The organism is Sphingobium sp. CFD-2 (genome assembly GCF_024611135.1).
Taxonomy (GTDB): Bacteria; Pseudomonadota; Alphaproteobacteria; order Sphingomonadales; family Sphingomonadaceae; genus Sphingobium; species Sphingobium fuliginis.
In genome coordinates this window covers 1589187-1644729 of sequence record NZ_CP084405.1, presented here as the reverse complement: position 1 = coordinate 1644729, position 55543 = coordinate 1589187, and the positions used below count along the sequence as shown (strand labels likewise).

General features: G+C 64.7%; 55 protein-coding genes, 1 tRNA gene and 1 pseudogene (2 of these 57 only partly in view). 16 read left to right on the top strand and 41 right to left on the bottom strand.

The features are described from left to right. The 3 genes from LDB29_RS07880 to LDB29_RS07870 form a co-directional block, all read left to right on the top strand. Positions 1–517 carry the 3' portion of a TetR/AcrR family transcriptional regulator gene (locus tag LDB29_RS07880; RefSeq protein ID WP_257556816.1) on the top strand. 203 nt of this gene lie to the left of the window's left edge, so only the last 517 of its 720 coding nucleotides appear in the window; its start codon lies off the left edge, out of view; its stop codon occupies positions 515–517. 113 nt (positions 518–630) lie between these two features. Next, complete coding sequence (locus LDB29_RS07875; RefSeq protein ID WP_257556814.1) at positions 631–1935, top strand: aromatic ring-hydroxylating dioxygenase subunit alpha; 1305 nt, start codon at positions 631–633, stop codon at positions 1933–1935. After that, positions 1932–2291 carry a hypothetical protein gene (locus LDB29_RS07870; RefSeq protein WP_257556812.1) on the top strand — a complete coding sequence of 120 codons (360 nt, stop codon included), beginning with the start codon at positions 1932–1934 and terminating at the stop codon, positions 2289–2291. The genes LDB29_RS07875 and LDB29_RS07870 overlap by 4 nt, the downstream gene beginning before the upstream one ends. 55 nt (positions 2292–2346) lie before the next feature. Here the strand turns inward: LDB29_RS07870 and LDB29_RS07865 are convergent, their stop codons facing one another. After that, positions 2347–3111, bottom strand: a complete 765-nt coding sequence (locus LDB29_RS07865) for an IS6-like element IS6100 family transposase (protein ID WP_001389365.1) — start codon at positions 3109–3111, stop codon at positions 2347–2349. Positions 3112–3236: 125 nt separating this feature from the next. On the opposite strand from LDB29_RS07865, the gene LDB29_RS07860 reads away from it, so the two are divergent. From LDB29_RS07860 to LDB29_RS07835, 6 genes are all read left to right on the top strand, one after another. Then, positions 3237–3422, top strand: coding sequence for a hypothetical protein (locus tag LDB29_RS07860; protein ID WP_054944719.1), 186 nt, complete (start codon positions 3237–3239; stop codon positions 3420–3422). Beyond that, positions 3419–4123 carry a SprT-like domain-containing protein gene (locus LDB29_RS07855; protein WP_014194364.1) on the top strand — a complete coding sequence of 235 codons (705 nt, stop codon included), beginning with the start codon at positions 3419–3421 and terminating at the stop codon, positions 4121–4123. The genes LDB29_RS07860 and LDB29_RS07855 overlap by 4 nt, the downstream gene beginning before the upstream one ends. An 18-nt stretch (positions 4124–4141) precedes the next feature. Next, positions 4142–4378: a hypothetical protein gene (locus LDB29_RS07850; protein ID WP_041734157.1), complete on the top strand. Its 237-nt coding sequence runs from the start codon at positions 4142–4144 to the stop codon at positions 4376–4378. 507 nt (positions 4379–4885) lie between these two features. Continuing rightward, positions 4886–5962 (top strand): hypothetical protein, encoded by a 1077-nt coding sequence (locus tag LDB29_RS07845; protein ID WP_054944310.1) that lies wholly within the window; start codon positions 4886–4888, stop codon positions 5960–5962. Positions 5963–6110: 148 nt separating this feature from the next. Continuing rightward, on the top strand, positions 6111–6815 hold the full coding sequence (locus LDB29_RS07840; protein WP_006954176.1) for a DNA adenine methylase: 705 nt from the start codon (positions 6111–6113) through the stop codon (positions 6813–6815). A 222-nt stretch (positions 6816–7037) separates the two neighbouring features. After that, positions 7038–8387: an IS1380-like element ISSp1 family transposase gene (locus LDB29_RS07835; RefSeq protein ID WP_013039775.1), complete on the top strand. Its 1350-nt coding sequence runs from the start codon at positions 7038–7040 to the stop codon at positions 8385–8387. 304 nt (positions 8388–8691) lie between these two features. On the opposite strand, the gene LDB29_RS07830 is transcribed toward LDB29_RS07835, so the two are convergent. The 23 genes from LDB29_RS07830 to LDB29_RS07720 all read right to left on the bottom strand — a co-directional run bounded on the left by LDB29_RS07830 (position 8692) and on the right by LDB29_RS07720 (position 31162). Then, complete coding sequence (locus LDB29_RS07830) at positions 8692–12462, bottom strand: conjugal transfer protein TraG N-terminal domain-containing protein (protein ID WP_013846838.1); 3771 nt, start codon at positions 12460–12462, stop codon at positions 8692–8694. A 14-nt stretch (positions 12463–12476) separates the two neighbouring features. After that, positions 12477–13901, bottom strand: coding sequence for a conjugal transfer protein TraH (locus LDB29_RS07825; protein WP_013846837.1), 1425 nt, complete (start codon positions 13899–13901; stop codon positions 12477–12479). A gap of 45 nt (positions 13902–13946) precedes the next feature. Beyond that, positions 13947–14531 (bottom strand): hypothetical protein, encoded by a 585-nt coding sequence (locus LDB29_RS07820; protein ID WP_013846836.1) that lies wholly within the window; start codon positions 14529–14531, stop codon positions 13947–13949. Further along, on the bottom strand, positions 14528–15400 hold the full coding sequence (locus LDB29_RS07815) for a conjugal transfer protein TraF (RefSeq protein ID WP_013846835.1): 873 nt from the start codon (positions 15398–15400) through the stop codon (positions 14528–14530). Before LDB29_RS07815 ends, LDB29_RS07820 begins: the two co-directional genes overlap by 4 nt. Continuing rightward, a complete protein-coding gene (locus LDB29_RS07810; RefSeq protein ID WP_013846834.1) occupies positions 15397–16008 on the bottom strand; it encodes a S26 family signal peptidase in 612 nt (203 codons plus the stop codon). Before LDB29_RS07810 ends, LDB29_RS07815 begins: the two co-directional genes overlap by 4 nt. Beyond that, entirely contained in the window at positions 15980–16861 is an 882-nt protein-coding gene (locus tag LDB29_RS07805; protein WP_013846833.1) for a type-F conjugative transfer system pilin assembly protein TrbC, read from the bottom strand. Before LDB29_RS07805 ends, LDB29_RS07810 begins: the two co-directional genes overlap by 29 nt. Beyond that, positions 16833–17951, bottom strand: coding sequence for a conjugal transfer protein TraN (traN, locus tag LDB29_RS07800; RefSeq protein ID WP_013846832.1), 1119 nt, complete (start codon positions 17949–17951; stop codon positions 16833–16835). The genes LDB29_RS07805 and traN overlap by 29 nt, the downstream gene beginning before the upstream one ends. After that, complete coding sequence (locus tag LDB29_RS07795; protein WP_013846831.1) at positions 17948–19891, bottom strand: hypothetical protein; 1944 nt, start codon at positions 19889–19891, stop codon at positions 17948–17950. Before LDB29_RS07795 ends, traN begins: the two co-directional genes overlap by 4 nt. 319 nt (positions 19892–20210) lie before the next feature. Continuing rightward, entirely contained in the window at positions 20211–21227 is a 1017-nt protein-coding gene (locus tag LDB29_RS07790; RefSeq protein ID WP_013846830.1) for a TraU family protein, read from the bottom strand. Continuing rightward, positions 21224–21889, bottom strand: a complete 666-nt coding sequence (locus tag LDB29_RS07785; protein WP_013846829.1) for a conjugal transfer protein TraW — start codon at positions 21887–21889, stop codon at positions 21224–21226. The genes LDB29_RS07790 and LDB29_RS07785 overlap by 4 nt, the downstream gene beginning before the upstream one ends. Beyond that, positions 21879–22115: a hypothetical protein gene (locus LDB29_RS07780; RefSeq protein WP_013846828.1), complete on the bottom strand. Its 237-nt coding sequence runs from the start codon at positions 22113–22115 to the stop codon at positions 21879–21881. Before LDB29_RS07780 ends, LDB29_RS07785 begins: the two co-directional genes overlap by 11 nt. Then, positions 22112–22621 (bottom strand): hypothetical protein, encoded by a 510-nt coding sequence (locus LDB29_RS07775; RefSeq protein WP_147373619.1) that lies wholly within the window; start codon positions 22619–22621, stop codon positions 22112–22114. The genes LDB29_RS07780 and LDB29_RS07775 overlap by 4 nt, the downstream gene beginning before the upstream one ends. Then, positions 22618–23028: a hypothetical protein gene (locus LDB29_RS07770; RefSeq protein WP_013846826.1), complete on the bottom strand. Its 411-nt coding sequence runs from the start codon at positions 23026–23028 to the stop codon at positions 22618–22620. Before LDB29_RS07770 ends, LDB29_RS07775 begins: the two co-directional genes overlap by 4 nt. Further along, positions 23025–23351, bottom strand: a complete 327-nt coding sequence (locus LDB29_RS07765; protein ID WP_013846825.1) for a hypothetical protein — start codon at positions 23349–23351, stop codon at positions 23025–23027. Before LDB29_RS07765 ends, LDB29_RS07770 begins: the two co-directional genes overlap by 4 nt. Next, complete coding sequence (locus LDB29_RS07760) at positions 23348–25864, bottom strand: TraC family protein (protein ID WP_257556800.1); 2517 nt, start codon at positions 25862–25864, stop codon at positions 23348–23350. The genes LDB29_RS07765 and LDB29_RS07760 overlap by 4 nt, the downstream gene beginning before the upstream one ends. Then, entirely contained in the window at positions 25861–26463 is a 603-nt protein-coding gene (locus tag LDB29_RS07755; protein WP_013846823.1) for a TraV family lipoprotein, read from the bottom strand. The genes LDB29_RS07760 and LDB29_RS07755 overlap by 4 nt, the downstream gene beginning before the upstream one ends. Positions 26464–26498: 35 nt before the next feature. Then, on the bottom strand, positions 26499–27812 hold the full coding sequence (locus LDB29_RS07750) for a TraB/VirB10 family protein (RefSeq protein WP_013846822.1): 1314 nt from the start codon (positions 27810–27812) through the stop codon (positions 26499–26501). Further along, positions 27809–28567: a type-F conjugative transfer system secretin TraK gene (locus tag LDB29_RS07745; RefSeq protein WP_013846821.1), complete on the bottom strand. Its 759-nt coding sequence runs from the start codon at positions 28565–28567 to the stop codon at positions 27809–27811. The genes LDB29_RS07750 and LDB29_RS07745 overlap by 4 nt, the downstream gene beginning before the upstream one ends. Next, positions 28551–29189: a TraE/TraK family type IV conjugative transfer system protein gene (locus LDB29_RS07740; protein WP_013846820.1), complete on the bottom strand. Its 639-nt coding sequence runs from the start codon at positions 29187–29189 to the stop codon at positions 28551–28553. The genes LDB29_RS07745 and LDB29_RS07740 overlap by 17 nt, the downstream gene beginning before the upstream one ends. An 8-nt stretch (positions 29190–29197) precedes the next feature. Beyond that, entirely contained in the window at positions 29198–29464 is a 267-nt protein-coding gene (locus LDB29_RS07735) for a type IV conjugative transfer system protein TraL (protein ID WP_013846819.1), read from the bottom strand. Positions 29465–29600: 136 nt separating this feature from the next. Further along, positions 29601–29918, bottom strand: a complete 318-nt coding sequence (locus LDB29_RS07730; protein ID WP_013846818.1) for a hypothetical protein — start codon at positions 29916–29918, stop codon at positions 29601–29603. Positions 29919–30099: 181 nt separating this feature from the next. Next, positions 30100–30870, bottom strand: a complete 771-nt coding sequence (locus LDB29_RS07725) for a DsbC family protein (protein ID WP_013846817.1) — start codon at positions 30868–30870, stop codon at positions 30100–30102. Beyond that, on the bottom strand, positions 30857–31162 hold the full coding sequence (locus tag LDB29_RS07720; RefSeq protein WP_013846816.1) for a hypothetical protein: 306 nt from the start codon (positions 31160–31162) through the stop codon (positions 30857–30859). The genes LDB29_RS07725 and LDB29_RS07720 overlap by 14 nt, the downstream gene beginning before the upstream one ends. A 308-nt stretch (positions 31163–31470) precedes the next feature. Between LDB29_RS07720 and LDB29_RS07715 the strand changes: the two genes are divergently transcribed. Beyond that, positions 31471–32028 (top strand): helix-turn-helix domain-containing protein, encoded by a 558-nt coding sequence (locus tag LDB29_RS07715; RefSeq protein ID WP_232037390.1) that lies wholly within the window; start codon positions 31471–31473, stop codon positions 32026–32028. Positions 32029–32074: 46 nt separating this feature from the next. Next, positions 32075–32743 carry a MobA/MobL family protein gene (locus tag LDB29_RS07710; protein ID WP_013846814.1) on the top strand — a complete coding sequence of 223 codons (669 nt, stop codon included), beginning with the start codon at positions 32075–32077 and terminating at the stop codon, positions 32741–32743. A gap of 59 nt (positions 32744–32802) precedes the next feature. On the opposite strand, the gene LDB29_RS07705 is transcribed toward LDB29_RS07710, so the two are convergent. From LDB29_RS07705 to LDB29_RS07685, 5 genes are all read right to left on the bottom strand, one after another. Continuing rightward, a complete protein-coding gene (locus tag LDB29_RS07705; RefSeq protein WP_232037391.1) occupies positions 32803–34272 on the bottom strand; it encodes an efflux transporter outer membrane subunit in 1470 nt (489 codons plus the stop codon). A gap of 77 nt (positions 34273–34349) precedes the next feature. Continuing rightward, positions 34350–35486, bottom strand: a complete 1137-nt coding sequence (locus LDB29_RS07700) for an ABC transporter permease (protein WP_013846812.1) — start codon at positions 35484–35486, stop codon at positions 34350–34352. Next, entirely contained in the window at positions 35486–36613 is a 1128-nt protein-coding gene (locus tag LDB29_RS07695; RefSeq protein WP_013846811.1) for an ABC transporter permease, read from the bottom strand. The genes LDB29_RS07700 and LDB29_RS07695 overlap by 1 nt, the downstream gene beginning before the upstream one ends. Beyond that, entirely contained in the window at positions 36610–38409 is a 1800-nt protein-coding gene (locus tag LDB29_RS07690) for an ATP-binding cassette domain-containing protein (protein ID WP_013846810.1), read from the bottom strand. Before LDB29_RS07690 ends, LDB29_RS07695 begins: the two co-directional genes overlap by 4 nt. After that, positions 38406–39404: an HlyD family efflux transporter periplasmic adaptor subunit gene (locus tag LDB29_RS07685; protein ID WP_013846809.1), complete on the bottom strand. Its 999-nt coding sequence runs from the start codon at positions 39402–39404 to the stop codon at positions 38406–38408. Before LDB29_RS07685 ends, LDB29_RS07690 begins: the two co-directional genes overlap by 4 nt. Before the next feature lie 103 nt (positions 39405–39507). On the opposite strand from LDB29_RS07685, the gene LDB29_RS07680 reads away from it, so the two are divergent. The 3 genes and pseudogenes from LDB29_RS07680 (at position 39508) to LDB29_RS07675 (ending at position 40925) form a co-directional block, all read left to right on the top strand. Beyond that, positions 39508–40191, top strand: coding sequence for a TetR/AcrR family transcriptional regulator (locus tag LDB29_RS07680; RefSeq protein WP_013846808.1), 684 nt, complete (start codon positions 39508–39510; stop codon positions 40189–40191). Positions 40192–40268: 77 nt separating this feature from the next. Continuing rightward, positions 40269–40343, top strand: a pseudogene (locus LDB29_RS29375) (phospholipase); the annotation flags it as partial. 366 nt (positions 40344–40709) lie between these two features. Beyond that, positions 40710–40925 (top strand): AlpA family transcriptional regulator, encoded by a 216-nt coding sequence (locus LDB29_RS07675; protein WP_013846807.1) that lies wholly within the window; start codon positions 40710–40712, stop codon positions 40923–40925. 288 nt (positions 40926–41213) lie between these two features. Here the strand turns inward: LDB29_RS07675 and LDB29_RS07670 are convergent. The 6 genes from LDB29_RS07670 to LDB29_RS07645 form a co-directional block, all read right to left on the bottom strand. Further along, positions 41214–41289, bottom strand: a tRNA-Lys gene (locus LDB29_RS07670). Between the two features lie 124 nt (positions 41290–41413). Next, entirely contained in the window at positions 41414–42526 is a 1113-nt protein-coding gene (gene rodA / locus LDB29_RS07665; RefSeq protein ID WP_044662416.1) for a rod shape-determining protein RodA, read from the bottom strand. Next, positions 42523–44592, bottom strand: a complete 2070-nt coding sequence (gene mrdA, locus LDB29_RS07660) for a penicillin-binding protein 2 (protein ID WP_257556785.1) — start codon at positions 44590–44592, stop codon at positions 42523–42525. The genes rodA and mrdA overlap by 4 nt, the downstream gene beginning before the upstream one ends. Continuing rightward, positions 44589–45116: a hypothetical protein gene (locus LDB29_RS07655; RefSeq protein WP_025550149.1), complete on the bottom strand. Its 528-nt coding sequence runs from the start codon at positions 45114–45116 to the stop codon at positions 44589–44591. Before LDB29_RS07655 ends, mrdA begins: the two co-directional genes overlap by 4 nt. Next, positions 45113–46030, bottom strand: coding sequence for a rod shape-determining protein MreC (mreC, locus tag LDB29_RS07650; RefSeq protein WP_025550150.1), 918 nt, complete (start codon positions 46028–46030; stop codon positions 45113–45115). Before mreC ends, LDB29_RS07655 begins: the two co-directional genes overlap by 4 nt. 9 nt (positions 46031–46039) lie before the next feature. Continuing rightward, positions 46040–47086 carry a rod shape-determining protein gene (locus LDB29_RS07645; protein ID WP_007685698.1) on the bottom strand — a complete coding sequence of 349 codons (1047 nt, stop codon included), beginning with the start codon at positions 47084–47086 and terminating at the stop codon, positions 46040–46042. A gap of 146 nt (positions 47087–47232) precedes the next feature. Between LDB29_RS07645 and mutL the strand changes: the two genes are divergently transcribed. Beyond that, positions 47233–49005 carry a DNA mismatch repair endonuclease MutL gene (mutL, locus tag LDB29_RS07640; RefSeq protein WP_061937773.1) on the top strand — a complete coding sequence of 591 codons (1773 nt, stop codon included), beginning with the start codon at positions 47233–47235 and terminating at the stop codon, positions 49003–49005. Positions 49006–49092: 87 nt separating this feature from the next. Next, positions 49093–49599: a hypothetical protein gene (locus LDB29_RS07635; RefSeq protein ID WP_025550152.1), complete on the top strand. Its 507-nt coding sequence runs from the start codon at positions 49093–49095 to the stop codon at positions 49597–49599. 1 nt (position 49600) lies between these two features. Here the strand turns inward: LDB29_RS07635 and LDB29_RS07630 are convergent, their stop codons facing one another. The 6 genes from LDB29_RS07630 to LDB29_RS07605 all read right to left on the bottom strand — a co-directional run. Continuing rightward, positions 49601–50065, bottom strand: coding sequence for a MaoC family dehydratase (locus tag LDB29_RS07630; protein WP_025550153.1), 465 nt, complete (start codon positions 50063–50065; stop codon positions 49601–49603). A gap of 51 nt (positions 50066–50116) precedes the next feature. Continuing rightward, on the bottom strand, positions 50117–51391 hold the full coding sequence (locus tag LDB29_RS07625) for an ectonucleotide pyrophosphatase/phosphodiesterase (protein ID WP_099185761.1): 1275 nt from the start codon (positions 51389–51391) through the stop codon (positions 50117–50119). 46 nt (positions 51392–51437) lie between these two features. Further along, complete coding sequence (locus LDB29_RS07620) at positions 51438–51962, bottom strand: DNA-deoxyinosine glycosylase (RefSeq protein ID WP_025550154.1); 525 nt, start codon at positions 51960–51962, stop codon at positions 51438–51440. A gap of 6 nt (positions 51963–51968) precedes the next feature. Next, positions 51969–53069: a redox-regulated ATPase YchF gene (gene ychF, locus LDB29_RS07615; protein WP_025550155.1), complete on the bottom strand. Its 1101-nt coding sequence runs from the start codon at positions 53067–53069 to the stop codon at positions 51969–51971. Positions 53070–53145: 76 nt separating this feature from the next. Then, positions 53146–53823, bottom strand: a complete 678-nt coding sequence (locus LDB29_RS07610) for a DUF2490 domain-containing protein (protein ID WP_193666793.1) — start codon at positions 53821–53823, stop codon at positions 53146–53148. A 204-nt stretch (positions 53824–54027) separates the two neighbouring features. Continuing rightward, on the bottom strand, positions 54028–55543 hold the 3' portion of the coding sequence (locus LDB29_RS07605; RefSeq protein WP_025550156.1) for an alpha-D-glucose phosphate-specific phosphoglucomutase. 113 nt of this gene lie beyond the right edge of the window; only the last 1516 of its 1629 coding nucleotides appear in the window; its start codon lies beyond the right edge, outside the window; its stop codon occupies positions 54028–54030.

The following is a 55543-nucleotide window of genomic DNA, read 5'->3' as shown; positions in this document are numbered from 1 at the left end:
CGTCTTCTATATCCTTCTCAATAACAGCATCGATCAGATCAACCTCAAGCGCTTAATCTCAGGATCGGATCACGATCCTGTCAGTCAGATTTTCTTTGCAGGTTCCGCTGTCGCGGAAGTGTTCGATGCCGACGCCGAATTTTATCGCCCCTTGATGCGGCACTTACTTGGGGTGCTCGATCCAATCCATCGCCCCGCCTATATGAAGCGGGCATTCGAGTATTGGCTCGCTGCCTTCGCCCCGATTGAGGAGGCGGGTTTGCTTCGCGACGGCGTGACGGCGATGTCCCTTGCCCGCACAGTTCAGGTCTTTTTCACAGGTGCGATCGACTTCTGGGTGCACGCCGAGGTGACGGGTGAGGAACTCAGGCAGCAGATCAAACTCGGACTGGCGATTTGTCTGCAAAGCCAAAATCTTGTCGGTTGGGAAAGTCAGATTTCGAGAATGATAACCGAGGCCGGAGCAGATGTCGCCAATCTTGGATCACGCCTGATGGCATCAGCGGAACTAAGATGATCCATGTCTGCAGTCCCTTCGCTTGACCGGGGGGGGATGGGCAACCAAGCAAAGCACCTCCAGCGTCTTGACAGGTTTAGCATGGATGCTAAACTTAGAATCGGAAGGCGATAATGGGCGTCAAGCGCCTCGGCCTCACACCGCTGGAGAGTGATATGACAGTTGCTGAACATCAGTTTACAGGACGTGGCACTTTGACCGAAACCTTCGGTCTGGGCACCGATCCGGTTCCGCTTGAGCCTTATAAATCCAAGGATTTTTTCGAGCTCGAGAAAGAAACCATTTTTGGCCGCGCCTGGCTGTATGTGTGCCGGGAAGAGGAAATTCCTGCGCCCGGCAGCTTCATTGTCAAAGACATTCTGCCCTTCGGCATTTCGGCTCTGATCACCCACACCAAAGCTGGGCGGATCCAGGCCTTCTACAATAGCTGCCCACATCGCGGCAGCATTGTGGTCAAGGCGCCCGAGGGCAACGCTAGCCGTTTTTCCTGCCCCTATCACCGCTGGACATTCAGCAATGAGGGAGACCTGCTGGGCGTACCGGACAAGGAGAACTTTTTCCCCACCCTTCAGAAAGAGGATTGTGGGCTTGCGAAGATAGCTACCTCGACCTGGGATGGCTTCGTCTTCATCAATTTTTCCAAAGAGCCTGAGGTCTCTCTGGAAGAGTTTCTTGGCCCGGTGAAGGACCATCTGGCAGGCATGTACTATCCGGGAGCGTCAAACCCGGTCGTATATACCGCTGTGCTCGACGCTAACTGGAAAGTTGCGCAGGACGCCTTCATTGAGTCGTATCATATTCCACACATTCACAAGAATACGATCGGCACCACATTCGCATCGAAGCTCAATCCCTACTCACGCCTGATTGGTGCCAAGCCGCTGGGCGCGCACCGGACCATATCGCTTTTCGGCAACGCCGATTATGTCGTAGACCCCAACAACCGCGTCGAAGCTCTCGGCACCGTCGGTGAGAAGGCCGGCAGCACGATGACGGCCTCCACCGGTGAGGACGTTGAGCGCTACCGTAATCATGCGGCTATCAATCCTGATGCGTCCGAACACTGGTCCATGGACATCCACCAGCTGTTCCCGAACTTCCATATCGACACGGGCCCCGGCAGCTTCTGGACCCATCAATTCTGGCCTCTCACCGAGAGTACCTGCTTCTATGAAGTTCGGTTCTACGTGAATGAGGCAACCACGATCCGTGAGCGGTTGATGCAAGAACTCTTCATTGCCCGTGTCGGAGAGGTCGTTCTCGAAGACCTCGAGAATCTTCAGTGGACGCAAAAGGGTGTCGAGACCAGCGGGAAGGCTGTCATGCACCTTCAGGACAGCGAGGTGGCGATCCGGCACTCCATGTCTCAGATCGTAAAATGGACCAAGTCGGCCACCGTGAAGGAGGCTCTGGCATGACCGATACCGGAACGCTGGTGCGCCGCCTTCCCTCTGGCTTCGAGGAGTTGGAGCCATTCGTCGACAAATGGGGTGCGCTGACGACGGCTGAGCGCATGACTGCGCGTTGTGAGTCCTCGATGGAAGATATCCGCGAATTCTATGACGCGATGATCACTCGCGCTGAAGAGGCGATCACCCTGATTGAGCAGCATCCGCTTAATGAGTTGCCAGAAGACATCGGGACGTTGGCTAGGCTGGTGCTCGCCCTCGGTCAGGTGTCTATCGCGGTGGAAGTCTATGGACAGCCGCGTCAGCCCGATGCCCCGTACCCGAACAGCATTCGGCTTGTGCGCGGCGCTGCACCTTACGGCTGACGGCTCTGTTGCAAAGATTGGCGGCAGTCAGAGGTAGGCTGTCGCTCTGCGCCGATCAGGCGGCTGCTGCGAAATGGTGGTTGAGCATGCCCATGGCCTCCGTCAGCGCCGAGGGCCCAATGCCAAAAGCTCTCTCCACAAGGCGCACCTCGCCCCTGATGCCGGGCTGCAGGCACCAGGGGCGAGCCTGTCCTTTGCGCAGGGCTCGCATGACTTCGAATCCCTTGATCGTGGCATAGGCCGTGGGGATCGATTTGAAACCGCGCACCGGCTTGATCAGTATCTTGAGCTTTCCGTGATCGGCCTCGATCACGTTATTGAGATACTTCACCTGCCGGTGGGCCGTCTCCCGGTCCAGCTTTCCTTCGCGCTTCAATTCGGTGATCGCTGCACCATAGCTCGGCGCTTTGTCGGTATTGAGCGTGGCAGGCTTTTCCCAGTGCTTCAGGCCTCGCAGGGCCTTGCCCAGGAACCGCTTCGCTGCCTTGGCGCTGCGGGTCGGCGACAGGTAGAAATCGATCGTGTCGCCCCGCTTGTCGACTGCCCGGTACAGGTAGGTCCACTTGCCCCGCACCTTGACGTAGGTTTCATCCAGGCGCCAGCTCGGATCAAAGCCACGCCGCCAGAACCAGCGCAGCCGCTTCTCCATCTCCGGGGCGTAGCACTGGACCCAGCGATAGATCGTCGTATGGTCGACCGAAATGCCGCGTTCCGCCAGCATTTCCTCAAGGTCGCGATAGCTGATCGGATAGCGACAATACCAGCGCACCGCCCACAGGATCACATCACCCTGGAAATGGCGCCACTTGAAATCCGTCATCGTTCCGTCCGTCCAATCTCCGCCAAGCATGCTCAAGCTTCACGATTTTTGCAACAGAGCCATTACGAGGACGGCAAGGCCGATGGCTATGTTGAACGACGCCGCAATGAAAGAGGGGTCTGATTATGGCGAAGGAAAAGCCCCTCAAGGGGCACAAGCTGGCAAGCTATAGCTTTGGCGTTTCGGTAAGCTGCGAGTGCGGTTGGCGCTCCGGGACATGGTTCGGGAAAGGTGGTCGCGGTAGCGCGCTGGGCGAGTGGTATTCCCATAAGGATCGCTGCGCGGCCGAAGCGAAGGCGCTGGGCGCATGACCAACCCGACCGCGCAAGCCTATGCTGAATTGCAACTGGCGTTCGACCATTACAACCGGGAGCTGTTCGCGGGCGAGCTGCCCCCCTGCCTGATTACGATGCAGAGGGAAAAGCGGAGCTACGGCTATTTCTCATCGGAACGGTTCGTGCATCATCACGACAAGAGCAAGACCGACGAAATCGCCATCAACCCGGCATATTTCGCCGTGGTCCCCCTGCTCGAAGTCCTCCAAACCGTAGCGCATGAAATGGTCCACGCATGGCAGTTCCATTTCGGCAACCCGTCGCGCTCCGGCTATCATAACCGGGAATGGGCCGACAAAATGGAAGCGATCGGCCTCATGCCGTCCAGCACGGGCCAGCCCGGAGGCGCTAGGACAGGGCAGAAAATGGCCGACTATGCCATTCCGGGCGGCCCCTTCATGCTCGCCACGGATGCACTGTTGACGCAGAATTTCCGCATTTCGTGGGTCGATCGGTTCCCGGCCATCATGCCGACGCCGGCGATCGACGCCGGCGCCGGCGCCGGCGCTGCCGGCGGCCATCTGGCGGACGTGCTTCAGCCCGCCACGGGGAACCGATCGAACCGGATCAAATATCGCTGCCCTACATGCGGCGTGCAGGCATGGGGCAAGCCCGCGCTGCGGCTCCTGTGCGGTGGCGACGATTGCGCCAGCGCGCCCCTCGCCCCTGTCGAATAAAGGGGCTAGGATCAGCCCATGACGATGCGCAGCCTATTCGACGGGGCTTTGACGATGATCCTCTATGTCCTCGCCTTCGCAGCGGGGACAGTTTTTGTCCGGGCCAACTATGATCTGGTTGAGGCACACCCGCTTCTGGTGTTCTTTGTCGGCGCGATCTGCGCCTACCAGCTATTCAACCTGATCCCGCTTGCCGTTGTGACCATCAACGATCACATTTTAGGCCAGCCTGAACAGCGTCAAAAGCGAGACTAGAGGCCATCCCTTCGGAATAGCGTTAATATCGAGCGCAAGCGGCTCGGTTTGTCGGGAGCTGCATGGTCCGGGGCCGGGGCCTCCGTCGCTGCGGGGTGGGCCTCATCCCATAGAGCTTTCCAACGCTCCGCCTCAATGCGGCGCGCCATTGCGCGGTTCTCAACCGCGTGCAGCCTTCGCGCTTCTCCGGGATCGCTATCCATGAATCTCGCGCTGCACGATGAATGGTAAGTTTCCGTTGCACACCATGATTAACAGCCTGCCGACGATAAAGGCTGGGCATATCGCGCGGGCGCAGCTCCTTCGCCTTGCCAGCGCCGTGCCTGCCCGATACGGCTCTGCAACAACTCTGCTTTCGGGTCGCGCACAACCCGCCGTTGTGTCCGAAAGTGCGAAAGCCCGGCCCTGTGTCGGGCTTTCTTATATTCGTGCTAGACCACGCTCCAACAAATAGTTCTGGTTCTCATAGACGCCTGCGTCTATGCCGGATCTGACAGAGGAAGCGGGATGGCATTGGAACCTATCAGGGTATTGGAGTTCGCGGACGCCGATCGCGCGGACGTGCAACGGCGCGTGGTCGATGCCGTGCAAGCTGCGCCCGAACGGTTCCTGACAGACTATGCGGCCCGACCCGGCACTTTCGGGGGGCGCTACGTCTGTGCGGACGCCATGAAGGAGCTGCTTCCCGAATATACCGCCTCAAGAGAGGCCCGCGGCCGATACAACGCGCCCGTCCACAATGCCGCGGCCGTTCTGGCGGCCGAACAATACCGGCGCGTAGTAGCCGATAGCTCCGATCCGACCCGCAACCTGGTGCTGTTCGTAACCGGGATGCCGGGGGCCGGGAAAACCTCTGAAATCCAGTATGCGGCGCTGCATGAAGGAAACCGGCTCGGCCGTGACGTGCGCGCGATCTTTGAGGGCCAGCTTGTCGATCCGCAAGCGAGCATCGCCAAGGTCGAACAGGCATTGAGCGCCGGATGCAGAGTCGGGGTAATAGCGGTGCTGCCTCGGCCAGAGGAGGCGCTTGCGCACACGTTCCAACGCTTTGAGGAGCTAGGCAGGGGCGCGAGCGCGGCCGTGATGGTGCGTATTCAGGAGGGCACGCCTGACGGCCTAGAGGCCCTTCTAGGTCGCTTTGGCGATCAGATTTCGGTTGCGGTCCATGACGTGCGCGATCGTGCGAATGTTCATCGCCTAGAAGGCATGGACGGTGTAAATATCTGGCGGAAGGAATTGGAAAATGGACCTGTCCAAGAAAGGCTTGAAAGAGAGTTCGACCGGCTCAACCAGCTCGGCCGCGTCAGCGCCGATTGCGCCCTCCAATTCAAAGGACAATCTCCCCACGGGCAACTTTACGCGATTGGAGGCCCTGATGTTGGTGGGAGCCTCGCACATGGCGACGGACGAAAAGCTACGCCGGAAAGTGGCCGAACGTCTCTCCTGAACGCGGCGCGGGGAAGCTCGCTCGCCGGACTCTCCGACGCCCTCAAGACAGGCCAGAGCGAAGGCGACGGCAAAACCAAATCCAACGAAATCGGCCACGGCCTGCCTAAGCCGCCGTCGCCCCGGCGTTCCAGATGAACGCCCCCAGCCCGAACCTTCCGTTTGGTGTTAGCCGGGGAGCGTTGCGAGGGGCTGGCCCCTTGCTGTGGGGGTCGAGCGGGACGCTGGGCGGCCCGATCGCAGGGGGACGCTTCCCCCGCCTGCTCCTTCTTTTCCAGTAGGTGCCATGACCGGCTATCTCGGCTCGAAACAGGTTTCGGGCGCATATCAGGCTGTGATTGCCAATATGCCGCCGCACGATACCTACATTGAGACGCATCTAGGCTCCGGCATCGTCCTCCGGCGCAAGCCTCCCGCTGCCCGCTCGATCGGCCTCGAAATTGATCCGGCTACCTTTGAGTGCTTCGGCTCGATCGCGGCAGAGGAATCGAGCGCGTTCGATGGCGCGGCCGTCGAAACCTACAACGTCGATTGCCTCGCCTTCCTGCGCGATTTCGACTTTTCGGCCGCTGGGCGCGTGCTGATCTATGCTGATCCGCCCTATGTCCTCGCCACGCGCTCCCATCCGGGCACGCGCTACCGCTATGACTATACGGAAGCGGACCATAGGGAACTGCTGGCCGTCCTCGATGCGCTGCCCGCCTCGGTGATGATTTCAGGCTATCCCTCGTCCCTGTATAGCGAACTGCTGCCCGCGCCGCGCTGGCGCGTCCTGTCCTATCAGGCCATGACGCGAGGCGGGCCGCGCACCGAATGTCTATGGATGAACTATGCGCCCGACGCGGCGCATTGGGCCACCCATGCCGGGGTGGATTTCACCGATCGCCAGAGGATCAAGCGCAAGGCGGCACGTTGGAAACGCATGTTTAGCGAGCTGCCTGCGGGCGAGCGAATTGCGATCCTCGCCGCGCTGCTGGAAGTGGACTCATAGCAGGCCAGCGCCGCACTCGTTGCCGTTGTGAAATGATTAACCAAAGCATCCTAGATCAGCCCTGCGACCCGAAGAACCTTTCTCGATCATTTAGCCCGCCTTATTCACCAAAAGTGTCCTGAAGGGTTGGCGGGAGTGGCGTAAGCCTCTGATCTGAATTAGGAACTGGGTGTCTAAGCCGAACCTGCCGCAGGGCAGAAAATGCCACGGGCCACACCCGCCATGAACGATGATATCGCAAGCTCATTTGGATTCCCAGCAGTCGGCCGCAAGAAAATCACAGCTGCGTTCGACGGTGGCCGGCTTACCTCGGATGGCGGTGTTCTACTGCTTGCACAGGCCGAGCGCGCGATGGGGATTTGCCAGCGCCTGGCGGCTTGTATTGCCGATCCGCGCGATCCAGCGCGGGTGATCCATCGCCTGGATGACATTCTGCGTGCCCGTGTGTTCGCGATTGCGTGCGGCTATGAGGATGCCGATGATCTCGATGCTCTGCGCGACGATCCAGGCTTCCGCCTGGCGCTCGGCAAGCTGCCGGAATCGGGCGCGGGGCTGGCCAGCCAACCGACGATGAGCCGGTGGGAAAATGCACCGACTACGCGCGAACTGGCCAGCATGATGGCCGCGATGATCGACATCTACTGCGCCAGCTATCCCGCCCCTCCGACAGCGGTCACGCTGGATATCGACGACACGTGCGACGTCGTGCATGGCTATCAACAGCTCTCGTTCTGGAACGGGCATCATGGGGAGCGCTGCTTCCTACCGATCCATATCTACGACACCGCGACCGGCAGGCCGGTGGCCATGCTGCTGCGCACAGGCAAGACGCCTTCTGGAAAGGAGGCGGCGGGGCACATCCGACGCCTGGTGCGTCACCTGCGCCGTAATTGGCCCGATACCCACATCACTATCCGCGGCGACGGGCACTATGGTCGACCCGAGGTCATGGCCTACTGCGATGCGGCCCGCGTCGATTACGTGTTCGGCCTGCCCACCAATTCAGCGCTGCGCGCCGATCCCGCCATTGTTGCGGTCGCCGATGCCTGCGCGGTCAAGCGCGCCCAGCGTCAGTGTCCCGTCCTGCGCAACTATGCCGAGACCCGCTATGGGGCAAAGACCTGGAAGTGCCAGCGTCGCGTCGTTGCACGGATCGAGGCCAGCACGCTGGGCATGGACATCCGCTATGTCGTCACCTCGTTGGCAACAGGATCGGCCGAGCACATCTACGACACGCTCTACTGCGCGCGTGGTCAGGCCGAGAACCTGATCAAGCGCCACAAGTCCCAGCTCGCCAGCGACCGAACCTCGTGCCGCTCGGCCAATGCCAATCAGATGCGCCTGATACTGCACACTGCCGCATACTGGCTGCTATGGCGCATCCAGCAGGCGATGCCCAGGACCGCTGCTCTGGCAAGCGCGGAGTTTACCACCTTGCGCCTGCGGCTGCTCAAGGTCGCTGCGCGCGTCGTAGAAAGTGCTAGCCGCATCCGCATTGCCTTCGCTTCCGCCTGTCCGGATGCCGACCTGTTCCGCGCCCTCGTTCTCCGGCTGAAGCCTGCGCCGACGTAGCCCATGCGGCAGCGCCGCAGAACTCCGAGCCCAGCCCTTCAACCCGAAAAGCCCATCAATCCGAATGCGGTGAAACAAACGCCAGCGATGCCGGTCGTCCGCGCAATACAGCCAGCCGCAGCAAATGCCCAGAGCGGGCCCGAAACCGAGCGTCGTGAATAAGAGAGGCTAGAATCGCCGATGTATGGGAGGAGCATGATCGGGCAATGGAGGATCTCCATGCCAGCTCCGATATTCTCGATCCGAGGTCTGGTGCATTGTGGATCGGAAATCCTTTGAGCTCTCACTGGCCTCACAAACGACTTTAACGCTTCTTGAAGCTACTGTCCCCGTCGCCGGGGCTGTTATCGAGATCGGTCGAGAACCGACCACTTTTCAGGACGGAATTCTGTTCGATTGAGGTGAGCGGACCGGTGATATCGAACGTAGCTCGCCCGGAATCCGCATCCTGCAGGTAGCGATTGCGCATCCCGTTCGGGCCAAGAATGCGTTCCGATAGTTCGCGCGAGAAGGCCGCTTCCGGGCTGCCGGAGCGGGCAGCCGCCCGTTCAGCCGCTGCTATTGCATTGCGGACGTCGTAGTTCACGATATCAATCGCTGACTGCGCCGTCTCGCTCGTGGTGCCAACGTCACGGCTCTCAAACCCAAGACTCCCACCGACACGCCCCGATGTGGAGCGTCCCTTTTGGGTGATCGGGCTTTGGTTCGATTGTTGCCCTTTGCCGCTAGGTTGTCCGCGACCGCCCGTCGCTTCCGACTCATTGGCACTGATAGTGCCGCCAACATGAGCGCCGATAGTGGTCCCCATCGTGGTCTGGTCCTGCGCGGATCGTGAGAGCCCGCGCTGCCATCCGGTCTGCGCGATGATCGCCTGGACGTCGCGCGTAAGCGTATCGGCCACCTGCGGGTTAAGCCGCCAGTTGCCATGCCGATCCATCTCGAACCCGCCGCGCAGCCAGTTCTGCATCATCGCCTGGCCCTGTTCGCCGCTGCTGAGGAAGTGTTCAATGGTGTCAGGGCCTGCCTGCTTGCCCGCCTCGAACCGCGTGGAGGTGTCGTTGCGTGCCGATTGCTGGAACCCGACCGAGCTGGAGACGAGAAGATCGTTGTCGGCGAACGAGAACCTTGCCCGCCCGCCATTGGCGACCGCGCCGAGCTGGCTTTCGTTGATGAGCCCGCCACGCCACATCTGCGCCGCCGTCTCCGGGGTAAGATTGAGGCTCAGATCGCCATTCTGCGCCATGGCGATCTCGCGCTTCGACATGTCCACCCCATGATCGGCCAGCAACTTCTGCATGCGGGTCAAGCGCTCATTGTCGATGATCCGCGTCAACCGTTCGTTGCGGGCGCGATCAGCGATGCCTGCCGCGCCGCCTTCGGCCATATCGACCTGATTGCCGGCACCCTGGCTGAGCGTGCGGATGAAGCTGTCGAGATGTGCGGCCTGTCGCACCGACATGCCCGCCGCGGCCGCGCCTTCCGCGAACCCGGCGTTGTCGGCCTGCCGCCGCTGCTCACCGATCCGGGCGGCGGACCGTGTCCCGTCGTGACCGACCTCACGCTGCGCGTCGAGCTTGCCCGACCGTTCGGCAAAATCGAAGCCCGCTGCCTCGCGGGTGCGCCCATAGACGCTGGTGCCCTCGCGCGCGGCCTCGGCGGTCGCACCGTCGGCGGTGCCGACCTGCACGGCGGCATTGTAGGTTTCGAGCGCCCGCATGACCTGCGCTTCATTTCTGCCCGTTGCGCGCGACAGTTGGGAAATGGCGGTGGAGCGAGCCTCTCCGGATAGCGCGTTGATAAAGGCGACGCGTCGGGAGGTTTCCTGAACGGAGAGGCCGAGCATGGAGGAAGCGTTGCGCTGGCCCTCATTGCTGCCGGTCCTATGCGCCTGCTCGGTCGCGACATTGCCGCGCTCGATCCGCCTTACATTGTCGCCAGCAAAATCGCGCCTGCCTTCCATCGCGCCGACCTGGATCTGCGCGCCGGTCAGATCGTTCCTCAGCATCTGCTCCTGGTCGAAGGTATTAGCGATCAGCTTGGCGAAGGTCGGATCGGCCGACGCCTGCGCGATCACCGTCGAGGCTTTGAGCGCGGCATCCTGCTGGTCGTAGCCGCTCCTCTCGAAATGCCGCTGCGCGCCGGACAGCATCATGTCATAGGCGCGCGTATCCCCGAACGCCTTCCACTGGACCATCTTCTGCGTGAAGGCCGCGAACGAACGCTCCCCGGACTGTCCCTCTCCAAAATAGCCGGTGCCAAGGCTGCGGAGCGCATCCTTCTCCGCGAAATTGTGGATCGCGCTGGTCGCGGCATTGTCGCGCACGGCGCGCACGGTCGCGGGATCGGTGAGGCTGCGGCCGGTGAGGGCAGGGGAGAGCCCGCCCAGTTCGCGCGCCGCATCGAGCTTGCCCATGCCGAATGCGGCCGTTCCGCTGGCGCCGCCGCCATGTTCGCCGAGCACGCTGCTCGCCGCACCGAACGCCCGGTTGGCGCCGAAGGTCGAGCGTTCGCCGAAGTCCCCGAAGTTCGAGGCCGCGCCCCGGCGCGCCATCGTGCCCGCGGCCCCCGCCTGCGCCTCGAGCGCGCCGGCATAGCCTTCGCTGGTGGCAAGCGGCGCGGCCGCCGCCGTGCCCTGACCCTGCACACCGAGCGCGCCGGATGTGAACGAGGTGAACACATTGCCGGAGAACCGGAAAACCGTGAACACGAAGGCCCCGGCGAGGCCCGCGGACGCGGTGCGGAAACTCCCGAAGATCGCAAGCGCCTTCATCGCGGACGACGGCGCCAGCATCCAGGCATTCGCCGCGACATGGTTGGCGCGCATCTCGGCCAGCACATCGGTCGCGCGGCCCAGCGTCAGCTGATAGATGCCGGCGTCGATCACGCCCCAGAGCGCCACGAAGACGAACAGGCCGAGGGCGAAGCTGGCGACGCGCAGGTTGATCGGGGTCAGGATGAAAAGCAGCGCGACGGGCATCATGAACAGCATGATCCCGAACACGGTCGCCCGGATCGTCGGCATCCACTCGTTCGCGGTCGACATGGTGGCGAGGCCAGACGAGACGACGGCGCGATTGGCCATGACGCGCGCCGCCGTCGCCGGACTATCCTCGAACAATACGTCGCCCACCGTGCTGCCGAGCATCACATTGGTCAGGAACTGCTGGAGCGAGAGCGGCGTATCCATCATCATCTGGCCGAGTTCGCCGATGTTGGACCGGCAGCGCTGAAGCTGTGTCGCGTTGCCGATGTCGTAGCCGGTGCGGGTGCAGACCTGCGCGACATAATTGTCGAACAGCGCAGGTTCGGAGAGGCGTGTCGAGATATGTTCCCACGCCTCGTTGCAGCTCACCGTCGTGCCGCCCTTGTCGGTGGACGTGAACACCGTGCTGAAGGTCGCCGGCCCCGCCATCGCGGCAAAGGCGGCAGGAAGATCGGTCGCCGTGCGGAACAGCTGATCGTCGTCGACGCCATAGGCGGGCGAGACGCGCGCGACCGGATAGCATTGGCGGACATAGTCCTTGATCGTTGCGTCGAGGAAGGTGTCCGTCATCGGCCCGCGCGGGGATGCGGCATTGAGGAACAGATCGAAGCTGTGCCCGCCCGCGCCGAACTCCAGCTTCGCATGGGGATCGGTGGTGTTGTCGTCGATCACTTCGGCCAGCGCGCGTTCCATCATGTTGGTCATGCCCGCGACCAGCACGATCAGGTTCGGCACATCGCCGACCGGCTGATAGGCGTTGCGGACGCGGTCGTAGACGTGGACCGTGCCCGTCGTCGCGACCAGGCCGACGAACAGCCCGACCCCGATCAGCATCTGGAACCCGAAGGCGACCAGCCCCATGCCTTGCCCGCGGATGCTCGCGAGCAGCACGCCGAGCGCGATGCCCACCACCGCGACGATCAGCACCAATGTCTCGTAACGCGAATCCCCGAAGATCATCGAGACGAGGCGGAAGGCGTCCACCGTCTCCGCAAAGCCGTCATAGGTGTGGAAACTCGCATCGATCGCCAGCGCGGGACTGGCCGAGAAGAGAGCGATCAGGACCGAGATCGCGCGAACTAAGCGGTGCATGACGCGGCCCTCCGTCAGCGGTTGCGGTTGGCGGCGGCGCCGGCGGCGTCGCGCGCATCACGGTCGCGCTGGCGCACGACCCCGGCATAGTTGGCCGAGAGGTTCGCCTGGTTCAGCGCAGCCATGTAGGACTGGCGCATCTGCGCGCGCTGGCGCAGCACCTCGTCGCGCAGCCCGCTCAATTGCTCGATGCCCTTGGCGAGGATGCGGGTCTGGCAGATCCTGGCGCTGCCTGCATCGGCCGCACCGGCGGCGGTCACGCCGCGTTCGGCATTCGACACGGCAAAATCTATGCTGCGCGTGAGGTCGTTGAGCATCTGATAGGCGAGCGTCAGCGCAACCAGCTCGTCGGTATCGCCGATCACGCTCTCGACCAGCCCCTGGCGCACGCCCCATTCGAGCAGGCGATAGACCGGCAGGGTCCGCACATTGGCGACGAACTGGCGTTCCTCCGTCGTCAGAGTGGCGCGCGTGCGGATCTTGACCGCGATCGACTCCATCCGGCCGCGTGCGAGCACCAGCGCGCCCTTACCGCTGCCGTCGGTCGAGCAGTCGGCGGCGGTCGGCGGCACCGCGATCGCGCGGGTCTGAACCTTGCCGGTCAGGAAATCGTCGACACTCTCGGTGTCCTGCCGTGCGCAGGCGGGGATGGCCGTGAACAGCGGAACCTTGTCCGCCGGGTCCCAGCGCATATAGACGTCGCCAACGCGGGCGCGCATGACGCCGGCCCAGTCGGACGCGCCGACACGCGCGGCGGCATGGGCTAGCAGCGAGCCCGTCTTGAAGATTTCCGTGACTTCCGCCGGGCAGTTTTCCAGCGCATCGCGCAAATCCTCGGTCGGATTGCCCTGGTTCGCCTGGATCTTCTCGCGGCTCTGCTGATAGCTCTTGGAGAAGCCCTCGCGGACGCTCTTGTAGCCGGTCATCTCCTCGATGATGCCCGACATATTGTCGTCGCCCCGGGCGATCTGGACCATGCGGTTGGCGAGCCGGCAATCGTTGACCTGGATCGAGTTCAGGAAATTGGTCGCCGCCTCCATCTTCGAGATGATGTTACCCATTTTTTCATCGAGGGTTTCCAACAGATACTGGAAAGCGACAGCCGGGGCAGCCTGAAGGATGCTTTCGAGCTTCTGGACGAGATAGTCGGGATCGAGGAACGACATGCCGCCCAAAAACATGTCGATTCCCCCGCAGCCCGCGCGGACCTTGGGCAGCGTGACCGACATGAGATAGTCGTTATGGACATCGATCCGGCCCGACATGCCGCCCGCGGTGATATAGCCGCGGGTCTGGTCCTCGAAGGAGCCGGGGCTGGTGTAGGTCACATTGTCGAACCAGCTTTCGGCCCAGCTTTGCGCGGACGCGGGCGAGGCGAAGGACAGACAAGCCAGCAGGGGAAGGGCGAGCAGGGTCAGGCGGCGGCGCGGGTTTGCCATGGCGGGCAGCTTTCGTTTACGCGGGCAAGGGGCTGGCTCCCCATGTCAGTTCCTTGCCCTGTTGGAGGAGGGACGCGTGGGTGCGGCCACGATTCCGGTGAACTTGGCCATGCCGCGCACGCCGACAGCGGGCTTCACCCCGGTCAGCATCTTGGCGGCGAGGTAGAGATTGCGCGCGAGGTTGGGCGCATGATCGGTGCCGATCGCGACGGGAATGACGCGATTGGAGTCGGAGACGGGCCGGACCCAGGCGACAGGGTGCCCGACCCAGGGCAGGCCGAGACGCCCGGAGCGCAGCATCGCTTCCTGGCTGCCGATCGTGCGGACCTTCCAGCCATAGCGTTGCCCCAGGGTTCCAAGCCGCGCCCAGAGATCGGCGCAGGGGATGCAACCGGGCGCCGTGCTCATCTCGACGATGAACGCGGGGGCCTGGCCTTTCATGGTTTCGGCGAAGTCGGGCGGCCAGTCGCGCGTCACCGGAACGCGGGCGAGCCACTGGCGCATCTCCGGGTCGGTGGCGACAGGGTGGATCGCCGCGCGCATCGCCTGTTCGTGCGTCGGCGCCTGCGCTTGAACAGGTGCACTCGCCATGACCAGCGCCACAAGCAGGATGGGGGCGAAGCGGATCATGGCCGGGGCTCCATCCGAACGTCCACCAGATCGCCCCCCAGCACGCGCGGATCGGTGGCCGACACCGGGCCGTTGGCGAGCGCGTCGAAGAACCCGTCTTCCTCGCCCGCACCGGTCAGGAACTGTTCGGGCCGGATATCGCCCGCTAGCAACCGGACTGCCTGGTAGGCCATCTGGATGAGGTTGGGATAGGCCTCGACTCCGCTCGCGATCACCATGCGCTGCTGGCTGCCTCGCCGGATCACCATCGTCGTGGGCGTGACCTCGACCCCGAAGCGCTGCGCGAGTTCGGGCTTGCGATCGATGTCCTGCAGCGTGACCTGCCAGCCCATCTCGTCCTGGAAGCGCTGGACGATCGGCCACTGGACACGGCAATAGCCGCAGGTCGAACGCGAGAACATGACCAGCGCGAATTCATTGGACCGGCTGCGCAGATACTGGCGGCGGACCTGATCCTTCTGCGCGGAAAGCTGATCGCGCGCCTCGCCGACCATAGGGTTCGCCGATTTGGCGTTGAGTTCGGGATTTTGCAGCATGGCGATCTGGGTGACGCCGGCGAAGGCGCGGGCCTTGCGCCGGGCGAAGTCCTGCAGGCGCCAGAAATCCGCCACCGCATCGACCGTCAGCACGGTCGCCGCGTAATCCCGTTGCTCCTCGATAAGCTTCCTGATCTTGGGCGGCGTCCATGTCGCCAGCTCGACCATCGGTGGAATGCGGGGTTTGACGAGCGCGTCGGGATCGGGTTCATCGTCGGCGGGTTTGGGCGGCGCCTGATACCACCAGTAGCCGGTGCGTTGATCGACGGTCTGCGCATGGACAGGCAGGATCGGCAGGAGCACCGCCGCGATGAGGAGGGCGGCGCGGATCACAGCAGCTTCTCCATGCGCTTCAGCCGCTCGATCTCGACCGGGCCGTAGTAGCGGCTGTCGAACCCGCTGGCGTGTGACGAGCCGACATAGATCATGCCCGCGGGGATCGTCGGATAGAACGGCCGCCAATGGTCGAGCTTCTGCCCATTGTGCCCATAGGGCTTGCTGATGCCGAGCAGCTTGCCGTTGCAATAGTACCAGCCATCCCATTCGCCGGGATGCATGGGGCCAGATGCAGACGACGGCTTCTCGATCCAGTCGATGCGGTCACCCGGCAGGCACAGAGCCATCTTGGTGACATCGACCGGCCTGGGGCCGGCGAGCGGATGCGACAGGGTGAACGATACGAAATCGCCGCGGTGGATCGGCCCCGGCGCCTTGCGGACGAGCCAGGCGTCGATCGAGGGACTCATCACGATGGTTGCCTGGGGAATCGCCCACCAGGTCAGGAGGCCGACCGGCAGGACTATGCCGAACGCCTTCCAGAGCTGTTTGGGGCGGGGTGGCTGGCCGAGGCCGGAACTGCCGAGCGCGACCGCGGCTTTCAGCGGCAGCAGCTTCAGTTCGGCCCAGCCGGATCTAGCGGCCCTGAAGGCGAGTCTGAGCATCGCTGACCTCCTGCTTGCCGCCGAGGCGGGCATATTCTTCGAGAAGTCCGGAAAGCGCCGCGTCGCCGTAGATGACATGGGCGGCACGCGGGGCATCATCCTCGCGCTCGCAATAGGGGAGCGCCGGATCGCCGGGCACCATGGCGAGCGCGGGGACGCGGGTGACGCCGTGCTGGCGGAAAATGAGCGGATCGACGATCAACTGCACGTCGCGCATCGCGCAGGCCGGGCCTTCGCAGCCGGGATCATGGCGCAGGATTTCCGCCGAGAGCTTCGCCATCGGCGCGACCTTCGTCAGCCCGCCGGGCATTCCCCGGAACGCCAGCACGCCGCCGACCCGTTCGAGCTGCCCGGCATAGGTGCGCAATGTCGTCAGCGGCATCGAGGACGAGACGAACAGGACCGGCACCCAGCCTTTGGCCTCGGGCGGTACGGTGGCGCCCGCGACCGCCTCCATGTCGGGCGCATCGAGACCGAGCGCCTGGCCGAGCCGTCTGGCCATGGCGTCGCGCTCGGCGGCCATCGCTTGCCTCCCTTTGTCGAGCGCGGTGCGCGCCCGCGCGTCCATCGCTGGCGACGGGGCGCGTTTGCGCAGTCCCTCGAAGGCGCGGCGGCGGGTCTCTTCCGATGGCGCGGGCAGCGCGGTCGGACCTCGTGTTTCCGCTTCGGCCTTTCGCGCGGCGGTGGCGCGTTCGAGCCGGTCCATCGCCGCGTCGCCTTGCGCCTGCGCGCGTTCCCTGGCGTTCACCGGTGGCGCGGCATCCTGCGCGTGGGAGGGCGCGGAGGCGGCGAGGAGGAGGGTGAGCGCGGAGAGACCGCGCAGCCTATGGCGTGACCGCACGCATATACGCATCGATCTTGTCCTTCATGTCGATCTGGATGTCGGCCTGGGCGCGGGCCTCGATCTCGGAATAATATTCGGAAAGGTCCATTTTGGAGAAATCCAGCGCCTGGAATTCCTCGGGGGTGAATCCGCGGCAGTAGGGGTTCTTCGGCGTGCCCCAGCCCAAGCCGTTGAAGCTCTTGAGCTGCGGGCGACCCTGTTCCTGGATGATGCGGCCAAGCTTGGTGTTGAAGCAGCAGTGGCCCTTGGATTTCTGCACGCAGATGCCGAGGATCTTCGAACTGCAATAGGTCCCGACTTCGTGGCACATGCCCGAGCCCCGGAGCATGCCCACTTCCATGTCTTGGCTGTCACAGCCGGACAGGAGGAAATCCATCATGAAGTTGATGGCGAGACTGATGGCGATCGAGGTCGGATCGATCCCGGCGATGATCGCGTTCGCGCCGGAGCTTGCGGCCTGGCCAGCGGTCGCGCCCGCCTTAAACGCACCATAGGCGGCCTTCATGCCGGTGAAGACGCCTTTCGCCACCGCGATCTTCGTGCCGATCGACGAGATGGATGAGCCCATCCCGTCCTTGACGATCTTGCCCTTGTCCTTGCAGCAGTTCGAAAAGGTGGTCTTGAGGCCCGCCGGGCGGCAGCGCACCGCGCGTCCCGCGAATATCTCGATATTGCCAAGGCAATGCCCTTCGGCGTCGACTTCGCCATCGGCAGGCGCGCCGGGATCGTCGACGATGGGATCGTCCTCAATTCCGGTGCCGTCGCTGCCGGTGCAGGCATTGGGCGAGCACATCGGCGTGCCGCCGCCGACCGGCGTCAGGCATGAGTGCTGGCTGCCGAGCGGGCAGCTATACGCGCCCTCGGCATCGGCCACGCACATCACTTGCTGGATCGGGCAGAGCCATTCTTCATCCGCCATGATTGTGCAGTTCGCGACCTCGCCAGGATCACCGGCATCGCCGTTGCCATCGAGATCGACCGCGCAGACCGGGAGCGTTTGCGCTTGCGCTGGCGTGACATGCCCCGCGAGCAGCAAGCCGGACAGGCCGAGCGCAAGCAGCTGTGCGCGCTTCCGCCAGGGAAGGAGGCGCCCGATCATCGCACTTCCCCCGTGCAGACCATGTCGGCCCCACCGAGGCGGACGGTCTGCATCATGACGACGGCTTCGGGAAAATCGTCGAGGCAGCCGCAGGCCGAGACGATTTCCTCGCCCGGACCCACAGGGCAGACATCGCCGCCGCCTGCCGCCGTGCAGGCATGGTAGAAGGTGTCCCACCCGACAGGCGCATTCTGTTTCGTGCCGACCACTCCGTCGAGGGTAGCCGCCGTATTGCGCGCGGGCGCGCGGGTCTTGCAGACCGGCTCGCAGGCCGGAACCGAACCGCGATCGGGCAGCGCGAAGGGCCGTGACGCGGTGGCATAACCCCCGTCCGAGGTCCTCGTCCGGTCGGCCAGCATGGTCTCGGTCGAATGGTCGATGATATAGGCGCCGCGGCTCAGATCAGGTTCCGGCATCGATCCGGTATCGACGGTACAACGATAACGGCGCTGACGCTCGAACCATGGCCGCGCGAGACGGAGCGAGCAGGCGCCGCTCTCGAACAGGCGTGCCTGGGGGAGGGGCGTAAGGCCGGTGCCGACGCCGTTGCGGAACGTCTCGACGCCATCGACGCTTTCGTCATGAAGCGCGCAATTGACGTCGCCGGCATAGCCCGCGCACAGGTCGACGATCCGCTCGGTCGGGTTGCAACTGAGATCGAGCATTGCATCGAACTGCGCGAAGGCCTCTCCTTCACCGCCGACCGCGATGCGCATGGAAATGACATGCTCGCCGCGGGTCAGCCACGGCTTGAGGTCGAGATTGGGATAGGCATGCCAGGTCCGTTTCCGCTCGCACTTGCCGGGCGGCAGGCCGGTCCCGGTCCAGTTCGCCGGATTGGACAGCACGAGCTCGCCGTCGATGCGAAGCTGGAGCCAGTCGTCGAAGAAATAGTGCGAGAGCCGGAACTGCGCGAGGCGATCGGGATCATCGATCCGCAGCCGCATGGAAAACTCGAAGATGCGGCAGCTCCCGCCTCGCAGGCTGTCGTCGCGCGGCGAGCCCATCTGCAATGTGAGCTGATCGGGTGCGGGCGCATAGATCGCATAGGCGCCGCCGAGATGCGCGATCACATCGTCCGCCTTGACGGCGTTCAACGACACCTCCCGCGTGATCGTGCAGGACCGGATCTGCTCGGCCTTGCCGACGCCGGCGGGCGAGCCCTTGAGCGCCTGGAAGATGCTGTTCGATGCGGCGACGCTCGCGGCATCGCCCTGGATCGTGGCGGGACTGGCGCGATAGGCCGTCTGCGGGAGCGCGGGGTTGGGCGAGCAGGCCGTGCTTTGGGCGCCAGTGTAACGGATGGCCGGGCCGTCGATCACCGCCTGCGCGACGCCGACGCGCGGATCGGCCGTGGTGAGCGCGCCGATGACGCCGCCGCCCAGGTCTTTCAGCACCGAGGCCATATTGCCCCAGACGAGGTTGCTGCCGCAGCTGTTGTTGATGCAGTAGCAACCGGCGAGATCGGTCAGGTCGACTTGCGCGAGCTTGAGATCGCCGCCTGACGCAACATCCCATTTGAAGCTCTTGCACTGGTTCCAGGTGCCCGGCTGACAGGAGACGACGCCATTGGCGCAAATGCCCGATACCGGCACCGGCAGGGTCAATGTCTGGTCGACCGTGCCGTCGAGATCCTTGTCGCGCGATATCCGCAGCGTGCCGATATCGCCGGTCGCCGCCGGCTGCGCGATCAGTTCGAGCAGCGTCGCCGTCTTCTGGCACGCTATATTGGGGTTGAACGTCCGGCTGTTGTCGACTGTCGAGATCGGTTGTCCGGCAAGCCCCGGCGTCAGATAATTCTGCTGGATCGCATCGCTGTCCGAGGTCTTCGCGCGGGATGCTTCGGCGGCGGCGCGGGCGCGGTCCTCGACCGTCTGGGCCGAGAGCGGCGCCGGCGCCAGAGCGCTGGCCGCGAGGAGGAGGATGCCGCGCTTCACCATGGCGTCCTCGCGCGGGTGGTTCGCGAGCCATGGGCGAAGCGCAGCATGTCTCCCGCCCGGAACGCGCTGGATCCGGGCGAGAGTATCCTGAAGACGGCCTGTCCCTCAAAAATGGTCAGCGCGGCCGCCACCGGAGATACGGCGGGAGGGGGCATTGCCGGCCCCGGCGGGGGGCTTTCGGCCGCGCTGACCGAGGGGGGAGCGGCGGTTGAAAGGCACACCGCCGCTCCTTCCGCGCGCCCGCTCACGGTGGGGAGCGTTCCGTGACGAGCGGGGCAGCTACCCGCGCGAGACGCACGGTTTGGGGGAAGCGATCTGCTCATGGCGTGGAAATCCCCGCGCAGCAGATCGCCTTCTCGAACAACATGAATTGGGCATTGTCCTTGCCCGGCGCGTGCTTGCCCGATGTCCAGAGCGCGCCGGGCCGCCCGATATTGACGCACTTACCGCCCTTGACCGGCTCCATGATCTGGAGCTTGTAGCGGGACTTGGTCCAGATCGGCTGCGCCTTGAACGAGCAGCCGTCCGCCGAATGGATCGTGAGAGCGCCCAGCCTGCCCATCATGAAGGTCGAGCGCGCGGCGAGCCCGGCCCAGGCCTCGACGCTATCGCCAAAATGAATATCGCCGGCGACCGGATAGGTCGCGCCCCAGGACCCCATGCACCAGAATAGAGGGTCAATGACCTTGCCAGCGGCCGCCGCGGCGCTGTCGGCCATGCAGGCAAGACCCGCCGCCGGATTGCCGAACAATATGCCTTCGGGCTGGATGATCGCGCCGAGCGTCCCCGACTGCCAGGTCGGCAGAACCTCGGTGATCATCGCGACGTCGAACCCGTCATCTTCGATGCACGGCAGGTCGGTGAACATGTCGAGCATCTTCCAGACCGGGCTGATGTAGTAGTGCGCCTGCGCGAACATCTTGCGGGTGTTGGTGCCGTCGGAGATCGACGACTGGCTGCCCTGGAGCTTGCCGCCGGTCGGCATGAGATCGACGCCGAGCGCCATCATGCAGCCCGGCTCGGTCACGACATCGATCATGCGGTTCGGGCTCCAGAACGAAACCTTGACCCCGAACCAGAAGGTCGCACCCTTGCGGCAGGCGCAGAGCGGTTTGGAGGCCGACTGGGCGTCCAGTTCCTTGTCGAGCTTATCGTAGGAGCCCACCCGCACGCCCCCGATCGTGATCGGGAAGATGCAGTTCCAGCGCACCTTGGTGATCGGATTGAACACCGTGCCCGCCTCGCATTTGGAGGCATGCGCAGGCGTGGCGGGCGCGACGAGCGCCAGAGCGAGGGCCGCCGCGCCGGTGCGCAGCATCGAGATGAGCCGACTCATGGGATGGCCTTTCGTACGGGAGTGCGATCGGCGCGCACCTCTGTCAGCTCCAGCTTCTGGCCGACCTGCCGGACGATCACGGGCGCGACGGTGAGGCCCAACCGCTCCTTCACGCGCTCCTCGAGAATGAAGAGGGCGCGGCCGTGCTTCTCGCCAAGCGAGAGCGCATCGTCCTTTGCGTCCCCACCGCCGGTGAGGATGATCCAGTCGGTGAGCGCGGCGGTCTTCAGCGCCCAGCCCAGATCGCGGGGATGCACGACCACCAGCTTCTGCGGCAGCGACACATAGGTCAGCGGGTTGAAGGTGAAGCCCGCCGGATAGAGCAGCTTGCCGTCCGGCAGCCGGATTTCCTGATCGAGCGTGTAGAACGGCACAACGCTGCGAACCTGGGTCTGGCGCGCGACACCGAGCGTCGCGCCTTTCAATGCGCTCCAGCCCGAACGCGGTCCGAACTTTTCCGCCATATTGGGCGGCTGCTTTGCGGCGCGCGCCTCGATCTCGGCCATCGCGTCGGGCTCGGCGATCAGCCAGGTGCGCCCGATGGTCGATGTCTCGGCGTGGGCCACCCCCGCGACGATCAGCGCGCCGGCCAGACACCCGGCGATGAGCGTGGACTGGATGGCGACGACATGCCAGCCTTGGGGGACACGTCTATCGACCACGGCGGCGCTCCCTCCAGGGAACGGCAGGCGTGCGACTCTCGCCGCAGACCGCGCAGATGAACGCGGTGACGCCCAGGAACAGCGTGAGCCAGATCAGCGCCTGGCTGCCGCCGAGGTCGGGGGCCGACCAGAGCACCAGCGAAGACTGGAGGATCATCAGCAGATGCGTGCCGACCAGCAGGCGAATGGATGACGGACAAGGCGCGCCGGAGAAGATGCCGTTCATCGGCCCCACCTTTCGGCATGTCGGGCGAGGGCATTTGCCATCCTCGACGCGCGGTGCAGGAACCAAAGTCCTCCCCGCACAAGCGCGATCGGCGTCAGGACAATAATGGCCGCCCGCATGAACAGGGGCATTTCCGGGACGAGCAGGAACAGGCCGACGATGATCGAGGCCGCCGCCGCTTCGAGGCCCACGATCTGCCGAAAGCGCAGAGCCGCGATCCTCTCGTCCCGACCGGACGTATATTCCATGGCAAGCGCGGCGCGGGCCATGATCAGGAGCACGGCTTCATTCGAGCGATGCAGGCGTTCGACATAGGCTTCCTGCGTCTCGCCCGGCAGGCGCGGCGCCATCCCTGGACGGACCAAAAGATCCTCCGGCCGTTTTCCGGGACGAGGAGGGATTTCGTCGATCCCGCCGTCGATCTGCCGGGCAAGCCAGCGGATCATGTCGCCGACCAGCGGGCGGATCGACGACGGGTCGGGCGATCCGGAGAAGCTGCCGTTCATGCCCATCTGCGTGCCCTCCGCGTGACCAGCCAATTCGGGATGCTGTCGATGATGCGGGCGATGCCGATCGCCAGCGCGGCGCCGGTGAGTCCGGCACAGGCGATCAGCCCGGCCACGAGCGGCACGGGCACGCTGTCTGCGGCCCCGCACAACCCTAGGCCGGCATAGGCCAGGGCGGCGATGACCGGCCCGGTGAAGGTCAGCAGGAGAGCATGCCGCCGCCAGCGCTGGCGCTCGCTTTCCAGGATGGTCCATTGCGCATCGCGAACGGACGCGAGGAACCGGACCCGGTCGCCCAGTTCCCACTGGCAGCGGACCAGGTAGTCGTGAAGGGATTCGTCCGGCCTGCGCACGACGAGGGTCAGGCGCTCATTGCCGCCACTGGGCGGGAGTATGTCCAGCATCATCTTTTCCTCCTGAGTTTTGCGAGCAAGCGGCCCGCGGCCCCGGTCAGGCCGATGAGGATGAGCCCGGTCAGGAAACAGCCGCCGCCAACGATCGCCGCGCCGCGAAGAACGATGCCGGCGGGCTGTTCGAGCACCAGCCCGGCCGCGAGCACGAGCGATGCGATCATCACGGATTCGATGACCACCAGGCGGAAGCGCCAGCGCAATGCGTCGGCTTCCGCCCGTGCGGCGACGCGCGCCTCGATGATCCGCTCGATATCCTCATCCGGGCTCTCCACGAGCCGGAGTGGCAACTGGTCGGGGGAGGGGGAGCGCCGCGTCATGACAGCGCACTCCGCTTCAGCGGCGCTGCGTCATCGAAGGACGTGCCGATTATCCCGGCGGGATCGACGCCGGCGAGATCGCACACCGCTTCGAGCGGCGAGCGTCCGGCGCGGACCAGCGCCTCGAACGCGGCCACGTCTTCGGGCGCGGAGGTGTTGATCCAGTAGCTGAACGGATCGACGACGAGCCGGGCGATGCCGAGGCCAAGCGGGCTGTCGATGAAGACTTCCGAATAGTTCGGTTTGTTGTTGCGGACCGATTTCAGGAGGTCGAGGACGAAACCCGAATAGTCGAGGATCTTGTTTTCGACCGCCTTGTCATAGGTCGATCCCTGCAGGAGGAAGCGCGTCGCGGCATTTTCCAGGATCACCTGTCCCGTGCCGCCGAACAGCAGCAGATCGTTCATGCTCTGGAGAATGATGCCGAAGCTGCCGCGATATTTTCGGGCGCGGCGATAGCCCTGGCTGATCGCCTCGGCGAGGCGCGACAGGTCCTGGCCCTCTTCGCGGGTCATGAACTGCGCGGCTTCATCGCACAGCACGAAGCGGGGGCGATCACGGGCGGACAGGTAGAGTTCCTGCGTTACCGCGTTGATCACCACCATGACGACCACGTTGAACAGGTCAGGCATGGCCTTCAGGCGCTCGAGTTCGAGCACCACGAATTCATCGTTCGAGATGTCGAACGTGCTGGGACCGTTGAAATAATGGCCGTAGGCTCCGTCCGACCCGAAATCACGCAGGTTGAAGGCCAATTCGCGCGCCGTGGGCACGAGGTGGTCGACCCGGTCGAGATCGGAGACGGTGTTGGCCGGATAGGAGCCGAGCCATTCGCGCACCGCATCGATCCCGGCTTCCGCGCGGCCGCTCTCGATCGCCCATTGCACGGCGGACTTGAGCAGGTTCCATTCGGACGTGGTGACGCCCTTGCGCGTCCCGGCGTTGGCCATCTCCGCGACGATCGACACCGCCATCGAGATCGCGGACTCTCGATCGTCGCCGTCGAGAGCGAGCCCCAGGTCGAACGGATTGAGGACGAGATGCTCTTCGCCCAGATCGATGTAACGGCCCGAGCAGAGCGTGCAGAGCTTCTTGTAGCTGCCGCCGATGTCGATGATGCGGATGAGCGCGTTCTGCGCGAAATACTGCTGGCACAGGTTATTGAGCAGGAAGCTCTTGCCCGCGCCCGATTCCGCCGAGACGATGAAGTTGTAGTTGTTGATACGCGGATCGAAGAGGTCGAGCGTGATGAGCTGCCCCTTGCGGCCCGTGTAGAGCAGCGCCGGCCGCCCGCCGCCCCGGAAATCGGTTTGGATCGGCGACATCAGCACGCCCGCGCGCACCGGCACGCGGAAATCGCGCTGCAGCATACCGATCGTGCGTCGCTCGGGGTACAGGCCGAAGGGCAGGCTTGCCGCCAGCAGGATCGGGTTGAGGTAGGATTCCTCCTGGACCATCCACGGCAGCGGTTCGCTCTCCCACAGCCGCTTGGCGCGCGCCGCCATCTCGCGGGCCTGATGGCGGTCGCGGCCGAACACCCACATGGTGGGGATTACCGAGACGAACCGGGTGTTTCCGGCCTCGTCCAGGATCCACCCGATCTCTTCGATCTGCTTGCCGACCTCGACCGCGAAGGACCCCGCCGCCTTCTGCGCCGAGAGAATCTGCGCGCGCTTGTGGATCTCGAAGGCCGAGTGATCGAAGAGGACATTGAGCGTATAGAGGAACGGCCCGCCGATCTGGTCGCTGTCCTCGGACGACCCGCGCATGCCGCCGGTGAGACGATTGGCACGTTCGGCGGTGATCCGCCGCGGCGGCGACTTGGGCGTCAGACAGCGCGCCACCTGGTTGCCCAGATATACTTCCGGCCCGTCGAAGCGGAGCGCCGGCCCGGCATCGATGATCTGGCGGCGCAGCGGCACGTCGGCGGTCTGGGTGAAGACGCCGGGCGCGGGCGCATGAACGCCGTTGAAAATGCGCCGGTAGAGCGAGATGATCTCGCTCGGCGCCATCGGGCGGATGCCGAGCTTGGCGAGCTGCTCCTCGATCTGGCGGCGCAGGTCGCTGTCCATCGGCGCGCGCGTCTTGACCGACAGGAATGCGCGGAAATCGCGGATCGGGATGCCATGCAGGGCCTTCAAGCCCATGGTGCCGGCGCGCAGATAGTCGAAGGTGCGCCGGGCCGAGGCCTGGATGAGCGGATCGGGCCGTGTCTTGAGGTCGAGAAAGGCGTCGAGCGCATCGTCGATCAGCGGGTCGGCGAAACTCTGGAGCTGGAGGATCGTGCCTTCGGGAAAATTGACGTTGAGCAGCCCCAGCAGCGCCTCATGGACATGGGCGAACATATAGGGGGAGGGGACCAGCTCCCAGCTATATCCCCAGCCGTCGTCGATGGTGAGGAATGCCTGTTCTTCCTCGACCCAGGCAGCGAGCGGCAGGAAGTCGGAATAGCTGTCGCGCTCGACGCTGCGGCGCAGCCGCGCCAGCGTCATGCCCGATTGATAGCTGGTCATGGCCGGGGGCCCACTTCATTCTGGCCATCGTCGAGGTGGTCCCGGACCTGTTCGAGCACGTTCACGCGGGACGCGGGCGAAACCGGGGCGACAAGATAGTCGCCGACCACCCATTGCGGGCGCTCGACCAGCGAATAGACATAGCGCGGCATGTAGAGCCGGTCGGGACGCTGCCGGTCGGCATAGGGCAGGATCAGCGTGCGGACCGAACGCGGGGGCTTGAGCATCGGCGTGACCGGCTGCTCGATCAGCCCCTGCAGCTCGCGATAGACGCTGTCGCGATAACCGGCGAAGGCGCCCGATGCCGCTTTGCCAGAGCCTGATCCGCCCGAACTGCGTGCGGACTTGCCGTCCTTGAGCAGTTTCCTGTCCCTGGTGACCGCCGGATCGGACTTCGATGCGACGCCCGCAACGGCATCGGCATAGGCTTTCTCAGGATGGATGCATTGGCCATGATCGTCGTTCTTGCAGCTGAACTTCTCGCTATAGGGCGACATGACCGAACCCAGCGTGGCGCAGCCGCTCAGCATGAAGGCGGCGCAGACCGGAAGAAGCCGGGAGAGGGCGCGCGATCGGCGCGCGGGCGATAGAGGCCGCATGGGCGATACTCCCTGTTGGATGAGGAGCCGGCGCATCAGAATTTGCTCCCGGCGGTCGGCTTGATTTCGAGGGTGACGCCCTCCTGAATCACGACCACGACGTCCTTCGCCGCGCCGACCTCGACGATCGGCCCCGCCTGACGCGCGAGATCGAGATAGAAATCCGTGAGCTTCTCGGACGATCGCGACAGGCCGCCGGCGATGCCGGCCTGTGCGGCGTCGCCCGCATCGAGCGTGCGCACCGAACCCAGCGCCGAGGTCGAGACGTCACCGACGGTGTTCTGGACCGTATCGGCGACCCCGGTGATGGTGCCGGCGATGAACGCGCGGGCGAGCGCAGCCCCGGCGCGGGTGACGACCTTGCCGGAGAGGCCCTTCTTGCCGTCGGCGTCGACGAAGAAGCCCTTGATGGGCTGGTCGACGACCGAGCGTTCGTCGAAATCGACGCAGGAGAGGCTGACCAACTGGACCTCGACCCGTTCCTTCGCGAGCGACCCGGTGGCGTTGCCGATGACGAAGCAGCCGGCGAGGTTGGCTTTGACGTCATTGGGCAGGACGGCGGGGGCTTGCACCCGCGCGATCAATGGTTCGGGATTGTTGGTCGCATCCCGGCTCGCCAGCGCATCGATCCCGGTGAGGAGCCGCGCCTTCATGAAACCAGGTGGCAAATAGATGGTCCGCGTCTTTTTTTTAGCGGCCTGTGCCCCATCGGCGGCCGCGACCGGGCTGGTCGCGGCGCCGATCGCGCCCACGGTCTTCTCGACCGGCGGGGCCGGAGGCGCGGGCGGCGCGGCAGGCGGTGAGGGCGGCTTCGCGACGGACGGATCGATGTCACCGGTCGCGGGCGGTTCGGGAAAATCGGGAACCGAGCCGGGTATTGCCGGAGGCAGATCGCCGTCGAGCGCATGGGGCGGCGTGCCGGCGCCGGGCACGACCTTGCCTTCCTCGATGGCGGTGACGCGATCGCCGAGCAATTGCTGTCCGTCGAGGATCTTCTGGAGGTCGCCGCGCAGCTTGACCTCGAGGCTGTCGCCGCGAAGCCCCGCGCCCATGTCGAGCTTCGAGCTGGGCGATGGCGCGGCCTGCTCGGTCTTGTTGCCGCTCGCCGTATAGAGGCCGAGCCCCAGCACGCCGATCGCGCCGGCGACGCCAAGCTGCCTTAAGCGCAGCTGCTGGCGTGCGGTCAGCGTTTGCCACCGCGTCTTGAGATCGAGCAGCGCGGGGCCGCGCGTATTCTCGCCAGAACGAGGGCGGTCCGCCTCATAGCCGTCGAGGTCGAGTTCCTCCGCGCGATCGTCAGGACCGCGCCCGCGGGGCCCGCGACCGCCGCGAGAGTCCCCGCCGCTCATTGCCCGGCTCCCCGGCGAACGACGATCAGCCGCGCGGCTTCCCCGGCCTCGATATTGCCCCGGTCGAGCGTGATCGCGAAGATGTTGGCGCCGAGCGCGCCGTCGAGAAAACCGCGTTCGTCGAGCTGCGCGCCGCCAGCGGCAGAGACCAGATATTCCGATGCCGAGAGGCCGGACCCGTCGATCTCGATCCGGCGTCGTTCCTCCAGCGTGGCGCCCGGCAGCGCCCGGAGCCGGATCGGACCTGATCGCGGCGCGACGCTGGTGAAGCTCGCCGGGATCCGGTCCTGGAGCATCGAGAGCGTGATCGAGACCGCCCGTTCTTCTTCGACCAGGGGCCCTAGCAGTTCCTCATTGGCGCGGGCGCGCTGGGGAGCACCGGGCTGGAGCAACACCGTCTGCGCCGGAATGTCCGACGGCTCGGCATAGAGCGCATAGACCGCGCCGTTGCAGGTGATGAAGAATTCGGACGGTACGGTGACGAAGCTGCGCGTCACCATCCCGGCATCGTCGATCTCGCGAACGAGGAACTTGATCCAGGCGTCCGATCCGGCACGCTCGACGGCGATCGCCTTTTCGGCCGAAAACCTGACGTCCTCGATTTCGCCGCCCGCGCAGACGACATGGTTGATGTCGCGATTGGACAGGCGAATGGTGCTGGTTTGATCGGGCAGCGCGGTGACGGTCTGCGCCATTGAGGGCAATGGCGTGGCCAGGAGGGCGAGCGCCAACGCCCGCTTAACGGGGGTTCGCATCGAAATTTTCCTCGGTAAGGGCGGTCAGCCAGAAACGGCCATTGTCGATCACGTAGCGAATCCGCAGATTGCCCCGGAATTTGCGGATCACGCCGCCGATCACCCGGACCTTCTCGACCGGCACGAGTATCTCGGTCCGGGTCCAGGTCACGGGCTGATCGGGACGGATGTAGGTCGCGATCGAGAGCGTGGGGTTGTTGGCCAGTTCGTCGAGCAGCCGGTTGAGGCTGTCGCGCAGGCTGTTGTAGGTGGACGGATGCGTGATGCTCAGCAGTTCCTGGAACTGCCGGTCGGCCGAGTAGGCTGAATAGGTTCCCGAAAGCGACACGACATTGCGAGTCATCGAGCGCAGATAGGCCTCGGACGGCTCGCCGCCCGTGACATAGAGGTCGCCGCCCGCGCCGAAGGGGACGATGACCGTCCGGGTGTTCTGGTTGGAGGTGTAGATCACCATGCCCAGCACCGCCGTGATACCGAACAGGCCGATGACGGCGAGCTTCAGCAGTCGGTTCTCCTCGAACAGGTTGCTCGCTCCCTGCAGGTAGCGGTGGATGCCATAGCTGCCGGGCTTGCCGATCAGCGGATCGCGTGGGGGTGTGTCGGGGGATTTGCGTCCGAACATGGCCCGCCTCACTCGTAGAACCGGGTCTGGGTCGGACCCGGATAGTTGGACCAGCGGACAAGCCCCCAGCGCCAGGCCATGTGCGGGATGAAGCCGCGCGGCTTGGTGCGGAGCCAGGGAACGAAAAGGAGAAGACCCGCGACGAGCGCCCAACCGAGCATCCCGCCCACGATCACGGCGACGAAGATCACCGTGATCACGAGCACGAACTCGTCCGATCCAAACCACAGGATCTGGACAGGTTTGTGCAGATATTGGGGTAGCCGCTCGTCCACGAGCCTTCTCCTCCTTGCGTCGTGACCTCCCTGCGAAGCTGGTTGAACTTCGGGGGTTGTCCCGCCAGTGCGCCTCATGCGCCCTGGCCCGTTGAGGTCCGCCGACCGCGCCCAGGCGCGGCGGCGGACCAATCCGTCAGATGACCATTCCGAATGTCTGGAGGATCGAGTCCGCCTTGATCAGGCAGACGGCCGCCACGATGGTCGGGATGCCGATCATGATGTTCGAGAAGAGCCTGCTCACGCCGAACAGGAAGGCCGCGACGCCGCCGACGAAGCCGAGCGGGCCTTTGACCCCTTGATTGACCACGATATCGTAGATGTCGTAGCCGAGGTCGCCGGCCGCCGGCGCCGAGAAGGCGTGAGCCCCACCGGCCCCGAGCAGCGCGAGCAGGGTTACGGGAATGCCGACATTGGCGATTGAGGCGGATTGTCTGCCGAGTGTTTTCAACATGCACTTGCTCCAGGGAAGATGGGCCGCTCCGGGGACTGCTTGCCGGCATCGATGAGGATCGCTGTCGGCCGACGGCGAGGCTGGACGGCCCGGTTCGGGTCCCGCCGCCGGCATTGGGATTTGCGCGGCAGCGGCAGGGCCGATGCACCGCGCGTTCGCGATGTGAGGAGCCGGAAGGCGATCAGCGGCCGGCATTGGCGAGCGCCTTCTTACCGTCGAGGAACGCCTCGATCTCGGCCTGCCGGAAACCGGAAATCATCTGTCCGTCCGCGATCAGGGTTGGCGTGCCGGTGATGCCGGTCTTGCCGACGATTCCTGCATGCGCCTCGACCCTGGCCTTACCTTCCGCGCATGTGCGCAAAGGCGTGGGCGCGGCTCCGGCGTAGATCGCCTTGAACGCCGCTTCCTTGTCCGGGGAGCAAAGGACATGCTCGGCCTTGGCGGCGGCCTCGGCGTGGATGCCGGAGACGAAGAAGATCAGGCGCCGTACCGGCTTGCCTTCGGCGGCCTTCGCCGCCCAGAAGCGCTCGAGCGCGCGGCAATAGGGACAATCGGGATCGGTGAATTCGACAACCGTGGGCGCGCCCGCCGGACCGATGGCGAGAGCCATGCCGGTGTCGATCCCGGCGAGTTTCTTCGCTGAAGCGGTGTTCTGCGCCAGCGCGGTGAGGTTCTGGCCGTTGCGGTCGTAGATTTCCGCGAACAGCAGATGTTCGCTGTCAGGCGCATAATAGATGATGCGGCCGCCTGCCGTCGCCTGATAGATCGGGCCCTTGACGGGCGCCGGCCCGAAATCCTCGAATTGCAGATTGACGAATGTCTGCCGCAATTCGCTTTCCGCGTCGCGCGCGGCGGCGGTAAGCGGATCGGCGGCTTGCGCGAACGCCGCGCCTTGAGCGGCAACCAACAGGGGGAGAGCGAGGGTTGTGGCCCCCAACTTACGGATGCGCATGCGAAGTCTCCTGAAGAGTGCTGGCGGGGCGGGAGAGCAGGCGCGCATCGATATGCGTGCCCGTTCCCACCGGGATGTGATCGGCGGTGACGGTTGCGGGCATCGGCTCCGTCCGGTTCGTCGCGGCGGCGCGCAGAACGAACCCATCGACCGTCGCCACCACGATGCGCGGCTGCTCGGCCACCGGCGCGACAACTGTCTGTCGGCCATGTCCGCCGGGTCCGGCACAGGCCGTCGTCGTGACGATCAGTGCGCCCAGGGCAGCCGTCATCGCTTTGGCAATCGGCATCATGCACGACTCCATGCTGGCGCCCCGCGCCATGGTTGATGAATACTTAATGGTCCGAAGTATCAGGTCCGATTCGACTTGAACCCTCGGAACACGATCTGAGTGATTTGAAACGAAGAGGATTGCAACAGGACCCGGCAGCGTAGTGCCTGAAATGGCGATATTAGCCGTAAATATGCGAACTTAGCCTTATAAACTCGCTTTCGGGATCACATGGCCTGATCCGGTGCCGGTTCGACAATGAAGTTCCTGAATGATCCGATGTGGAGGAAACGGGAAATTATCTGCCCATTGCGCGTCAGAAAATAAATATGCTCGCGCATCCGTTGCAAATGAGCAGAAATATTCCTCTAAAATCATCGGCATCTATTCTTGATGCCGACCGCTTCGCGATTCTACCTTCGCCGGATAACCCACAGAGCCCGACGGGCCGAACCGGGGAGGAAGGACATATGGCATCCGATGGAAAATTCGCCGACGTCGACCTGTCGATCTTCAAGGAACTCAAGAAGCTCTCCGGCGAGAAGATCAGGCAGGCGCGAAAGGCGCTCGGTTTGACGCAGCTGGAGGTCGCCACCGAAATGGGCGGAAGCCTGCGCTGGTATCGCGCGATCGAGTCCGGCGATCCGGGGATAAGGCTGGAGGATCATCTGATCGCACTGCTCCGGCTCGGTGCATCGACCGCGCATATCGCGCTGCCTGTCCTCTATGCGGGCCAACGCATGCGGTTCCCGCGGCAACTGATCCACGGCGACCTCGCCTACATCGAGCGCAAGTGCATCGAGGCGATCTCGGACGCGGTGATCACCGGGTTGAAACAGGACCTCTTGCCGGAATGGTCGCGGAACGACGGGAAGGACCGGTCATGAAAATTGACGGTCCGGTTCGGGCGTGACGCTGGGACAGGAGGAAAAGATGGCGATCTTTCATTTCCATGTGAATATCATCAGCCGCGGCGCTGGACGCAGCATCGTCGCGGCCGCGGCCTGGCAAAACAGCTGCCGGCTGTACGATGAGCGCTACGGCCGGTTTTCCAATTTCGCGAACAAGCGGGCGGTCGCCTGGTCGGCGCTGATACTGCCGTCCGGGGCCCCCGCGCAGTGGGAGGATCGCGAGTGTTTCTGGAACGCATTGGCAGCAGCCGAAATCCGCAAGGACGCGCAGCTCGCCAGGCAGTTCGACGTCGCGCTGCCCGATGAACTGGACCTGCCGGCGTCGATCGCGGTCCTGCGGCGTTTCGCCAGCGAGATATTTTGCGTCGCGGGTTTTGCCGCCGACCTGACGCTGATCGAGATGGGCGACACGCCCAGGGGCAAGCGCCACCATGGCTATCTGCTGATACCGACCCGTCCGATCGTTGACGGGCTGTTTGGCCAGAAACCGCGCGAATGGAACAGTCGCGGGAAGCTGCTCGACATCCGTGCCGCTTGGGCGAGGGTCCTGAACGATAAGTTCGCGGCGCTGGGATATGATGTCCGCGTCGATCATCGATCCAATGAAGAACGTGGCATTAAGGCGGCACCGGTTGCGCATATCGGCGTGGCCCGCAAGCGCATCGCGGCGCGCGCCCGGCAAACATCCTGACAACACCTTACGTTGATGAACATCGGTGGCTTTGCTCATCGCCGCTTCTGGCGCCGCACTCAATTCGCTTTAGCTGCCGTCGATTCCGATGCGTTCCCGATCGCCTTGTTGAGCGCGGCATAGCGGGTTGCGAGGCGCCCATTGCTGTCCGCCAGATCGCGCGACGCCTGCAGCATCGTCCGCTGGCTGTCGATGACGTCCAGCCAGGTGATGACCCCGCCCCGATAGCGCGCGGATGCCAGATCGAACGCGGCCCGCGCGCTGTCGAGCCGCGCGGCCAGCATCGCGTTCTGCTGCTGCTCGGCGGTATAGCCATTGAGCGCATCGTCGATCTCTTGCCAGGCCTGAAGCACGGTCTGCTGGTAGGAGACCGCCGCTTCCTTCTGCTCCAGCTCGCGAAGCTGGACGACGCGCTTGCGCCGCCCGCCATCGAACAGCGGCAGGCTGACGCTCGGCCCGATCGACCAGGCGCGGCTCGCCCAGTCGAACAGGTTCTCGGCTCGATAGGATTCGAGGTTGAACCCACCGCCGAGGCGGATGCTCGGATACATGTCCGCTTTGGCGACACCGATATTGGCAGTGACGCTGTGCAACCGGGCTTCTGCCGCGCGGATATCAGGCCGGCACAACGCGATCTCGGAGGGAAGGCCGAGCGCCAGATCGGGCAGCGCGGGCTTGCCGGCATCGGCCACCGGCTTCAGCAGATCGCCTAGGGCGCCGGGCCGTTCCCCCAGCAGCAGGGCGATCTGGTTGGCCTGCGCGGCTTCCTGGGCGAGCAGCGCGGGCAGTTGCGCCTCGATCCCCTGCAATTCGCTACGCTGGCGTTCGAGATCGAAGTGATTGTTAATCCCACCCGTGGTGCGGGCCGAGAGAAGATCGGTGCGTTCCTTGAGCGCCGTGATGTCCTCCCGCGCGAGCGCAATCTTGCGCTGGGTCGCGCGCAGATCGAAATAATTGCGCGCGACGTCGCTGGCAAGGCTGAGCCGGGCATGATCGAGCAGCGCGGCCTGCTGCGCGACGCCCGCATCGGCCGCCTCGAGCGACCGCCGGACCTTGCCCCAAAGGTCGAGCTCCCAGGAGGCGTCGAGCCCGGTCTGGTAGAGCGTGAACGGCTCGCTCAATAGCTTGACCAGGGCATCCCGATCAGAACCTGACGAGGAGCTCGATACCACGTTGAGCAGCCGCGTACTGGCGCCATGTTCGCTCTGGCGCTGGCGCGACACCTGCCCGCTGGCATTGATCTGCGGCAAGCCCTGCACCGCCGCGCTACCACGCTGGACGCGCGCCTGCGCGACGTGCAGCGCGGCGGTCTGGAGGTCCGGGCTCGCGGCGAAACCGCGGCGCACCAGTTCATCCAGCACGGGATCATTGAACGCCCGCCACCAATCGGCAGGCAATGTGGCGTCCGTGCCGATGGCCCCATGCAGGCTGGCGTCGCCGCTGCGCCAACTCGTCCAGTCGGCGGGCGCGGAGGGCGCCGGCTTCGTGAAGTTCGGTCCCATGGTGCAGCCGGCCAGGGCAAGTGCCATCAGGGAAGAAGCAATTGCCTGCCGGATCGGGATGCTAGATGCGGGCGGAATGAAGGGCATGGCGAAAGTCCAGTTCATCAGGCGAGGCGGTTGCGGAAGAGCCATGCGGCGAGCGGCAGGGTAATGGCTGCCACCACCAGCATCGGCACGAAGTCGAGGGCGACATCGGCGAAGACCGCGCCCTCAAGATAGATGCGGCGCACCATATCGATGCCGAAGCGCAGCGGATTGACGTAGGTGATGAGTTGGAGGATCTGCGGCATGTTGCGCACCGGCGTCAGCATGCCCGACAACAGCATCAACGGCATCACCAGCAGGAAGGTATAGAGCATCGCCTGCTGCATGGTGAGCGACAGGGCCGAGATCGACATGCCGATGCCGACACCCGCGGCCGTGAACGTGACGAGCCCCAGATAGAGCAGCCAGTAGGAACCGTTCATCGGAATCTCGAACCAGAAGCGGATGATGAGCAGGATGATGGTCGACTGGATGAGGCCGACGAGGATCGAGGGAATAGCCTTGCCGATCAGGATCTGCATCAGACCCAGCGGCGTCACCAGCAGCTGGTCGAACGTTCCCTGTTCGCGCTCGCGCGCGACGGACAGCGCCGACAGCAGCAGGGTCTGCAAAAAGCTCAGCGCCGCGATCATTGCGGGCATCAGCGTCCAGCGCGATTCCAGGTTCGGATTATACCAGGCCCGCCGCTCGACGGTGATCGGCGGGCTGCCGCCCAACGAGCGGCCATAATCGGCAACGATCGCGCCGATCTGGCCTGCCGCCGCCCCCGCCGTCGAACTGTTGCGGCCATCAAGGATGATCTGGATCGGCGCGGTATCGCCCACGGTCAACCGATGCTCGAAGTCGGACGGGATGCTGATCGCGAGCAGCACCTTGCCGCTGTCGATGAGGTCGCCGATCTGCGCGTTGGACGCGAGCGCCGCCTCGCGCCGGAACACGCCGGTGCCGTCGAGCCGCGCAAGCAATTCGGTGGAGGCGGCGCTACGGCTCTGGTCGACCACCGCATAGGGCACATGGGTCAGGTCGTAGGTCGCGCCATAACCGAACAGCAGGGCCTGCATGAGGGCCGGGGCGAACAGGATCGTGCGGTTGGCGGGATCCTTGACCAGCGCCAGTATCTCCTTGCGGACGAGCGCGAAGGTCTGGGCGAGCCAGGCGATGAAGTCGGCGCCGAGTGTCAGTCCAGCAACGCGCATCAGTCCAGCCTCTTGCGCAAGGTGCGCCCGGTGACGAAGGCCAGCAGGACGCCGTAGGCGGCGAGAATCGCGCAATTCTTGAGGACCATTGGCCAGATCGTCCCGGCGAGGAACAGCGATTTCACCAGCTCCATGAAGTGCGTTGCGGGCAGAAGCTGGCTGACGATCTGGATCACCAGCGGCACATTGCGCAGGTCGAAGACAAAGCCCGACAGCATCATCGCCGGCATGAAGCTCGCCAGCAGCGCCATCTGGCTGGCGGCGAACTGGTTACGGGTCGTTCCCGAGATGAACAGGCCGAGCAGCAGCGCGACGATCAGGTAGAGCAGCGAGGCGACAATGATGACGAGGAGCGAGCCGCGGATCGGCACCTCGAACAGGAAGCGCGCTGATATCAGGCAGACGCCCATATCGATCGCGCCGATCACCACATAGGGCGCAAGCTTGGAGAGCACGAGCTCCAGCGGGCGAACCGGGGTCACGAACAGCGATTCCAACGTGCCGCGCTCCCATTCCCGCGCAATCAGCAGCGAGGTGAGGAACGCGCCGATCAGGGTCATCACCAGCACGAGGAGGCCGGGCACCAGATACCAGGTGCTGACGCCCGCCTCGTTGAACCAGGTGCGCTGCACCAGCGTGATACCGCCTCCCGATCCGCTACCGGATCGATCCATTATATGGCGAGAGGCTGTCTGGATCCCGCCGTTCACATAGCCTTCGATTGCGGACGCTGTCGTCGAATCCGCGCCGTTGACGATAAGCTGTATCCGCGCATCGCCCGCGGCTCGGCGCTGGGAGAAATCGACCGGCACACGCACGATGCCCTCGACCTTATGCGCGCGGATCAGCCTGACGGCCTCGTCCATGCTCGCGGCTGCGACGGGCACGAGATAGGGTGAGCCGCCGATCCCCGCGACCGCTTCCTGAGCGGCGGGGGAGCGATCCTCCAGCACGATCGCGACCGGCGCATCCTTCACGTCGAAGGACAGGCCGTAGCCGAACAGCAAGATGAGCGCGAGCGGCAGCAGCAGACCGACGAACAGGTTGCTCTTGTCGCGCAGGAGCTGGCGCACTTCCTTGCGGGTCAGCGCGATCAGCCGCCTGTGGAAGCCTGAGGCGCTGCTCATGCGGCCACCTTCTCATTGGTTTGGCGGGCACGGTTCTGTTCGACGATGGCGATGAAAGCCTCGTTCATGTCGCTTGCGTCGTCGCCGGCCTGTTCGCGCACCTCGGCAGGCGTTCCGAGCGCGAGCAGTTCGCCGGCATCCTGGATGGCGATGCGGTCACAATATTCCGCTTCTTCCATGAAATGGGTGGTGATGATGATCGTGACGCCGCCCTGCGCCAGGCTGGTGATCGTGCGCCAGAAGGCGCGGCGCGCGAGCGGGTCGATGCCGCTGGTCGGCTCGTCGAGGAAGAGGATGTCGGGCTCGTGCAGCAGCCCCGCCGCCATGGCGAGCCGCTGCTTGTAACCGACCGGCAGGATGCCGCTCTGCGCCGACGCATCAAGATCGAACTGCGCGATCACCGCCTTGACCCGCTCGCGTTTCCGCTCGCCGCGCAGACCATAAGCGCCGGCGAAGAATTCGAGATTCTCCCTGACCGAGAGGTTGCCGTAGAGCGCGAACTTTTGGCTGACATAGCCGATCCGTGCCCGCGCCTTGGCGCGTGCCGTGCGCAGATCGACACCCGCCACCTCGAGATGACCGCTGGTCGCCGGGAGCAGGCCGCACAGCATGCGAAATGTGGTGGTCTTGCCCGCGCCATTGGGGCCGAGCAGCCCGAAGATCTCACCGCGCTGCACGTCGAAGGACGTGCTGGCAACGGCAGTGAAATCGCCGAACTTGCGGACGAGATCCCGCACGACGATCACTGGCCCGTCCCGTTCCCCGGCAGATGGCGACGCGGTTTCGGCCGTACCGTACCGATCCCCGTCTTCCTTGTTCGTGTTCGCATCATCGGCTGCTTGTGCCGGCTCGTTCTCATGCTCGCGCAACAGCAGCATGAAGGCGTCTTCGAGTTCGGCGTCGCGTGGCTGGACCCTTGTGTCGGACAGCAGGTCGGCCAGCGCTGCTTCGTCGCATTGCGGCCTGCGAATGAAATGAACGTCGCCGCCCTTGGGAACCGCATCGATGATCCGGTCCGGTGCATCGATCAGGCGGGCCTGGAGAACCCGCGCGGGCCGATCCGGCAAGGCGTCGGCCACATAACCGAGGCCTTCGGCCCTCTTTCGCAGCGCATCCGGCGGGCCGTCGGCCAGTATCCTGCCGTGATGGAAAACGAAAATCTGCCCGCAGCGCTCGGCTTCGTCCATGTAAGCGGTGCTGACGATGACGCTCAATTGCTCGTCGGCGATGAGCTGGTCGATGATCTTCCACAGGTCCCGGCGCGAGAGCGGATCGACCCCGACGCTCGGCTCGTCGAGCAGCAGCAGGTCGGGCGAGCGCACCAGCGTGCAGGCTAGCCCCAGCTTCTGCTTCATGCCGCCCGACAGCTTGCCCGCCGGCCGGTCGGTGAAGCGCGCCATGTCGGTCATCTCGAGCATCCGGCCGAAGCGCTCGCGGCGCACCTCCTGCGGCACGCCGTGGAGGTCGGCGTAGAGATCGAGATTTTCCTGGACGCTCAGATCCTCGTAGAGGCCGAAGCGCTGAGGCATATAGCTGATGCGGTTCTGCACCGATTGCGGATCGGCGCGCACGTCGATGCCCAGCACATTGAGGCTGCCCTCGTCGGGGCGCAGCAGCCCCGCCATCATTCGCATGAGCGTGGTCTTGCCCGCGCCGTCGGGACCGACGAAGGCGGTCAGCTCGCCCGCGCGGACGGTCAGCGAGATGTCGTCGATCGCATCGAACGGCTTGCCGTCGGGCGCATCGAAGCGTTTTCGCAAGCCCTCGATCGCGACCGTTATGTCGGGCTCGCTCACCGCGCCGCGCCGCCATTGCCGGTATTGATCCGCACCGTCACCGGCTGCCCAAGCCGCAGGCGGTTGGCCTTGTCCTCGACCTGCACCCGGACCTCATAGACGAGGCTGGTCCGCAGTTCCTCGGTTTCGACCGACTTGGGCGTGAATTCGGCGACCGACGAGATATAGCCGATCCTGCCGGGCACCGGTTGATCGGGCATGCTGTCGCTGACCACGCTCGCCGCCATGCCCGGCTTGATGCGGCCAAGGTCGGGCTGGTTCACATAGACCCGCACCCATTTGGGATCAGCGAGGGCGATGGCGAACACCGCCTTCTGCGGCGAGGCCATGTCGCCCGGTTCGAGCAGGCGCGAGCGCACCACCCCATCGACCGGCGCGCGCAGCACGCCCTGGTCGATCCGGTGCTGGAGCAGCGCGACCTGCGCCTGCGCCGCCTTCACCTGGGCTTCACCACCCGCGACATCTTCCGCCCGCGGGCCACGCCGGGCAAGGCGGAGCGCTTCGGCCTGTTCGCGCGCCCTTGCCCGCGCCGCCACTGCCGTCTTGCTGGCATGATCGACATCCTGCGCGCTGACCCCGCGCCCCTGGGTCGAGGCGGCAATGCCGCGAAGACGCGCGAGATCACCTTCCGCGCGCGCCGCCTCGGCTTCCACCGACGTCAGGCGCGCCTGGGCCTGGGCGATTTCCTCCGGCCGGGAGCCATTGCGCAGGCGCAGCAGATTCTGCCGCTGCACCTCGCCCTGGGCTTTGGCTTCCTCGGCCTGCAGGTTGAGCGACACGGTATCGAGCGTGGCCAGGATGCTTCCCGCCTTCACGCTGTCACCTTCCTCCGCCCGCACTTGTGCGATGCGGCCGCTGTCCTCGAACGCGAGCGAAACCTGCCGCACATCGACATTGCCCTGAAGGACAAGTTCGGTCTTGCCGGCATCTTTCCCGCCACACCCACTCAGCGCCAGTCCGGCCATGCCGAGGATACTAAGGGTGCGATTGTGCATGTGACGACTCCGGACGGTGAGGACTGCGGCGAAAAGAATGTTAGTCTAAATCGGATTTAATGTTCGACTTGTCCTACAATCTGATCCGGTTCAAGAGCAAATCATGAATGGCAAACCCCTCCGAGGCCCCCGGTCGGACGGTGCGGCGACCCGCGCGCGCATATTGGAAAGCGCTGGCACATTGTTCGCGTCGCAGGGGCTGGCCTCTACCACGAGCAAGGCGATCGCCGCGAAGGCGGAAGTCGACCTTGCCTCGATCAACTATCATTTCGGCAATCGCGATGGCCTCTACCGGGCCGTGCTGGTCGAGGCGCATCGACGGTTTGTACGGCTTGAGGAACTCGAGCGGATATCTGCAAGCCAGGTGATGCCCGAAGAAAAGCTTGGCACGCTGCTCGATGCCATCGTCGGCCGCCTCGCCGGGCCCTCGCATTGGAGTACTGCCGTGCTGGTTCGGGAACTTGCGGCGCCGTCCGCGCATTTTGCCGTCCTGCGCGACGAGGAAGCGCCGCCCAAGCTTCGCGTCGCGCTGCGGATATTGAGCGACGTGAGCGGGATACCCATCGGCGCGCCGGAACTGCTCTGCTGCCTGATCAGCGTGGCCGCGCCATGCGCCATGCTGCTGATCGCCGGCGATAACCTGCCCGCACCGGGCAGGGACATATTGCGGATCGATCGCCGGGCGCTGGCGGACCATTTGCATCGTTTCGCGCTCGCGGGCCTGAACGCTGCCGGGCAGGACTATCGCGCGCGCCATGAGGAAGACAATGCCCAATTGCCAGCCTGACATTCATCCGCGCCAATCCGGGCGGACAGCCGCATTTGTCTTTGGCTTCGTCTTCCTTCTGAAGGCAGTTCTTCGTCGGCTATGGCGAGAATCTGTTCGACTATGACCGCAATGCGACACGCCTCAGGATCGGCGTGGTATTGGCGCGGTAGCCTTGGCGTCCTAGCCTCGTGTAAGGCTATAAAGCACCGAGAGCCGACAAGTAGGCACTGGATTGCCCAAAAATGCGATCTTGGCCCCTTTGGGGACTTTCCGTGAAATGCTAACCTGACATTGCGTTGTGGTCTCCCCGCGCTGCCCGACGGGTCAGCGATCCATGCACTATTTCAATCAGAATGCTTCTGGCCGAGTGTGGCGCCCTTTTGCACCCTGTGGTCGCTGCATCGTCCGATCATCTCAGAGTTATCGGAAGAGGAGGGGGAAGGGAGAAAGCGCAAGCCGTGGAGAGATCGCTGCCGGTAGCTCCATTTCCCCAATCGCGCCTCTGGAGTCAGCAGACGGTCAGATTGGATGTTACCATGCCTGACCTGCTCGCGTTCTCCGACCTGAAGGCGAAGGGCATTCCTTTCACCCGGCAGCATGTAGCACGCCTGATCAAGCAAGGGCGGTTTCCCGCGCCGATAAAGTTGGGCGTCGGGACAAACCGCTGGATATCGTCCGAAATCGACGACTGGATCGATCTGCGTAAAGCCGATCGCGACGCATTATTGAAAGCGCGTGAGGCACGCGCCTAGGACCGCAGGGGCAATTCGCCCATCGCCAACGGTGTAGAACAGCCTCTGGCTGAACTCCGCGCGTTATCTGAACACGCGAATCGCCCGTACCCGCGGTGCATCCATGCGGGTGCCAGTCATGTCGTGACGGGATGCGGCCCCCGGGCATCAGCTGTGCCGGCACTTTTTTGAACATCCTGGAGCCGCGCATCACATGGAATCTGTAGCGCAGTTTGTAGCGCAAAACGCAAAAAGAGAAAATCACCTTGCGGCGATTTCCTTGCATACTATTGATTTCACTAGAGAATTTGGTGGACGCACTTGGGCTCGAACCAAGGACCCGCTGATTAAGAGTCAGCTGCTCTACCAACTGAGCTATGCGTCCACATCCGCTTTCGGCTAGTCCCGGATGGGCCGTCGCTTTGGCGTGGGCGGGCTGTTAGCAGCCGCATCGGACTTTGCAAACAGGAAATCGCGTCTGCCGGCAAATTTTTGCGCGCAAGCCTGTTTCATCCCCAGTTTCCCGGCCGGCTGCGCCGCCGGCCCGAACGCTCAATGGCCATGATGATTCCGACGCACAGCATGACCGTCAGCATGGACGACCCGCCATAGGACATGAAGGGCAGGGGAATGCCGACCACCGGCGCCAGTCCCATGACCATCATCAGGTTGATCGCGACATAGAAGAAGATCGTCGTGGTCAGCCCCGCCGCCACCAGCCGCGCATATTTGTCCTGCGCGCGGAGAGACACGCCGATGCCCCAGCGGAACAGCAGCATGAAGGCCCCGATCAGCAGCACGCCGCCCATCAGCCCCCATTCCTCCGCCATGGTGGCGAAGACGAAATCGGTATGCCCCTCCGGCAGATAGTCCAGATGGCTTTGCGTCCCCTTGAGGAATCCCTTGCCGAAAATGCCTCCGGACCCGATGGCGATCTTCGATTGGCTGATATGATAGCCGGCGCCCAGCGGATCGCTTTCCGGGTCCAGGAAGATGAGGACGCGGTTCTTCTGATAATCGTGCAGGAAGCTGAAGGCGATGGGCACGATGGCGGCCAGCGTCAGTCCCGATCCCACGAACAGCCGCAGCGGCAGACCGGCGAGGAACATCACCGTCACCCCGCCCGCGGCGATCATGGTCGCGGTGCCGAGGTCAGGCTGAACCAGCACCAGCGCCCAGGGAATGCCGATCAGCACCAGCGCCGGCCAGATCGCGTTCCAGCGCCTGATCTCCCCCACCGGAAGCAGCGCGTAGAAGCGCGCGACCGCCAGCACGATCACCGGCTTCATGAACTCGGAAGGCTGCAACTGCATGAAGCCAAGGTTGATCCATCGCTGGCTGCCACCCGCCACCCCGCCGATCAGTTCGACCAGGAACAGAGCGGTCAGCACGACGCCATAGGCCGGGAAGGCGAGGCGTGCGAAGGTCTCCAGCGGTATCCGGCTCAGCACCAGCGCCATGCCCGAAAAGATGACGAAGCGAACGCCCTGGTTGATCGCCCAGGGGGTGATGCTGCCGCCGGCGGCGCTGTAGAGCACCAACGTCCCGAACCCGGCGATGGCGAGCAATATGCCCAGCACGCGCCAGGGGAATTCGGTCAGGGGTTCGGGAACGATGCTCATGGCGCGCTGTCCGCCGGGGGCGGGGCGTCGTCCGCTTCGGCAGCCGGTGCCGGAGGCGGGGCGGCGGTCGCGGTCGCGCCATTGCCGGTGGATGCGTTCATCGCATTGGCGGCTTCGGGAAGAGGCGCCTCGCCCTTCTCGATCGCCTTCGCCAGCCTGTAGGCCGCCATCTGCCGCGCCAGCCGTTCGGCCGGCGGACCGCCCCAGTCCTTTTCGATGGTCTCCAGCTTCTCGACAGCCTTCGCTTGGTCGAACAGGAAAGTCATGGTGTCCGCCGCGATCATGGGAGCGTCCTCGATGCGGTTGACGTGGCCGCCATGCTCGATGATGCAGGCAATGGCATAGCGGGGATTGTCGAACGGCGCGAAGCCCTGGAACAGCGCATGGTCGCGCAGCTTGAACGGCAGCGATGCGTTGCTGCGCACGCCGCCCCCGCGTTCGGCCATGGTGATACGGCGGACCTGCGCCGTGCCGGTCTTGCCGGCCATCATCACGCCGGGCAGGGGGATGCGGGCCGCGCCGCCCGTGCCGCCGCCGTTCACCACCGCGCTCATCGCGTCGCGGATGGTCACCAGATGCTCCTCATTCACCCCCACGGACGCAGGCGTGGGCCGCTGCGCGCCGAAGATGAAGTTGGGCATCAACTGCCGGCCCGTCGCCAGCCGCGCCGCCATTACAGCCATCTGCAACGGGTTGATGAGCATATAGCCCTGGCCGATGGTCGCGTTGACCGTGTCGTAGACCTGCCATTTCTGATTGTATTTCTTGAGCTTCCACGCCGGATCGGGAACGGTGCCGAAACTCTGGCTGGGGAAGGGAAGGGCGAATTTCTGCCCCATGCCCACGCGCCGCGCCATGCTGGCGATCCGGTCCATGCCGATCCGCTGCGCCATCTGGTAGAAGTAGATGTCGCAGCTTTGGGCAATGGCGCCCCGCATGTTGAGCCCGCCATGGCCCCGCCGTTTATGGCAGTGGAACAGCGTGTTGCCGACCCGGATCGCACCCGCGCAGTTCACCGTCTCCATGGGTGAAACTCCCGCCTCCAGCAGTGCGAGCGCCACCATCGGCTTCACCGTCGATCCCGGCGGGTACAGCCCCTGCAACGTCTTGTTGCGCAACGGGACATGGTCGTCCTTCGACAGCATGTCCCATTCCAGATGGCTGATGCCGTCGGAAAAGCTGTTCGGATCGAAACTGGGCATGGACGCCATGGCCAGCACGTCGCCATTATGGCAGTCGATCACCACCACCGACCCGCTCTGCGTCGCCAGCCGCCGCCCGGCATATTCCTGGAGGCCCGCGTCGATGGTCAGCTTGATCGCGTTGCCCGGCGTGTCGGGCCGGGTGGTGAGTTCCCGCACGATCTTGCCCCGCGCCGTCACCTCCACCCGTTTCGCGCCGGGCTTGCCTGTCAGTTCCTTGTCGAAAGACCGCTCCAGCCCGTCCTTGCCGACCTTGAAGCCGGGCGTGATCAGCAGCGGGTCCTTGCGCTCCTCATAGTCCTTGGCCGACGCTGCGCCGATATAGCCGAGCAGGTGCCCGACGGTCGCACCTGCCGGATAATTGCGGGAAAAGCCCTGGCTCGGGGCCACGCCCGGCAGGTCGGGCAGCCGGACGCTGACCGCCGCGAACTGATCGTAGGTCAACTTTTCCGCCACCTGCACCGGGCGGAAACCTGCCGACTTGTCCAGTTCCTCCTTGATCCGATCCACTTCGTCATCGCTGAGCGCCAGCAGATGAGCGAGGCTGCGGATGGTGTTCTCCGCGTCCGTCGCCCGCTCCGGGATCAGGTCGACGCGGAAGTCCGTGCGATTGTTCGCCAGCGGCCGTCCGTTGCGGTCGATGATCCACCCGCGTCGCGGCGGAATCAGCGTCAGGTTGACGCGATTGCTTTCCGACAGCAGATTATATTTCTCATTCTCGGCGACGCTGATCCAGCCCATGCGCCCGACCAGCAGCGCCCCGATCGCCCCTTGCAGGCCCCCCACCACCATCGCCCGGCGCGTGAAGGTGAAGGACAAGGAGGCTTCGGTGACGGTCTTCTTCTTGAGCAGGGGCAGCTTCATGCCATCACGCGCCAACGGTCGATCCGGGCGCATTGCCGGACGACAAAGGGAAAGAGCAGGACCGTCCAGAGAATTTGCGGCGCGACCAACAGCAGCTTGATGTCTCCTCCGCCGGTGATCCGCGCGAAGAAAACGCCGCCGGCGATGCAGAAGATAATCGCGAAGGAGGCGATTAACCAGTCCTGCCGATAGCTGCGCCAGACCATGCGATGTTCGATGGCGTCTATGCCGATCAGCGTGACGGTCCACAGGCACATGGCCGATCCGATGGGCTGGCCGCTGGCGATGTCGTCGAACAGGCCGAGCGGCACGCCGATCCAGGTGCGCCATAATTCGGGGCGCAGCAGCCGCCAGGACAGAAGCAGCAACAGGCCGAAGGGCGGCATGACCGGCGATTGCGCGATCACCGGCAGCGTCGTCACCAGAGATCCCAGCATCACCGTGATGACCGGGGTTCCCGCCAGCCGAAATCGCGAAGGATGACGGCCAAGGCGCGGCACATGCTGCAAATGGGGATCGATCATGGCGTGACCGAATTCTGCGCGGCGCCCGGTTCGACAGGAGCCGGCGGGCCATTGCCCTCCGGCCGGGTCACAGCCTCCTCGAAGGAGCGCTCCACCACAACCGCATCCACTCTGGAGGGGTTGGCGAGCGGCACGCCATAGGCGATCTCGCCCGCGATGCGCACGATCACCGCCACGGGAATATTGGGTTGATAGACCCCGCCGACGCCGGAGGTGACGAGCAGGTCGCCCGGCTTGAACGGATTACGCCCGGCCGCCAGCGCGCGGACCTCCAGCGTGCCGTCGCCAAGTCCCGTCGAAATCGCGGGTACGCTGTCATTGGCCCGCCGCACCGGCACGATATTGCTGGTGTCGGTCAGCAGCAGCACTTCGGCCGTGTTGGGCGTGGTGGTATGGATGCGCCCGATCAGCCCTTCCGGCGCGCGCACCGGCATGCCCGGCCGCACGCCCTGCCAGCGTCCCGCGTTCAGCCGCGCCAGCCGACGGGTGCTGGTGGAGGAGGATGCGATCAGCCGCGCGGTCAGCAATTCGCTGCCGTCATCCTCGACCAGCTTCAACAGCTTCTTGAGGCGCAGATTTTCCTGCGCCACCGCCTTCGCCTCTATGATGCGGTTGCGGTCGGCCTCCACCTGCCGCCGCAGCGCGACGTTCTGGGAACCGGCACGCCAGTAGCTGGCCAGCACTTCGTCGATGGAGGCGACGCCGCTCACCATATTCTTGAGCGTCACCGACGCGGGGCGCGTAATCTCCGCCGTCGCGATGCGGATCGCGGCGAAGCCGGTGGGATCGAAAATGGCGACGACCACCAGAAGCAGGCCCACGGCGGCGCCCGTCATCGCCACGACATAGCTGGCGAAGAGGCTATATTGCGCCTTCCGGTTATGCCCGGGGCGTCGGCTGGGTGGCCGCGCCATCTTGTCCCCTTAAGCGGTTTGCAGCACGCCCCGGAAGATCGGATCCTCCATTGCGCGGCCGGTGCCGATCGCAACGCAGGTCAACGGATCTTCAGCGATGGTGACGGGCAGGCCGGTCTCGTCGCGCAGCTCGTCGTCCAGCCCCTTGAGCAGCGCGCCGCCGCCGGTCAGAACGATGCCCTGGTCGACAATGTCCGCCGCCAGTTCCGGCGCGGTATTCTCCAGCGCGATGCGCACGCCCTCGACAATGGTGCTGATCGGCTCCGCCAGCGCGTCGGCAATCTGGCCCTGGTTGATCGAGATTTCCTTGGGAACCCCGTTCACCAGGTCGCGGCCCTTGATATGGATCGTCTCGCCCACGCCGTCTTCGGGCGGCTGAGCGACGCCGAACTGTTTCTTGATCCGCTCGGCGGTCGCTTCACCGATGAGCAGATTATGATGACGGCGCACGAAGGAGACGATCGCCTCGTCCATCTTGTCGCCGCCGACGCGAACCGAAGTGGTGTAGGCCAGACCGCGCAGCGACAGCACCGCGACCTCGGTCGTGCCGCCGCCGATGTCGACCACCATCGAACCGATGGGCTCCGTCACCGGCATGTCGGCGCCGATGGCGGCCGCCATGGGTTCCTCGATCAGGAAGACCTGGGATGCGCCCGCATTGCTCGCCGCATCGCGAATCGCGCGGCGCTCGACGCTGGTCGAACCCGAAGGCACGCAGATCACGATCTCCGGGAAGCGCCACGGCCGCGACTTGCCGCCGTGCACCTTGGTGATGAAATGCTTGATCATCTGCTCCGCCACGTCGATGTCCGCGATCACGCCGTCCCGCAGCGGACGGATCGCCTCGATCGAATCGGGGGTCTTGCCCATCATCAGCTTGGCGTCGTCGCCGACCGCCTTCACCCGCTTCACGCCGTTCAGCGTCTCGACCGCCACCACGGACGGTTCGTTGAGCACGATGCCGCGGCCCCGCACATAGACCACGGTGTTGGCCGTGCCGAGGTCGATGGCCATGTCCTGGGAGGAGAGTTTGAAGAGACGCGAGAAGATCGACATGCCTGTTCCTGTTCAGCCCGCATGCCCCGGCGAAGCGAACCGGGACAGTCGGAAAGTTCGCCCCACGTTCCACCCGCCCCCTGGATGTCAATTTTTATAAGGCTTGTGTCTCGCGGAAAGCGCTCGCTTGGGCTAGTCACTAATCAATGTCAATACGCCGTCTGCCCGAACATCTGGTCAATCGCATCGCCGCGGGCGAAGTGGTCGAAAGGCCCGCCAGCGCGCTCAAGGAAATCGTGGAAAATGCGCTGGATGCCGGATCTCTCCGGATCGCCATCCGCATCTCCAATGGCGGGCTCGACCGGATGGAGGTGAGCGACGACGGCTGCGGCATGACCCGGGATGATATGGCGCTGGCGCTGGAACGCCACGCCACGTCCAAACTGCCCGACGACGCCATCGAAAATGTCGCAACGCTGGGTTTCCGGGGCGAAGCGCTGCCCTCCATCGCCAGCGTCGCGCGTCTTTCCATCGACAGCCGGCCGCAGGGGCAGGACGGTTGGAACCGAACAGTCGACAATGGCGTGGTGGTGAGCGAAGGCCCCGCCGCGCTGCCCCCCGGCACGCGCGTCACGGTCGAACAGCTTTTCGCCCGCGTCCCCGCCCGCCGCAAGTTCCTGCGCTCCGCCAAGGCGGAATATGCCGCCTGCCTCGATGTCATCCGTCGCCTTGCCATGGCGCATCCTTCCGTGGCCTTCAGCATGGAGCATGACGGACGGCGCGTGCTGGGCGTGCAGGCGGGGGAGGCGCGGGAGGATCGCGTCGCCGCGCTCACCGACCGGGCGCTGGCCGACAATCATGTCATCGTGGCGCTGGAAAGAGAGGGGGTGCGCCTGTCGGGCGTGGCCTCGCTGCCGACCTATAATCGGGGGGTGGGCGATCATCAGTTCCTGTTCGTGAACGGCCGTCCGGTGCGCGACCGGCTGCTGGTCGGAGCGGTGAGGGGCGCCTATGCCGACATGCTGGCGCGGGATCGGCATCCGGTGGTGGCGCTGTTCCTTGACGTTCCGCCGCTGGAGGTGGACGTCAACGTCCATCCCGCCAAGACGGAGGTCCGCTTTCGCGATCCGGCGCTGATCCGGGGCATGATCGTCTCCGGCCTGCGCCGCGCGCTGGATGCGGAGGGTTTCCGCGCTGTCCAGCATGCCGACCCCGCCGGCCTTTCGGCATGGAAGCCCGAACCGGTTTCCCCCACGCCGATCGGCGCCATGCCGATATTCGAAGCCGCCGGCGCGTCCGTTCCGACCTATTCTGTGGCCGAGCGCCGTCCCGGCTTCCTGACGCCCCCGCCGCAGGCCCGCGCCGAACCTGCCGCCGCACCCGCGCCTGAAGGAACCAGCTTTCCGCTGGGCGTCGCCCGTGGGCAGGTCGCCCGCACCTATATCGTCGCGGAAGCAGAGGATGGGCTGGTCATCGTCGACCAGCATGCCGCGCATGAACGGCTGACCCTCGAACGCATGCGCCGCGCCATGGAAGGGCAGGGGGTCGCCGCCCAAACGCTGTTGCTGCCCGAAGTGGTCGAACTGGACGAGCCCGCCTGCGACCGGCTGGAGGCGCGGATCGAGGAACTGAAGGAATTCGGGCTGGAACTGGAGCGCTTCGGTCCCGCCGCCATGCTGGTGCGCGCAACGCCTGCGATGCTGGGGCAGGGGGATGTGCAGGGACTGGTGTCCGATCTGGCCGACGACCTCGCCGCCTATGACAGTGCGCTCTCCCTGAAGGAACGGTTGGATCTGGTGGCCGCCACCATGGCGTGCCATGGCTCCGTCCGCGCCGGGCGGGTGCTGAGCGTCACGGAGATGAACGCCCTGCTCCGCGAGATGGAGATCACCCCCCGCAGCGGCCAATGCAATCATGGCCGCCCGACCTGGGTGAAGCTGGGCCATGGCGACATAGAAAAGCTGTTCGGGAGGAAATAGGATGACGGGGATCGACCATTCAGCGCAATGCGTGCGCGCGATAAATCCGGTCCGGACGCCATCCCATCGCCTGTGAAGGAAGCACCGATGAAGCGGCTTCTCCTCCTTCTTGCCCTCGCCCCGCTACACGCCCAAGCCGCAGCTGATCCCTGCGCCGGTGCGCCATCCCTGCCGGAACCCTGGACAAGCTGGACCCAGAGCGGCACCGTGACCGCGGGCGCGACGGCATCCACCGCGCCGCGCATCATCCTGGGCAAGCCTGTCGTCGCTGAGTTGCGACCCGGTCGGCAGGTTCAGTTCATCGTCCCGCCCGGCAAGTCCCTTCCGAAAAGCCATGCCGGCCTCTTCACCCTGGCCGTGAAGGATGCGGCGCGCATTGGCATCGCTCTGTCGGAAGGGGCCTGGGTGGACGCCGCCACCGGCACGACCGCGCTGACCTCCGTCGCCCATGAGCATGGGCCGGCCTGTTCCGGCATCCGCAAGATCCTGTGGTTCGACCTGTCGCCGGGCCTTCACACCATCCAGATCGCCAGCGCCTTAAAGCCTTCGATCCGCATCATGGCCGCCGACGCCCGCGCCAACCAGCCCCGTTGACTCAAGTCGGGCGCGTCCGGAACATGGCGATCGGCTTCATCGACAGCACCGGCTCGTCGCGTTGGTTGAAGAGCGTGATGTGGGTCTTCACGATCCCCATTTCGGGGCGGCTGCGCGACGCCTTGACCTCTATCACCTCGGAAACGCCGCGCAGCGTGTCGCCCGGACGAACCGGCTGCAACCAGCGCAGTTCATCCACGCCCATCGCACCCAGGCTGGCGGCCTGAATGCCCGGATTGCGCTGCCATTCCGCCACCATCATCTTCATCGACAGGGCCGTGGTATGCCACCCGCTGGAGGCCAGGCTGCCGAAATGCGTGCCCGCCGCAGCCTCGTCGGACAGATGGAAGGGCTGAGGGTCGAATTCGCTGGCAAAGGCGACGATCTCCTCCCGGCTGATGGTGAGCGGACCGAATTCGTTCCTGTCACCTACTTGCACATCTTCGAAATAGACGATCTCGCTCATGCCCGTTTCCTTCCGCAACGGGTGAAGGAGTAGTTTCCGTTTACGCGAACGTCAATGCCTGACAAGACCTGCCAATGTGGCGGAATTGCCGTCGCCCGGGCGGGGCGCGATTCCCAGAATCGTTGCGAGCAGCGGATAGATGTCGACATTGTCGAAACCCGAAGGCGGCGTGAACCCTCTGTCGAAAGCCGGGCCATTGGCGATGAACAGGGCCTGCATTTCCGGCGCCTGATTGTCCCAGCCATGATCGCCGCCGACGAACGGTTTGACGGGACCGCTCGGCTGTATCACCCAGCCGGTCTCGGCAAGGCAGAAATAAGGCGGGATGCGCCGATGCGCGCCATAATGGAAACGCGCTGGGATCGCGCTTTTCCGCCAGCATTGCATATGCGCATGGGGCTTCAGCAGGTCCGCTTCCAGCGCCGCCTCATGACCCGGTTGCGCAGCCAGGCTGGCATAAGGTCCGCTTTCGACGATGCGGTAGTCAGCCGGGTCCGCCACCTTGTCCAGCGCGACCACCCGCTCGCTCGATTTCTGCGCCATGCCATGGTCGGACAGGATCACGAGATTGGCCGGCTGGCCCATGGCCTTCAGCCCGTCGACCAGCATGCCGATCTCGCCATCGACCTCCGCTGCCGCCTGCGTCGTCTCGGCCGCTTCCGGTCCGGCTGCATGGCCCGCCGTGTCCACCGCATCGAAATAGAGCGTCAGGAAGCGCGGGCGGATCGCCGCCGGCCGCCGCAACAGGTCCAGCACGCCGTTCACCCGCTGCGTCCCCGAAATCTCCTGGTTGAACTGTGCCCAGTCGCCCGGCCGGGTGCCGCCGCTGATCCTGTGCGGCCACTCCGCCGCTTCCGTCCCGCCCCAGGCCACGTTGGACCCGGGCCAGAACAATGTCCCCGTCCGTACGCCGGCCTTCTCCGCCGTCACCCAGATCGGCTCGGCCCCGTTCCACCAGAAGGGATCGTCGGTCGCCATGGTGAAGGTCTCACCGGGGCGCGCCGCATCCTCCATCCTGTTGGCGACGATGCCGCTGCGGTCGGGACGCTGGCCGGTCACTATGGCCCAATGATTGGGGAAGGTCTTGGTGGGGAAGGAGGGGCGCATCGCTGCCTCGACCCCGCTCGCGGCCAGCGTGGACAAATGCGGCGTTACGCCTCGTTTCAGATAATCCGGGCGAAAGCCGTCGATGGATATCAATATCGTGACCGCTTCCCGCCGCTCGGCCAGTGCGGAACTGGACACCAGCCGCTCGTCCGGTCGCGCGCAGCCGCCGAGCACCTGTAGAAGGAGAAGGCCGGCGAAGGAAAAGCGGCGGAAAAACATGCCCCTGCCTTAGCAGAAGGACCATGACGGTAAAGTGACGAGCGCCCTATGCCCCGCTCACATAGGGCATCATCGCCATCCAGGCGTTCCGCTTCGCCTCCCGCGACATGCTGGCGAAAGCGCCGCTGGAGGAGGGGAGGTCGATCAGAGCCAGTCCCGGTCGCGCACCGATCTGGCGCCGCCCATGCAGCGCGGCGGTCTTGCCGTTGAAGGCCACAGCCTCCAGCGCGGGAAGCCGATCCACGAAGGCCGACAGGTCGCGCAACTCCGCGCCCCGGATCGCGCTGTCCAGGCTGCCCTCCCGGTCAGCGCTTTCGATCACGTCCCAAAGGCCCACTGCCCTTGCCTTCAGCCGCTTCAACCGCATCGCATAGGGCTGGCCGCGCAGATCCTCGCCCAGCACATCGCCCATCAGCGCCCAGAAGGCGTTGCCGCGATGCGCATAATATTCGCCCTGCCTGATCGATACGTCACCCGGCAGGCTGCCCAGGATCAGCAGCCGCGTCGCTTCGTCTACGCTGGGGGGAAAGGCCGCCTTGCGTCGCGCAGCCATCTGTCCCGGACGCAGCATCGGCCCTCAGACGTTGAACCGGAACAGCATGATGTCGCCATCCTGCGTCACATATTCCTTGCCTTCGGAACGCCACTTGCCCGCTTCCTTGGCCCCGGCCTCGCCATTATACTGGACGTAATCCGCATAGGCCATGGTTTCCGCCCGGATGAAGCCCTTTTCGAAATCGGTATGGATCGCCCCTGCCGCCTGGGGCGCCTTCGATCCCTTGGCCACTGTCCAGGCGCGCGCCTCCTTCGGTCCAACGGTGAAGAAGGTGATGAGGCCAAGCAGTTCATAACCGGCGCGGATGATGCGGGCGAGGCCGGCTTCCTCCAGCCCCAGAGCCTCCAGATATTCAGCCCGTTCCTCGACCGGCATGGTGATGAGTTCGGCTTCGATCGCGGCCGAGACGATCACCGCCTTCGCACCTTCCGCCGCCGCCTTTTCGAACACGCGGGCCGAATGGGCGTTGCCTTGTGCCGCGCTTTCTTCCTCGACATTGCAGACGTAGAGGACAGGCTTGGCCGTCAGCAGTTGCGCCTGGCGGAAGATGCGCTCCTCCTCATCGTCGCCCGGCCGGGTCAGCCGCGCCGGCTTGCCCTCGCGCAGCAGGTCCAGCGCCTTGCCCAGCACGGACGCCGCGGCCTTCGCCTCCTTGTCGCCCTGCGCCGCCTTCTTGGCGAAGTTCGGCACGCGCTTTTCAAGGGATTCGAGGTCCGCCAGCATCAACTCGGTCTCGACCGTCTCGGCGTCGGCAATGGGGTCCACCTTGCCCTCGACATGGGTGATGTCGTCATCCTCGAAGCAGCGCAGCACATGGACGATGGCGTCCACCTCGCGGATGTTCGCCAGGAACTGGTTGCCCAGGCCTTCGCCCTTGGACGCGCCGCGCACCAGCCCCGCAATGTCGACGAAGGCAAGCTGCGTCTCGATGATCTTGGCCGAACCGCCGATCTTCGCGATCGTCTGCAGGCGCTGGTCGGGCACGGCGACCTGCCCGACATTGGGCTCGATCGTGCAGAAGGGATAGTTCGCCGCCTGCGCCGCCTGCGTCTCCGTCAGCGCATTGAACAGGGTGGACTTGCCCACATTGGGAAGCCCGACGATACCGCAACGAAAACCCATGATACTGCCTTCACGTCAAATCCGATGGCCGCGCCGATAGCGCTTTCCCGGCGGCTTGGCCAGAGTCCGTGCGGTCTCAATGACGGAAGAAGAGCGTGACGGAAGCGACATGGTTCACGCGCGCATTGCCGCCGCGCCGGTCGATCCACTGGTTCAGATAGCCGATCTCGGCCGTGGATGCGCCGCCCAGCGCGATCTCGGCCCCGATGAAGCTGCGCAACTGATCGAACCCGCCCTTCGCGCCCCAGTCGGTGCTGTTGAGCGCCACGAAGCCCTCGCCATAGACGAGAGCGCTCACCGCCTTGCTGCCCAGCGGCTTTTCGTAGCGCAGCATCTCCCGCAGTCGCCAGCCCATGTCGTCGCCGTCGGAACGCCAGCGCTGCTCCAGCCGGGTCCGCGACGAAAGCTCGCCGCCCCAGGGCTTGCCGATGGTCCAGTTGACCTGCTGGAAGCTTCGCTCCTCATTGACGTCGCGCCCATTGTCGACCGGCAGCACGACATGGGCATAGCCCTGATAGACAGTCACGCGGTGGGACAGTTTCCAGCCCAGGCCACCGCGCAGGATGGTCTGATCGACCCCTGAAACGCCATCCCCGAAGCGTGGCTGAATCTCCGCGAAATAGACGAGATCGCCGGAGATCGGGCCCATGGCGGTGAGGTTCAGCCAGAATTGCTCATCCTCCGCCGTCCGGGCCTGGGCAGGGGCGGCCATGGCGATCAGCGCGCAGGAGAGGGCAGGCAACAGGCGACGCATCACGTCCTCGCAAAAAAAAGCGCCGCTCTTGATGATGCTGCTCCTGTGAAGGCAGGAGTCCAGTTCAGACGGTTATTCGTCTTCCAAATGGCCGGACTGGGCTACTGCCTTCGCAGAAGCACGAAGAGCGTCGGTCGATTGCCCGCCCTTTAGCGTGCCCTCATTTCCGGTCCATTTCCCCATGGTAAGCTTTGGCGACTATCCTCAGGTAATCACGCTCGGCCGTTCCATCCCGGTAAAGCCCGAAATGTCGGCAATTTCCTGCGCCGCCTTCATCAGCGGTGCGAGCGCCTCGCCCGTCTCCAGCGCCAGATCGCCATCCGCGCCCACATAGCGCTCGATATAGACGCGCAGGGTCGCGCCTTCCGTGCCCGTCCCCGAAAGCCGGAACACCACCCGAGAACCATCCTCGAACAGCACGCGCACGCCCTGGTTCCGGCTGACGGACTGGTCGGTCGGATCGCTATAGGCGAAATCGTCGGCGCTTTGCACCGTGCCGCCGCTGTTTGTCGTGCCCGGCAGCGCCTCCAGTCGGTCCCGCAGCGCCGCCATCAGCGCATCGGCCCTGTCCTTGGCAATCGCTTCATAATCATGCCGCGCATAATAGTTGCGGCCATAGGTCGCCCAATGTTCGGCCATGATCTGCGCCACGCTTTGCCGCCGGACGGCCAGGATGTTGAGCCACAGCAGCACCGCCCAGATGCCGTCCTTTTCCCGCACATGGTCGGACCCGGTGCCGGCGCTTTCCTCCCCGCAGATGGTTGCCATGCCGGCATCCAGCAGATTGCCGAAGAATTTCCATCCCGTCGGCGTTTCATAGAGCGGAATGCCCAGCTTTTCCGCCACGCGATCGGCCGCGCCGCTGGTCGGCATCGAGCGCGCAATGCCCTTGAGGCCCGCCGCATAGCCTGGCGCCAGATGCGCATTGGCCGCCAGCACGGCGAGCGAATCCGAAGGGGTGACGTAACAATGTCGCCCGATGATCAGGTTGCGGTCGCCATCGCCATCCGAAGCGGCGCCGAAATCCGGCGCGTCCGGCGCCATCATCCGGTCGTACAGCTCCCTGGCGTGAACCAGATTGGGATCGGGATGATGATGGCCGAAGTCGGTCAGGGGGGTGGCGTTGCGCACGGTGTCCGCAGGCGCGCCCAGCCGTTTTTCGAAAATCTCGACGGCATAGGGGCCTGTCACCGCGCTCATCGAATCGAAGGAAAGGGTGAAGCCGTCCGCGATCATCGCCCGGATCGCGGTAAAGTCGAACAGCGTCTCCATCAGTTCGACATAGCCCGCGACCGGATCGACCACCTCGACGGTCATGTCGCCCAGGGTCGTGCTGCCCAGCGTGTCGATGTCGACATCGTTCGCCTCGAAAAAGCGATAGCTGTCGATGGCCAGGGTCCGCGCATGAATGGCGTCGGTCACCTTCTCCGGCGCCGGGCCGCCGTTCGAGACATTATATTTGATCCCGAAATCCTCGTCTGGCCCGCCCGGATTGTGGCTGGCGGACAGAACCAGTCCGCCAAAGGCCCCCGACGACCGGATCAGATGCGAGGCCGCCGGAGTGGAGAGAATTCCGTCCCGTCCCACCAGAACACGGCCGAAACCATTGGCGGCCGCCATCTTCAAAACGGTCTGGATAACCTCCCGATTGAGGTAGCGGCCGTCGCCGCCGACCACCAGCGTCTGGTCCTCGTACCCTTCAAGGCTGTCGAAGACCGAC

Excerpts from the sequence above, each read along its gene's own strand:
- LDB29_RS07850 (WP_041734157.1), top strand. The coding sequence starts at position 4,142 with ATGACGATGCGCAGCCTATTCGACGGGGCTTTGACGATGATCCTCTAT.
- LDB29_RS07755 (WP_013846823.1), bottom strand. The coding sequence starts at position 26,463 with ATGCGGCCTCTATCGCCCGCGCGCCGATCGCGCGCCCTCTCCCGGCTT.
- LDB29_RS07840 (WP_006954176.1), top strand. The coding sequence starts at position 6,111 with ATGACCGGCTATCTCGGCTCGAAACAGGTTTCGGGCGCATATCAGGCT.
- LDB29_RS07745 (WP_013846821.1), bottom strand. The coding sequence starts at position 28,567 with ATGCGAACCCCCGTTAAGCGGGCGTTGGCGCTCGCCCTCCTGGCCACG.
- LDB29_RS07870 (WP_257556812.1), top strand. The coding sequence starts at position 1,932 with ATGACCGATACCGGAACGCTGGTGCGCCGCCTTCCCTCTGGCTTCGAG.
- LDB29_RS07710 (WP_013846814.1), top strand. The coding sequence starts at position 32,075 with ATGGCGATCTTTCATTTCCATGTGAATATCATCAGCCGCGGCGCTGGA.
- LDB29_RS07700 (WP_013846812.1), bottom strand. The coding sequence starts at position 35,486 with ATGCGCGTTGCTGGACTGACACTCGGCGCCGACTTCATCGCCTGGCTC.
- LDB29_RS07620 (WP_025550154.1), bottom strand. The coding sequence starts at position 51,962 with ATGCTGCGTCCGGGACAGATGGCTGCGCGACGCAAGGCGGCCTTTCCC.
- LDB29_RS07630 (WP_025550153.1), bottom strand. The coding sequence starts at position 50,065 with ATGAGCGAGATCGTCTATTTCGAAGATGTGCAAGTAGGTGACAGGAAC.
- LDB29_RS07875 (WP_257556814.1), top strand. The coding sequence starts at position 631 with ATGGGCGTCAAGCGCCTCGGCCTCACACCGCTGGAGAGTGATATGACA.
- LDB29_RS07820 (WP_013846836.1), bottom strand. The coding sequence starts at position 14,531 with ATGATCCGCTTCGCCCCCATCCTGCTTGTGGCGCTGGTCATGGCGAGT.
- traN (WP_013846832.1), bottom strand. The coding sequence starts at position 17,951 with ATGATCGGGCGCCTCCTTCCCTGGCGGAAGCGCGCACAGCTGCTTGCG.
- LDB29_RS07725 (WP_013846817.1), bottom strand. The coding sequence starts at position 30,870 with ATGCGCATCCGTAAGTTGGGGGCCACAACCCTCGCTCTCCCCCTGTTG.
- LDB29_RS07750 (WP_013846822.1), bottom strand. The coding sequence starts at position 27,812 with ATGAGCGGCGGGGACTCTCGCGGCGGTCGCGGGCCCCGCGGGCGCGGT.
- LDB29_RS07795 (WP_013846831.1), bottom strand. The coding sequence starts at position 19,891 with ATGGTGAAGCGCGGCATCCTCCTCCTCGCGGCCAGCGCTCTGGCGCCG.
- LDB29_RS07675 (WP_013846807.1), top strand. The coding sequence starts at position 40,710 with ATGCCTGACCTGCTCGCGTTCTCCGACCTGAAGGCGAAGGGCATTCCT.
- LDB29_RS07720 (WP_013846816.1), bottom strand. The coding sequence starts at position 31,162 with ATGATGCCGATTGCCAAAGCGATGACGGCTGCCCTGGGCGCACTGATC.
- LDB29_RS07685 (WP_013846809.1), bottom strand. The coding sequence starts at position 39,404 with ATGCACAATCGCACCCTTAGTATCCTCGGCATGGCCGGACTGGCGCTG.
- LDB29_RS07810 (WP_013846834.1), bottom strand. The coding sequence starts at position 16,008 with ATGCTCAGACTCGCCTTCAGGGCCGCTAGATCCGGCTGGGCCGAACTG.
- LDB29_RS07740 (WP_013846820.1), bottom strand. The coding sequence starts at position 29,189 with ATGTTCGGACGCAAATCCCCCGACACACCCCCACGCGATCCGCTGATC.
- LDB29_RS07865 (WP_001389365.1), bottom strand. The coding sequence starts at position 3,111 with ATGACGGATTTCAAGTGGCGCCATTTCCAGGGTGATGTGATCCTGTGG.
- LDB29_RS07645 (WP_007685698.1), bottom strand. The coding sequence starts at position 47,086 with ATGTCGATCTTCTCGCGTCTCTTCAAACTCTCCTCCCAGGACATGGCC.
- ychF (WP_025550155.1), bottom strand. The coding sequence starts at position 53,069 with ATGGGTTTTCGTTGCGGTATCGTCGGGCTTCCCAATGTGGGCAAGTCC.
- rodA (WP_044662416.1), bottom strand. The coding sequence starts at position 42,526 with ATGAGCATCGTTCCCGAACCCCTGACCGAATTCCCCTGGCGCGTGCTG.
- LDB29_RS07635 (WP_025550152.1), top strand. The coding sequence starts at position 49,093 with ATGAAGCGGCTTCTCCTCCTTCTTGCCCTCGCCCCGCTACACGCCCAA.
- LDB29_RS07855 (WP_014194364.1), top strand. The coding sequence starts at position 3,419 with ATGACCAACCCGACCGCGCAAGCCTATGCTGAATTGCAACTGGCGTTC.
- LDB29_RS07775 (WP_147373619.1), bottom strand. The coding sequence starts at position 22,621 with ATGAACGGCAGCTTCTCCGGATCGCCCGACCCGTCGTCGATCCGCCCG.
- LDB29_RS07655 (WP_025550149.1), bottom strand. The coding sequence starts at position 45,116 with ATGATCGATCCCCATTTGCAGCATGTGCCGCGCCTTGGCCGTCATCCT.
- mreC (WP_025550150.1), bottom strand. The coding sequence starts at position 46,030 with ATGGCGCGGCCACCCAGCCGACGCCCCGGGCATAACCGGAAGGCGCAA.
- LDB29_RS07765 (WP_013846825.1), bottom strand. The coding sequence starts at position 23,351 with ATGACGCGGCGCTCCCCCTCCCCCGACCAGTTGCCACTCCGGCTCGTG.
- LDB29_RS07625 (WP_099185761.1), bottom strand. The coding sequence starts at position 51,391 with ATGTTTTTCCGCCGCTTTTCCTTCGCCGGCCTTCTCCTTCTACAGGTG.
- mutL (WP_061937773.1), top strand. The coding sequence starts at position 47,233 with ATGTCAATACGCCGTCTGCCCGAACATCTGGTCAATCGCATCGCCGCG.
- LDB29_RS07760 (WP_257556800.1), bottom strand. The coding sequence starts at position 25,864 with ATGACCAGCTATCAATCGGGCATGACGCTGGCGCGGCTGCGCCGCAGC.
- LDB29_RS07790 (WP_013846830.1), bottom strand. The coding sequence starts at position 21,227 with ATGAGTCGGCTCATCTCGATGCTGCGCACCGGCGCGGCGGCCCTCGCT.
- LDB29_RS07860 (WP_054944719.1), top strand. The coding sequence starts at position 3,237 with ATGGCGAAGGAAAAGCCCCTCAAGGGGCACAAGCTGGCAAGCTATAGC.
- LDB29_RS07695 (WP_013846811.1), bottom strand. The coding sequence starts at position 36,613 with ATGAGCAGCGCCTCAGGCTTCCACAGGCGGCTGATCGCGCTGACCCGC.
- LDB29_RS07845 (WP_054944310.1), top strand. The coding sequence starts at position 4,886 with ATGGCATTGGAACCTATCAGGGTATTGGAGTTCGCGGACGCCGATCGC.
- LDB29_RS07780 (WP_013846828.1), bottom strand. The coding sequence starts at position 22,115 with ATGAACGGCATCTTCTCCGGCGCGCCTTGTCCGTCATCCATTCGCCTG.
- LDB29_RS07770 (WP_013846826.1), bottom strand. The coding sequence starts at position 23,028 with ATGATGCTGGACATACTCCCGCCCAGTGGCGGCAATGAGCGCCTGACC.
- LDB29_RS07680 (WP_013846808.1), top strand. The coding sequence starts at position 39,508 with ATGAATGGCAAACCCCTCCGAGGCCCCCGGTCGGACGGTGCGGCGACC.
- LDB29_RS07610 (WP_193666793.1), bottom strand. The coding sequence starts at position 53,823 with ATGCGTCGCCTGTTGCCTGCCCTCTCCTGCGCGCTGATCGCCATGGCC.
- LDB29_RS07715 (WP_232037390.1), top strand. The coding sequence starts at position 31,471 with ATGCTCGCGCATCCGTTGCAAATGAGCAGAAATATTCCTCTAAAATCA.
- LDB29_RS07835 (WP_013039775.1), top strand. The coding sequence starts at position 7,038 with ATGAACGATGATATCGCAAGCTCATTTGGATTCCCAGCAGTCGGCCGC.
- LDB29_RS07825 (WP_013846837.1), bottom strand. The coding sequence starts at position 13,901 with ATGGCAAACCCGCGCCGCCGCCTGACCCTGCTCGCCCTTCCCCTGCTG.
- LDB29_RS07805 (WP_013846833.1), bottom strand. The coding sequence starts at position 16,861 with ATGCGTATATGCGTGCGGTCACGCCATAGGCTGCGCGGTCTCTCCGCG.
- LDB29_RS07705 (WP_232037391.1), bottom strand. The coding sequence starts at position 34,272 with ATGGCACTTGCCCTGGCCGGCTGCACCATGGGACCGAACTTCACGAAG.
- LDB29_RS07730 (WP_013846818.1), bottom strand. The coding sequence starts at position 29,918 with ATGTTGAAAACACTCGGCAGACAATCCGCCTCAATCGCCAATGTCGGC.
- mrdA (WP_257556785.1), bottom strand. The coding sequence starts at position 44,592 with ATGAAGCTGCCCCTGCTCAAGAAGAAGACCGTCACCGAAGCCTCCTTG.
- LDB29_RS07830 (WP_013846838.1), bottom strand. The coding sequence starts at position 12,462 with ATGCACCGCTTAGTTCGCGCGATCTCGGTCCTGATCGCTCTCTTCTCG.